This is a genomic window from Streptomyces sp. NPDC093598, assembly GCF_044764825.1.
GTDB lineage: Bacteria > Actinomycetota > Actinomycetes > Streptomycetales > Streptomycetaceae > Streptomyces.
Genome location: NZ_JBIWIV010000005.1, coordinates 210096 through 267766, shown reverse-complemented (window position 1 = coordinate 267766; position 57671 = coordinate 210096). Strand labels below are relative to the sequence as shown.

45 protein-coding genes and 6 pseudogenes (1 of these 51 only partly in view) are annotated in these 57671 nt (G+C 70.0%); 30 read left to right on the top strand and 21 right to left on the bottom strand.

The window, feature by feature from the left end; genetic code table 11:
* From ACIRDU_RS19820 to ACIRDU_RS19795, 6 genes are all read left to right on the top strand, one after another.
* On the top strand, nucleotides 1-350 hold the end of the coding sequence (locus tag ACIRDU_RS19820) for an acyl-CoA dehydrogenase family protein (protein ID WP_403581189.1). 829 nt of this gene lie to the left of the window's left edge; only the last 350 of its 1179 coding nucleotides appear in the window; the start codon falls outside the window, past its left edge; it ends in the stop codon at nucleotides 348-350.
* A complete protein-coding gene (locus tag ACIRDU_RS19815; RefSeq protein WP_403581188.1) occupies nucleotides 343-1860 on the top strand; it encodes an amino acid adenylation domain-containing protein in 1518 nt (505 codons plus the stop codon). Before ACIRDU_RS19820 ends, ACIRDU_RS19815 begins: the two co-directional genes overlap by 8 nt.
* Nucleotides 1854-3134: an aspartate aminotransferase family protein gene (locus ACIRDU_RS19810; protein ID WP_403581186.1), complete on the top strand. Its 1281-nt coding sequence runs from the start codon at nucleotides 1854-1856 to the stop codon at nucleotides 3132-3134. The genes ACIRDU_RS19815 and ACIRDU_RS19810 overlap by 7 nt, the downstream gene beginning before the upstream one ends.
* Entirely contained in the window at nucleotides 3131-4390 is a 1260-nt protein-coding gene (locus ACIRDU_RS19805; protein WP_403581184.1) for an ATP-grasp domain-containing protein, read from the top strand. The genes ACIRDU_RS19810 and ACIRDU_RS19805 overlap by 4 nt, the downstream gene beginning before the upstream one ends.
* Nucleotides 4383-5636 carry an ATP-grasp domain-containing protein gene (locus tag ACIRDU_RS19800; RefSeq protein ID WP_403581182.1) on the top strand — a complete coding sequence of 418 codons (1254 nt, stop codon included), beginning with the start codon at nucleotides 4383-4385 and terminating at the stop codon, nucleotides 5634-5636. The genes ACIRDU_RS19805 and ACIRDU_RS19800 overlap by 8 nt, the downstream gene beginning before the upstream one ends.
* 80 nt (nucleotides 5637-5716) lie before the next feature.
* A complete protein-coding gene (locus ACIRDU_RS19795) occupies nucleotides 5717-6994 on the top strand; it encodes an MFS transporter (protein WP_403581180.1) in 1278 nt (425 codons plus the stop codon).
* A 4-nt stretch (nucleotides 6995-6998) separates the two neighbouring features.
* On the opposite strand, the gene ACIRDU_RS19790 is transcribed toward ACIRDU_RS19795, so the two are convergent.
* Nucleotides 6999-8258: an ATP-grasp domain-containing protein gene (locus ACIRDU_RS19790; RefSeq protein ID WP_403581178.1), complete on the bottom strand. Its 1260-nt coding sequence runs from the start codon at nucleotides 8256-8258 to the stop codon at nucleotides 6999-7001.
* Between the two features lie 137 nt (nucleotides 8259-8395).
* Between ACIRDU_RS19790 and ACIRDU_RS19785 the strand changes: the two genes are divergently transcribed.
* From ACIRDU_RS19785 to ACIRDU_RS19765, 5 genes and pseudogenes are all read left to right on the top strand, one after another.
* A complete protein-coding gene (locus ACIRDU_RS19785; RefSeq protein ID WP_403581176.1) occupies nucleotides 8396-8797 on the top strand; it encodes a VOC family protein in 402 nt (133 codons plus the stop codon).
* 29 nt (nucleotides 8798-8826) lie between these two features.
* Nucleotides 8827-9158: pseudogene (locus ACIRDU_RS19780) on the top strand (ATP/GTP-binding protein); the annotation flags it as partial.
* 828 nt (nucleotides 9159-9986) lie between these two features.
* Nucleotides 9987-10607 (top strand): SRPBCC family protein, encoded by a 621-nt coding sequence (locus tag ACIRDU_RS19775; protein WP_403581175.1) that lies wholly within the window; start codon nucleotides 9987-9989, stop codon nucleotides 10605-10607.
* A 36-nt stretch (nucleotides 10608-10643) separates the two neighbouring features.
* A complete protein-coding gene (locus ACIRDU_RS19770) occupies nucleotides 10644-12956 on the top strand; it encodes an FdhF/YdeP family oxidoreductase (RefSeq protein ID WP_403581173.1) in 2313 nt (770 codons plus the stop codon).
* 1462 nt (nucleotides 12957-14418) lie between these two features.
* Nucleotides 14419-14903, top strand: a pseudogene (locus tag ACIRDU_RS19765) (ferredoxin-NADP reductase); the annotation flags it as partial.
* A 166-nt stretch (nucleotides 14904-15069) separates the two neighbouring features.
* On the opposite strand, the gene ACIRDU_RS19760 reads toward ACIRDU_RS19765, so the two are convergent.
* From ACIRDU_RS19760 to ACIRDU_RS19745, 4 genes are all read right to left on the bottom strand, one after another.
* Complete coding sequence (locus ACIRDU_RS19760) at nucleotides 15070-16275, bottom strand: NlpC/P60 family protein (protein WP_403581171.1); 1206 nt, start codon at nucleotides 16273-16275, stop codon at nucleotides 15070-15072.
* Complete coding sequence (locus tag ACIRDU_RS19755; protein WP_403581169.1) at nucleotides 16265-16393, bottom strand: hypothetical protein; 129 nt, start codon at nucleotides 16391-16393, stop codon at nucleotides 16265-16267. The genes ACIRDU_RS19760 and ACIRDU_RS19755 overlap by 11 nt, the downstream gene beginning before the upstream one ends.
* Before the next feature lie 865 nt (nucleotides 16394-17258).
* Nucleotides 17259-17549 (bottom strand): hypothetical protein, encoded by a 291-nt coding sequence (locus ACIRDU_RS19750; protein WP_403581167.1) that lies wholly within the window; start codon nucleotides 17547-17549, stop codon nucleotides 17259-17261.
* A gap of 742 nt (nucleotides 17550-18291) precedes the next feature.
* On the bottom strand, nucleotides 18292-19305 hold the full coding sequence (locus ACIRDU_RS19745) for an RNA polymerase subunit sigma-70 (protein WP_403581165.1): 1014 nt from the start codon (nucleotides 19303-19305) through the stop codon (nucleotides 18292-18294).
* A 262-nt stretch (nucleotides 19306-19567) separates the two neighbouring features.
* On the opposite strand from ACIRDU_RS19745, the gene ACIRDU_RS19740 reads away from it, so the two are divergent.
* Entirely contained in the window at nucleotides 19568-19723 is a 156-nt protein-coding gene (locus ACIRDU_RS19740) for a DUF6131 family protein (RefSeq protein WP_403581257.1), read from the top strand.
* An 832-nt stretch (nucleotides 19724-20555) separates the two neighbouring features.
* Here the strand turns inward: ACIRDU_RS19740 and ACIRDU_RS19735 are convergent.
* Nucleotides 20556-21674 (bottom strand): serine hydrolase domain-containing protein, encoded by a 1119-nt coding sequence (locus tag ACIRDU_RS19735; RefSeq protein WP_403581164.1) that lies wholly within the window; start codon nucleotides 21672-21674, stop codon nucleotides 20556-20558.
* Between the two features lie 172 nt (nucleotides 21675-21846).
* On the opposite strand from ACIRDU_RS19735, the gene ACIRDU_RS19730 reads away from it, so the two are divergent.
* Together ACIRDU_RS19730 and ACIRDU_RS19725 are read left to right on the top strand one after the other, a co-directional pair.
* Nucleotides 21847-22506, top strand: a complete 660-nt coding sequence (locus tag ACIRDU_RS19730; protein ID WP_403581162.1) for a TetR/AcrR family transcriptional regulator — start codon at nucleotides 21847-21849, stop codon at nucleotides 22504-22506.
* A 269-nt stretch (nucleotides 22507-22775) separates the two neighbouring features.
* A complete protein-coding gene (locus ACIRDU_RS19725; RefSeq protein ID WP_403581160.1) occupies nucleotides 22776-23720 on the top strand; it encodes a Ku protein in 945 nt (314 codons plus the stop codon).
* A 197-nt stretch (nucleotides 23721-23917) separates the two neighbouring features.
* On the opposite strand, the gene ACIRDU_RS19720 is transcribed toward ACIRDU_RS19725, so the two are convergent.
* The 3 genes and pseudogenes from ACIRDU_RS19720 to ACIRDU_RS19710 form a co-directional block, all read right to left on the bottom strand.
* On the bottom strand, nucleotides 23918-25642 hold the full coding sequence (locus ACIRDU_RS19720; RefSeq protein ID WP_403581158.1) for an acyl-CoA dehydrogenase family protein: 1725 nt from the start codon (nucleotides 25640-25642) through the stop codon (nucleotides 23918-23920).
* Nucleotides 25643-25714: 72 nt separating this feature from the next.
* The gene (locus ACIRDU_RS19715) at nucleotides 25715-26272 is read right to left on the bottom strand and encodes a PadR family transcriptional regulator (protein WP_403581156.1); all 558 of its coding nucleotides are present in this window, start codon (nucleotides 26270-26272) and stop codon (nucleotides 25715-25717) included.
* Between the two features lie 151 nt (nucleotides 26273-26423).
* Nucleotides 26424-27023 (bottom strand): annotated as a pseudogene (locus tag ACIRDU_RS19710) (IS5 family transposase).
* 950 nt (nucleotides 27024-27973) lie between these two features.
* On the opposite strand from ACIRDU_RS19710, the gene ACIRDU_RS19705 reads away from it, so the two are divergent.
* The 3 genes from ACIRDU_RS19705 (at nucleotide 27974) to ACIRDU_RS19695 (ending at nucleotide 33915) form a co-directional block, all read left to right on the top strand.
* Nucleotides 27974-31981, top strand: coding sequence for a DNRLRE domain-containing protein (locus ACIRDU_RS19705; protein ID WP_403581256.1), 4008 nt, complete (start codon nucleotides 27974-27976; stop codon nucleotides 31979-31981).
* Between the two features lie 2 nt (nucleotides 31982-31983).
* Nucleotides 31984-32511 (top strand): hypothetical protein, encoded by a 528-nt coding sequence (locus tag ACIRDU_RS19700; protein ID WP_403581155.1) that lies wholly within the window; start codon nucleotides 31984-31986, stop codon nucleotides 32509-32511.
* A gap of 492 nt (nucleotides 32512-33003) precedes the next feature.
* Nucleotides 33004-33915 (top strand): hypothetical protein, encoded by a 912-nt coding sequence (locus ACIRDU_RS19695; RefSeq protein ID WP_403581153.1) that lies wholly within the window; start codon nucleotides 33004-33006, stop codon nucleotides 33913-33915.
* Nucleotides 33916-34089: 174 nt separating this feature from the next.
* Here ACIRDU_RS19695 and ACIRDU_RS19690 read toward each other — a convergent pair whose 3' ends face one another.
* Nucleotides 34090-34623 (bottom strand): 2'-5' RNA ligase family protein, encoded by a 534-nt coding sequence (locus ACIRDU_RS19690; protein WP_403581151.1) that lies wholly within the window; start codon nucleotides 34621-34623, stop codon nucleotides 34090-34092.
* Nucleotides 34624-34768: 145 nt separating this feature from the next.
* Nucleotides 34769-35344, bottom strand: coding sequence for a hypothetical protein (locus tag ACIRDU_RS19685; protein WP_403581149.1), 576 nt, complete (start codon nucleotides 35342-35344; stop codon nucleotides 34769-34771).
* 356 nt (nucleotides 35345-35700) lie between these two features.
* On the opposite strand from ACIRDU_RS19685, the gene ACIRDU_RS19680 reads away from it, so the two are divergent.
* The gene (locus ACIRDU_RS19680) at nucleotides 35701-37209 is read left to right on the top strand and encodes a cryptochrome/photolyase family protein (protein WP_403581147.1); all 1509 of its coding nucleotides are present in this window, start codon (nucleotides 35701-35703) and stop codon (nucleotides 37207-37209) included.
* Nucleotides 37210-37323: 114 nt separating this feature from the next.
* On the opposite strand, the gene ACIRDU_RS19675 is transcribed toward ACIRDU_RS19680, so the two are convergent.
* From ACIRDU_RS19675 to ACIRDU_RS19660, 4 genes and pseudogenes are all read right to left on the bottom strand, one after another.
* On the bottom strand, nucleotides 37324-37842 hold the full coding sequence (locus ACIRDU_RS19675) for a GNAT family N-acetyltransferase (protein ID WP_403581255.1): 519 nt from the start codon (nucleotides 37840-37842) through the stop codon (nucleotides 37324-37326).
* Between the two features lie 462 nt (nucleotides 37843-38304).
* The gene (locus ACIRDU_RS19670; protein WP_403581145.1) at nucleotides 38305-38685 is read right to left on the bottom strand and encodes a VOC family protein; all 381 of its coding nucleotides are present in this window, start codon (nucleotides 38683-38685) and stop codon (nucleotides 38305-38307) included.
* Between the two features lie 272 nt (nucleotides 38686-38957).
* On the bottom strand, nucleotides 38958-39353 hold the full coding sequence (locus ACIRDU_RS19665; RefSeq protein WP_403581143.1) for a PQQ-binding-like beta-propeller repeat protein: 396 nt from the start codon (nucleotides 39351-39353) through the stop codon (nucleotides 38958-38960).
* Nucleotides 39265-39581, bottom strand: a pseudogene (locus ACIRDU_RS19660) (sigma-70 family RNA polymerase sigma factor); the annotation flags it as partial. The pseudogene ACIRDU_RS19660 and the gene ACIRDU_RS19665, both read right to left, overlap by 89 nt.
* A gap of 143 nt (nucleotides 39582-39724) precedes the next feature.
* On the opposite strand from ACIRDU_RS19660, the gene ACIRDU_RS19655 reads away from it, so the two are divergent.
* Nucleotides 39725-40207: a GNAT family N-acetyltransferase gene (locus ACIRDU_RS19655; protein ID WP_403581141.1), complete on the top strand. Its 483-nt coding sequence runs from the start codon at nucleotides 39725-39727 to the stop codon at nucleotides 40205-40207.
* Nucleotides 40208-40499: 292 nt separating this feature from the next.
* On the opposite strand, the gene ACIRDU_RS19650 is transcribed toward ACIRDU_RS19655, so the two are convergent.
* Nucleotides 40500-41879, bottom strand: coding sequence for a DEAD/DEAH box helicase (locus ACIRDU_RS19650; protein WP_403581139.1), 1380 nt, complete (start codon nucleotides 41877-41879; stop codon nucleotides 40500-40502).
* Between the two features lie 356 nt (nucleotides 41880-42235).
* Between ACIRDU_RS19650 and ACIRDU_RS19645 the strand changes: the two genes are divergently transcribed.
* The 5 genes and pseudogenes from ACIRDU_RS19645 (at nucleotide 42236) to ACIRDU_RS19625 (ending at nucleotide 46430) form a co-directional block, all read left to right on the top strand.
* Nucleotides 42236-43876 carry a serine/threonine-protein kinase gene (locus ACIRDU_RS19645; protein WP_403581137.1) on the top strand — a complete coding sequence of 547 codons (1641 nt, stop codon included), beginning with the start codon at nucleotides 42236-42238 and terminating at the stop codon, nucleotides 43874-43876.
* A 122-nt stretch (nucleotides 43877-43998) separates the two neighbouring features.
* On the top strand, nucleotides 43999-44709 hold the full coding sequence (locus tag ACIRDU_RS19640) for a hypothetical protein (protein ID WP_403581135.1): 711 nt from the start codon (nucleotides 43999-44001) through the stop codon (nucleotides 44707-44709).
* Between the two features lie 109 nt (nucleotides 44710-44818).
* Nucleotides 44819-45160, top strand: a complete 342-nt coding sequence (locus ACIRDU_RS19635) for a hypothetical protein (protein WP_403581134.1) — start codon at nucleotides 44819-44821, stop codon at nucleotides 45158-45160.
* Nucleotides 45114-45320 (top strand): annotated as a pseudogene (locus ACIRDU_RS19630) (ATP-binding protein); the annotation flags it as partial. The gene ACIRDU_RS19635 and the pseudogene ACIRDU_RS19630, both read left to right, overlap by 47 nt.
* Before the next feature lie 222 nt (nucleotides 45321-45542).
* Nucleotides 45543-46430 carry a universal stress protein gene (locus tag ACIRDU_RS19625; RefSeq protein WP_403581132.1) on the top strand — a complete coding sequence of 296 codons (888 nt, stop codon included), beginning with the start codon at nucleotides 45543-45545 and terminating at the stop codon, nucleotides 46428-46430.
* Between the two features lie 4 nt (nucleotides 46431-46434).
* Here ACIRDU_RS19625 and ACIRDU_RS19620 read toward each other — a convergent pair whose 3' ends face one another.
* Complete coding sequence (locus ACIRDU_RS19620) at nucleotides 46435-47460, bottom strand: 6-phosphofructokinase (protein WP_403581130.1); 1026 nt, start codon at nucleotides 47458-47460, stop codon at nucleotides 46435-46437.
* Between the two features lie 181 nt (nucleotides 47461-47641).
* Nucleotides 47642-48601: a MerR family transcriptional regulator gene (locus ACIRDU_RS19615; protein WP_403581128.1), complete on the bottom strand. Its 960-nt coding sequence runs from the start codon at nucleotides 48599-48601 to the stop codon at nucleotides 47642-47644.
* Nucleotides 48602-48708: 107 nt separating this feature from the next.
* Here ACIRDU_RS19615 and ACIRDU_RS19610 point away from each other — a divergent pair, with 107 nt between their 5' ends.
* Both ACIRDU_RS19610 and ACIRDU_RS19605 read left to right on the top strand, forming a co-directional pair.
* Entirely contained in the window at nucleotides 48709-50247 is a 1539-nt protein-coding gene (locus ACIRDU_RS19610) for an alpha/beta hydrolase (protein ID WP_403581126.1), read from the top strand.
* Nucleotides 50248-50419: 172 nt separating this feature from the next.
* The gene (locus ACIRDU_RS19605; protein ID WP_403581124.1) at nucleotides 50420-51484 is read left to right on the top strand and encodes a fatty acid desaturase family protein; all 1065 of its coding nucleotides are present in this window, start codon (nucleotides 50420-50422) and stop codon (nucleotides 51482-51484) included.
* A gap of 233 nt (nucleotides 51485-51717) precedes the next feature.
* On the opposite strand, the gene ACIRDU_RS19600 is transcribed toward ACIRDU_RS19605, so the two are convergent.
* Nucleotides 51718-52140, bottom strand: coding sequence for an arsenate reductase ArsC (locus ACIRDU_RS19600; RefSeq protein ID WP_403581123.1), 423 nt, complete (start codon nucleotides 52138-52140; stop codon nucleotides 51718-51720).
* A gap of 95 nt (nucleotides 52141-52235) precedes the next feature.
* Between ACIRDU_RS19600 and ACIRDU_RS19595 the strand changes: the two genes are divergently transcribed.
* Nucleotides 52236-52544 (top strand): ArsR/SmtB family transcription factor, encoded by a 309-nt coding sequence (locus ACIRDU_RS19595; RefSeq protein ID WP_403581121.1) that lies wholly within the window; start codon nucleotides 52236-52238, stop codon nucleotides 52542-52544.
* Nucleotides 52541-53659: an ACR3 family arsenite efflux transporter gene (gene arsB / locus ACIRDU_RS19590; protein WP_403581119.1), complete on the top strand. Its 1119-nt coding sequence runs from the start codon at nucleotides 52541-52543 to the stop codon at nucleotides 53657-53659. The genes ACIRDU_RS19595 and arsB overlap by 4 nt, the downstream gene beginning before the upstream one ends.
* A gap of 66 nt (nucleotides 53660-53725) precedes the next feature.
* Here the strand turns inward: arsB and ACIRDU_RS19585 are convergent.
* Nucleotides 53726-54146: pseudogene (locus ACIRDU_RS19585) on the bottom strand (STAS domain-containing protein); the annotation flags it as partial.
* Between the two features lie 213 nt (nucleotides 54147-54359).
* Nucleotides 54360-54734, bottom strand: coding sequence for an ArsR/SmtB family transcription factor (locus ACIRDU_RS19580; RefSeq protein ID WP_403581117.1), 375 nt, complete (start codon nucleotides 54732-54734; stop codon nucleotides 54360-54362).
* Between the two features lie 428 nt (nucleotides 54735-55162).
* On the opposite strand from ACIRDU_RS19580, the gene ACIRDU_RS19575 reads away from it, so the two are divergent.
* Both ACIRDU_RS19575 and ACIRDU_RS19570 read left to right on the top strand, forming a co-directional pair.
* Complete coding sequence (locus ACIRDU_RS19575) at nucleotides 55163-56563, top strand: NAD(P)-binding domain-containing protein (RefSeq protein WP_403581116.1); 1401 nt, start codon at nucleotides 55163-55165, stop codon at nucleotides 56561-56563.
* Nucleotides 56564-57161: 598 nt separating this feature from the next.
* Entirely contained in the window at nucleotides 57162-57581 is a 420-nt protein-coding gene (locus tag ACIRDU_RS19570; RefSeq protein WP_403581114.1) for a hypothetical protein, read from the top strand.
* Nucleotides 57582-57671: the final 90 nt, after the last annotated feature.

Sequence of the window (57671 nt, the reverse complement as noted above, 5' to 3'; positions counted from 1 at the left end):
CCCCGCTGTTGCTGGGCCGCCTGTCCCGTGTGCGCCAGCGGCTCGACACGGTGCACGCCCTGATCGACCACACCGTCACCGTACTGGCGTCGGCCGAGGACGCGACCGCCACACCGGTGCAACTGCTGATCAACGCCGTGAAGCTGACCGCCTCCGAGCTGTGCCCGGCCGCGGCCGACGAACTGGTGGAACTGCTGGGCATGCGCCACGGCTATCTGCGCGACTCCCCGACCGCTCTGGAGCGGACCCTGCGCGACCTGCGGTCCGCACCCCTGAACTACAGCAACGACCGCCTGCACGCGGCCGACGGCGTGCTGGTGCTGATGGACCGGGAGGTCCGCCATGTCTGACACGCTGCACAGCCTGTTCGCCGAGAGCGCCCGCCGCCACGCCGACCTTCCCGCCCTGTGCACGGGCGGCACCACCTTCACCTACCGGCAGCTGTCCCAGGCCGCCGACCGGCTGGCCGCCCACCTGGGCGCCGTGCCCCCGGGCGCGCGGGTCGGGCTGCTCGCCTCGCGCACTCCCCTGGCGTACGCCGGTTACCTCGCCATCCTGCGCCGCGGCGCGACCGTCGTACCGCTCAATCCGATCTTCCCGCCGCAGCGCAACGCCACGATCGCCACCCGGGCCGGTCTGTGCACGATCCTCGCGGACACGGCGCTGCGGGAATCACTGGCCGGGGCGACGGTACCGCTCACCCTGGCCGACGCCGACGGCACTGCCGTGGACGGCCCGGCAGCGCCGGTCGTCGACGCCGGCGGGGCGGACGCAGGGGACGGCCCCGCCTACATCCTGTTCACCTCCGGCTCGACGGGCGTGCCCAAGGGACTGCCCATCGCACACCGCAATGTCCTGCCCTACGTCGCCCATCAGGTGGCCCGTTACGACGTCGGCCCGGGCCGCCGGCTGAGCCAGACCTTCGACCTCACCTTCGACCCGTCCGTGTTCGACATGTTCGTCACCTGGGCCGGCGGCGCCACCCTGGTCGTGCCGCAGCGGGAGGAACTGGCCGACCCGGCCGCCTTCGCCCGTCGGCAGCGACTCAGCCACTGGTTCTCCGTGCCCTCGGTGATCTCCCTCGCCGCCCGGATGCGCCGGCTGCCGGCCGACTCCCTGCCGGATCTGCGGTGGGGGCTCTTCGCCGGGGAACAGCTCACCCTCAAGCAGGCGGCCGCATGGCACCGGTCCGCGCCCGGCGCCACCATCGAGAACCTCTACGGCCCGACCGAACTGACGGTCACCTGCACCGCCTACCGCCTGCCCGCGGACCCCGCCGACTGGCCACGGACCCGCAACGCCTCCGTACCGATCGGCCACTGCCTGCCGCACCTGGAGCACATCGTCGTCGACGACGAGGGGCACAGCGCCCGCGAGGGCGAACTGTGCGTACGCGGTTCCCAGCGATTCGCCGGCTACCTGGACCCGGACAACAACGCGGGCCGCTTCCTCGACTGGAAACCGGGCGCGCCCGCCTCCGTCCACGGCGGCAGCGACGCTCCTCCTGCGAGGCTCTGGTACCGCACGGGTGACCGCGTGGTGGACGAGGACGGCGTCCTGACCCACCTGGGCCGCCTGGACGCGCAGGTCCAGGTGCACGGCTACCGAGTGGAACTGGGAGAAGTGGAGGCGGCCGTGGGCAGCCACCCCGAGGTGGAGGACGCCGCCGTCGTCTTCGACGGCACCGACCTGAAGGCCATGTACGTCGGTGCGGCCGTGCCCCCGCGGGAACTGGCCGGCTGGGTGGCCCAGAAGCTCCCCGCCTACATGGTGCCGGGGCGGTTCCTGCGCGTGGAGCGCTTCCCCCTCAACGACAACGGCAAGCTCGACCGCAAGAGGCTGGAGACGCTGGCATGCTGAGGAACGATCACGACGCCCTCTGGTACAACGCGATCACCCCGGAGGCCATCGACGACGGTGGCATCGACGGCAGTGCCGTCACCCGCGGCAAGGGCTGCTGGGTGCAGGACCAGACGGGCAGCTGGTTCCTGGACGCGCGCGCCGCGATGTGGAACACCACCCTCGGCTACAGCTCCGAGCGGCTCGTGGAGGCCATGACCGAGCAGCTGCGCCGGCTGCCGGTCGCCCAGACCATCCGCTACGAAGAACCCGCCGAAGCCGCGCTGGCGTACGCCCGCCGCCTGGTCGGGGCGCTGCCCGACCCGCTCAACCACGTCCGCTTCGGCAGCACCGGGTCGCAGATGACGACCGCGTCGGTTCTGCTGTCGCGGTTCGTACGCAAGGTCCGCGGTGAGACGGGCCGCGTCAAGGTCATCGCCTTCACCAACGGCTACCACGGCACCGGCGGTGTCGCGAGCGCGCTGACCGGAGAACGGCAGATGCACGCCCTGCAGACCCCGCTCGTCCCCGAGGTGCACCACGTCAAGCCCTGGAACATGGAGGCGCTCACCAAGGCCGTGGAGCGCCACGGCCCGCAGAGCATCACCGCGATCATCGTGGAACCGATCATGGGCACCGACGTCCTCGCCGCCCCGGACGGGATGCTGCGGCAGATCCGGGAGCTGTGCGACCGGCACGGCATCCACCTCATCGCCGACGAGGTCACGACCGGTTTCGGCCGCACCGGCGCGCTGTCGGTGATGGCCGCCCGGCAGGTACTGCCCGACATGCTGATCCTCGGCAAGGGCATCACCTCCGGATACTTCCCCCTGGCGGCCCTGGTGTGCTCCGACGCCCTCTTCGACGAGGCCATCTCCCGTCCCGAGTACGTCTTCCCGCACGGCTGCACCGCCGACGGGCACCCCGTCGGGATGGCGGCGGCCTCGGCCGTACTGGACGAACTGGCCGACGGAACGCTCCTGGCCCTGGTCCGCACGACCGGCGAGTCGATCCGGCAGCGGTTGCGGGAGCGGGCAGCGGCCGTCCCACTCATCCACGACGTACGCGGTGAAGGACTCATGATCGGCGTCGAGTTGCGCCAGGACGGCACGCGGCTCGGGGCGGCCGAGATGGCCCGCGTCAGGCAGGCCTGCAAGGCCGCCGGCCTGCTGCTGACCAGCACCAACAACACCCTGGTGCTGATGCCGCCGTTGGTGCTGAGCACCGACGAGGCGGGCGAGCTGACCGACCGCCTCACCACCGCGCTGCACACCGTCGCCGGGGACGGTCTGTGAACCGCGGCAGCGTCGCCGTCGTGGACGGCTTCGGATCGGCTGCCAGACTCGCCAAGGCCTTCGACGCTGCCGGGTACGACTGCGTCCGGGTGCAGAGCACCGTCGACGTCCCCGGTCACTATCGCAGCGAACTCGACCTCGGCCTGTACATCGCCAACATCGTCCACATCGGCGACGTGGACGCGACCGCCGAGGCGCTCGAGGCGCACCGGCCGCTCGCCGTGATCGCGGGAGCCGAGCAGGGCGTCGAGCTGGCCGACGCCCTGTGCGAGGCGGCCGGCCTGCCCGGTAACGGAACCGCGCTCAGTTACGCCCGCCGCACCAAGGACGCCCAGGTCGCCACCGTGGCGTCCGCGGGCCTGCCCACAGCGCGCCAGCTACGGGTGCAGCAAGCCGATCAACTGGCGGCGTGGCACGCGGATCTCGGTGGACGCGTCGTGCTCAAGCCGATCCGCAGCGCCCGCAACGACGGTGTGACCATGTGCGACACCCCGCGCGAGTCGGTCGCCGCCTACCACCGCATCCGCTCGGCGATCAACGACTTCGGTCACCGCAATGAAGGAGTGGTCGCCCAGGAGTATCTCGCCGGCACCGAGTTCGTGGTCAACACCGTGAGCGGGCAGGGCCGTCACCGCGTCACCGACACCTGGCGCTACACCAAGATCGACGTCAACGGCGTGCGGGACCGGATCAACGGCGTCATCTCCCTGCCGCCGGCCGACCCGCGCTGGCCGCGCCTGCGCCACTACGCCTTCGCCGTGCTCGACGCGCTCGGCATCCGTCACGGACCCGCCCATCTGGAGATCATCCTGACCGCGGACGGGCCACGGCTCGTGGAGGTGGGGGCCAGGCTCTGCGGTGCGGACGTCGCCCGCTACGCCGTCCTCGCGACCGGTGAGTCGCAGATCGACCGCACGGTCCAGGCCTATGTGGACGGCGCCGCGTTCCTCGCCGACCTGGACAGCCCCTACCGGTACGACGCCCACGCGGCCATGGCCTTCCTCGCCTCCCCCGTCGAAGGCCGCCTCAAGGCCTACCCGCTCCTGGAGCAGATCGAGCAACTGGACAGCTACCAGGGCATGACGCTGCGGGTCACTCCCGGTCAGTCACTGCGCCGCACGGTCGACGACAGCTCCGAACCGCTCACGATCGGACTGGCGCATGACGACGCCGCGACGGTGGAGAAGGACTTCCAGACCATCTGCTACCTCGACGGCTACGGCTTCTACGAACTGGAGACAGACCAGTATGGGTAAGCGGCGCACCATCGCCCTTGTCGATCCCTACGGCGCGGTCAACAAGGTGGGCAGCGCGTTCCGCGAAGCCGGCATCGACTGCGTCCGCGTGCAGTCCACTCCCGAGGTCCCGCCCTCCTACGGGCCCGCGGATCTGACCGGGTACACCGACAACATCGTGCACGACGGCGACATGGACCACATGGTCAAGCGCCTGGCGGCCGTGCGGCCCGAAGCAGTCGTCGTGGGCAGCGAGCTGGGCGTGGAATTCACCGACCGGCTCAACGAGGCCTTGGGGCTGCCGGGCAACGGCACCGCGCTCAGTGAGGCCCGCCGCGACAAATTCGTCCAGATCGAGGCGGTGCGCGCGGCGGGCCTGCCCACGACCCGGCAGCTCCGCGTGGAGGACGCCGGCCAACTGGCGGCATGGCACGAGGAGTCCGGTGGACGCATCGTCGTCAAACCGGTGCGCAGCGCCCGCAACGACGGTGTGGCCTTCTGCGACACCCCGCCGGAGTCGGTCGCCGCCTACCACCGCATCATGTCCCGCGACAGCGTCTTCGACGTGCCCAACGAGGGTGTGGTGGCCCAGGAGTACCTGCGGGGCGTCGAGTTCGTGGTCAACACCGTCAGCTGCCGGGGACGCCACCGCATCACCGATGTCTGGCGCTATCAGAAGATCACCGTCAACGGCGTACGGGACCGGATCAACGGCATGACCTCGGTACCGCCCGGCGACGCCGACTGGCACACACTCGCCGACTACTCCTGTGCCGTGCTCGACGCCCTGGGCATCAAGTTCGGCCCCGTCCACCTGGAAGTCATGCTCACCGGCGCGGGACCGCGCCTGGTCGAAGCGGGCGCGCGACTGTGCGGAGCCGACGTCGCCCGGTACGCGGTGCTGCTGACCGGGGAGTCTCAGATCGACCGGACCGTCCAGGCGTACGCCGACCCCGACGGGTTCCTGAACGAGCACCGTGACCCGTACGCCCTGGACAACCACGGCGCGATGGCCTTCTTCGCCTCGCCTGTCGAGGGAGTGCTGCGGGGCTACCCGCACGTCGGGCTGATCGAGGAGCTGGAGAGCTGCCGCGGGGTGACCCTGCGCTTCAAACCCGGGGAGCGGCTGGAACGGACCGTCGACGACGAGGGCGAACCGGTCGTGGTGGGCCTGATCCACCCGGATCGCTCCGTACTGCTTCGAGACTTCGCCACCGTGTGCTATCTGGACGGCTTCGGTTTTTACGACGTCGATCCGGGGCACTGAGACTCACCCGCGGCCTCCGGCCCGGTCAGGGCCCGGGGTGCGTGGGCCGACGTTCATGCACGTCTACGACAGGGAGCATCGTGGTCAAGGGGTGGCGCAGGGACTTCCGGTTCGTCTGGGCGGGCGAGACCGCGTCGCTGATCGGCACACAGGTCTACCAGCTCGCCATGCCGCTGACAGCGGTGCTGACGCTGGACGCCACGCCAGGGCAACTCGGCCTGCTCGGCGCGCTGACCTTCGCGCCCTACCTGGTCCTCGGACTGCCCGCCGGGCTGCTGGTCGACCGCTGGCAGCGGCGGGGCGTGCTGATCCTGTCCAGCCTCGGGCAGGCGGTCTCCATCGGCGTCATCCCGGTCCTGGCCGCCCTCGACCGGCTGACCTTCGGCTGGCTGCTGGCGATGGCCTGTGTCGCCGGCACGGCACGCGTGTTCTTCACCATCGCCTACCGCTCCTACCTCCCGGCGATCGTCCCCCCCGAACATCTCACCGGGGCCAACTCCCGCCTCACCGCAAGTGAGTCGGTCGCCGAGATCGGCGGTCCGGGACTCGGCGGAGCCCTGGTACAGGTCGTCGGCGCGCCGTTCGCTCTGGTGGTGGACGCGGTCTCCTACCTCGCGTCGGCGCTGGGCGTCGGTGCCGTGCGCCGCCGGGAGAAGCCCGTCCCGGCCGACCCGGCGCCGCTGCGCTCCCAGGTGGGGCAGGGATTCCGCTTCACCTTCTCCAACCCTTATCTGCGCGCCACCCTCGGTGAGGCCGCCAGCTACAACATCTGCTGGCAGATCGTCCTCACCATCCTGGCCCTGTTCGCCGTCCGGGAGCTGGACATGAGCCCCGGCACCCTGGGCCTGATGATGTCGATCGGTGCGGTGGGCGCGCTGCTGGGGGCGGCCTTCACCGATCGTCTCGCCCGCCGGGTGGGGCTGGGTTCCACGCTGGTCGTGGCGGCGGTCATCGGCGACCTCGCTCCCCTGCTGCTGCCCGCCGCGTACCGGGGTGCGTGGGCGGCGCCGCTGTTCGCGATCGCGTTCTTCATCCAGGGATTCGGCATCACCGCCTGCAACGTCCACACCATGACGATCCGTCAGGCCGTTACCCCCGAACACCTGTTGGGCCGTACCAACGCGGCCTACCTGTTCGTGGCTCTGGGCGTCAAGCCCGTCGGCTCGCTGCTGGGGGGCTGGCTCGGCAGCCAGTTCGGCCTGCGCGCCGCCCTGCTCATCGGCACCCTGGGGCTGCTGAGCACCAGTCTGTTCCTGGTGCTGTCCCCGCTGCGCACCGTACGCACCCTGCAGAGCCTCCTGCCCGACAAGTCCGGACAGCCGGGTGAGCCCGGGGAGCGCGCGTCGGCACGTACGTGAGCGCTCAGGCGGTACGCGCCGACGCCGCCTCCGGCGCCACCCGCACGCGCAGTGCTTCCCGCGCCTTCTCCAGCGCCGCACGGCATGCGTCGGCGTCCCCGTCCCTAGCGATCGCGTAGGCGACCCGGCCGTCCATCAGCCCGCGCGGCGGCGGGGACTTGACCTCGCCCTTCCCGGCCAGCGGCCCGCAGCGCACGATCTGCGGAGGCAGTCCGGCCTCCTCGAACCTCACCTCCTCGATGACGCTGTCGTCGCGCTCCGGGTAGAAGAACCGGATCGCGCAGACCCGGCGGCGCGCGGAGGTGGCGAGCCGGGGCGGCCGTCCACAGGCCACCGCCGCTGCGGCCAGGCCCAGGTCCGCACCGCCGCCGAGCAGGTTGAGGAACGGGATCATCCCGCCGCCGATGCGCGCGTTGACCTCGATGATCCTCGGGCCGTCGGAGGTCAGTCTGATCTCGGTGTGCGTCACGCCGTCGGTGAAGCCCAGCGCGGTGTGCGTGCGGGTGACGGCATCCATCAGGGCGCGGTCGGACCACAAGGGGTCGGCGGGATCGACGACATGCCCGGTCTCCTCGAAGTACGGTGCGAAGCCGAGGTCCTTGCGGGCGAGGCACACCGGCGTCACCGCACCGCGGTGCACCACGCAGTCGACACTGATCTCGGGGCCCCGCGCGAACTCCTCCACCAGGATGTTGCTCGCGTGGGTCGGCAACTCCGGGGCCAGCGCGCCACTGGCGTGGGTGAACTCGATCAACGTACGCAACTGGGCGGGGCTGTCGGCCTTCACCACACCGAAGCTGCCGGCCAGCGCCCTGGGCTTGAGGATGACCGGGTAGCCGATGTCGTCCGCCGCCGCCACCGCCTCGTCCCTGCCGGACACCACGTGGTACCGAGGCTGCGGCACCCGGCCGGCGTCGAGCGCCTCACGCGTGCGGTACTTGTCCCGGCAGCGCTCGATGACCTCCGGATCCCCGGGCAGCCCGAGCGCCGCCGCGACCCGTGCGGTCTGAACGATGTAGGTCTCGTCCCAGCAGATCACACCCTCGAGGGGATGCCTCTCCCCCGCGCGCACCGCCGCCCGCACCAACTCCTCGGTGTCCGCGAGATCGGCCACCACCGTGCAGTCGTCCACGTACTCGCGCTCCCACGTGGGCAACTGCGTCAAGACCAGGTGAACCCGGTACTGGCGGCTGATCGACTGCAGGAGATATTCGCGGTAAGCACGTAAACCCGGCGTGATCACGAGCAGGTGCGCCTTGTCCATAGGCGCCGCCTACCCGCCGACCGCGGTCTGAGTCCCGCTCCCACCGGACATCCGGCGGCGCCACCCCGTTTTGAACCCGCTCACCGGGCACACTAGCTGCCGGAGGTGATCACGTGTCCGACCAGGGATCGCTGAAAATGCATCAGGTGGTGCTCGACAGCACCGACATCAGGGGACTCGCGGAGTTCTACCGCTCACTGCTCGGTCTGGTCTACGGTCCCGGAGACGAGCCGCCCGAGGCGGGTGAGCCCGACGAGCGGGGGCAGGACTGGCTGGTGCTGCGCACCCCCGACGGCGCTCCCCGGCTGGCCTTCCAGCACGTCGACCGGTTGACGCCGCCGACGTGGCCCGACGGCCCGGTTCCGCAGCAACTGCACGTGGACCTGAGCGTGTCGTCGATCGAGGACCTCAAGGCGCAACACGAGCGCGTGCTGAGTCTCGGCGGCCGTCTGCTGTCCGACAACAAGCAGGGCCCCGATGAGCCCTTCCGGGTCTACGCCGACCCCTCGGGCCATCCCTTCTGCATCTTCGTCGCCTGAGCCTGTCTCTCCAGCAGGACCCGGTGGTCGGCACTGCGGGCCAGGACCGGTTCGGCTTCATGTGGGACGACCTGGTGGAGGGTGCCCCGGGGCGACTGGTGATCGTGGACACCCGCCGCCTGGACGACTGCTGCGCGGCAATGGGACTGCTTCGAGCACAAGAGCATCCCCCTCACGGTGGCCGTCAACGCGTTCGACGGGGCGGCCGAGCACGACCCCGACGAGGTGCGGGGCCCTGGACATCGCCGAGCACGTGCCCCTGATCGTCTTCGACGCACGTCAGACGGGCTGGGTCCGGGATGCGCTGCTGGTCGTGCTGGACGTCACCTTGGCCCGCGCGGAAGCCGCCACGGCCCGCTGAGGGAAGGCCGGCGGGCGCCCGGCGCCCGGTGCGAACCACTGCACAGCCCGAGCCGTCCGGCGTGCGACATGAAGACCGAGGTGAGGGTCACGGCACCGTGGAGGGGCGGCACCGTCCAACGCCGATCCGGCCTGTCATCTCCCCCGGCCCGTGGCGCACCTCAGAGGATCCGCACACAACCGGACCAGCAACGAAGCAACTCCCCCGCGGCAGAGCGCACCGAAACCTCTGACCGCACCCTCACCCTCCCTTATCTGTGCACCGTGCACCGCACCACAGATCAGGAAACCGCCAGCACACAACAGCCCCATGCTGACCAGGCAAAACATCCCTGACCAGCCAAACACACGCAGCCCTGCAGGCGCGGGAGACACCTGCATCACCCCGCTGATCCCGAGGCAACGCTGACCTGTCATACATCAACCACCACTCCAGGAACGGCACCACCTCTGGATCACAGTGAGTGGCGGGTGGACGCGCAGGAGGTGAAGCTGGAGGGGACTGCGCCGCACCATCCAGGCACAGCTCGACAACCGCATCGCCGACCTCCGGCCGGGCGGCGAGGCCGACACCGGTGACACGATCGTCGCCGGCGTGCGCGACGACTCCCCACTGCACCGTCCGCAAGGCCATCGCTGACCGGCCGCCTCAGCCACCGCAGGGAAGCCCCGGGACCGGACCGCCCCTCGTAGCCCGGAATCGCGCGGGACACGGACCACACCGGGGCGACTCGAAGTACACGATGGGGGAACCGGAAGAGAAGCCCTGACGCACGAGGGGCGGCCGGGTTCCCGGACGCCGGGTTCCGCCACCGGAAGAGAGACCACAATGGCGCACGAAGACGACGCCCAGCAGGCCGTGCCGACCACGCCGGGAACGCACACTGACGGCGACGGCGTCACACGCCGCCGTCCGCTGCGCGAGCGGCACGTCGAGGAGACGGTCGAGGTCGCGGTGCCGGTGCGGACGGCGTACAACCAGTGGACGCAGTTCAAGACCTTCCCGCGCTTCTCGACCCTGGTGCACGGTGTCGAGCAGATCAGGCCCACCGTGACCGCCTGGACCATCCGCTACGGGCCCCTGCGCCACCGCTTCGCCGTCGAGATCGTGGAGCAGGACCCCGACGCCTACCTGGCCTGGCGCGGACTGGAGCAGAGCCCCTCCCACCAGGGCGAGGTCGAATTCAGGCCGACGGAGTCCGGCGGCACCGCGGTCACCGTCCGGATGCTCCTGGAACCGCAGGGAGCCGCGAGGATCCTCACCCGCTCGTCCAGGGCCGCCCGGCTGACCGCCCGACTGGTGCACGGGGAACTCATGAACTTCAAGCACTTCATCGAGGGACTGGGGCAGGAGGGCGGGGCCTGGCGCGGCACCATCCGCAACGGCCGCGTCCAGCACGAGCACCCGGAACCGCCCAGGAGCCGCGTGGCCCAGTGGCCCGTCGGCTGACCTGCGTGCCGGACACGGCAGGAGAAAGGCAAACCGATGCAGAACCCGTCAGGCGAGGAGCCGGAGACCACCGTCTCCGTGACACCTCCGAAGAAGTGGGCGGCCGGAGTGCCCGCGGTCGTGCACGCGCTGGAGTACTCCCTGGAGCAGACCTCCCCGCGCAAGACCGGGGTGGACCTGTTGACCATGAACCAGGTGGGCGGGATCGACTGCCCTGGCTGCGCGTGGGCGGACCCGGCCCCGGGCCGGCGCCATCGCAACGAGTACTGCGAGAACGGCGCCAAGCACATCAACGACGAGGCCACCACGCGCCGGATCACCGCCGACTTCTTCCGTGAGCACAGCGTCTCCGATCTCGCCGCCCGCTCCGACATGTGGCTCAACCAGCAGGGCCGGCTCACCGAGCCGATGATCAAGCGGCCCGGTTCCGAACACTACGAGCCCATCAGCTGGAACGACGCCCTGGGCGTCCTCGCGCAGGAACTCAACGCGCTGGACTCCCCCGACGAGGCCGTCTTCTACACCTCCGGCCGCGCCAGCAACGAGGCCGCCTTCGTCCTGCAGCTGTTCGCCCGCGCCTTCGGCACCAACAATCTGCCCGACTGCAGCAACATGTGCCACGAGTCCAGCGGCTTCGCCCTGAGCGAGACGCTGGGCTCCGGCAAGGGCACCGTCAGCCTCACCGACCTCCACCACGCCGACCTGATCTTCCTGGTCGGGCAGAACCCGGGCAGCAACCACCCGCGCCAGCTCAGCGCCCTGGAGGAGGCCAAGCACAACGGCTGCCGGATCGTGGCGGTCAATCCGCTGCCGGAAGCCGGGCTGCGGCGCTTCAAGAACCCCCAGAAGCCGCGCGGGGTCGTCGGACGCGGCACCCAGATCGCCGACCGCTTCCTGCACATCAAGCCCGGCGGCGACCTCGCCCTGTTCCAGGCCCTCAACCGCCTGCTGCTGGAGGCCGAGGACGCCCGGCCCGGCACCGTCCTGGACCACGACTTCATCGACGCCCACACCACCGGCTTCGAGGAGTTCGTCCAGCACGCCCGCACCGTCGACTGGGACGACGTGCGCACCGCGACCGGACTGACCCGCGAGGAGATCGAGAAGGTCCGCGACGAGGTCCTGAACAGCGAACGTGTCATCGTCTGCTGGGCGATGGGCATCACCCAGCACAAGCACGGCGTGCCCACCGTCCGGGAGATCGTCAACTTCCTGATGCTGCGGGGCAACCTGGGGCGCGCCGGTACCGGTGCCTGCCCGGTGCGCGGCCACAGCAACGTCCAGGGCGACCGCACCATGGGCATCTGGGAGCAGATGCCTGACACCTTCCTCGACGCCCTGCAAAAGGAGTTCGGCTTCGACCCGCCGCGCCCGCACGGCCTGGACTCGGTGGACTCGATCAAGGCGATGCGCGAGGGCCGCGTCAAGGTCTTCCTCGCCCTGGCCGGCAACTTCGTCCGCGCCGCTCCCGACAGCGAGGTCACCGAGGAGGCGATGCGCTCCTGCCGGCTGACCGCCCACATCTCCACCAAACTGAACCGCTCGCACACCGTCTGCGGCGACACCGCACTGATCCTGCCGACCCTGGGGCGCACCGAGCGTGACGTCCAGGCCGACGGCGAACAGTTCGTCACCGTCGAGAACTCCATGAGCGAGGTGCACACCTCCCAGGGCCGCCTCGAACCGGCCTCCCCGCTGCTGCTCAGCGAAGTAGCCATCCTGTGCCGGCTCGCCCGCCGCACCCTGGACGGCAAGGCGGACATCCCCTGGGACAAGTTCGAGGGCGACTACGGCACCATCCGCGACCGCATCTCCCGCATCGTGCCGGGCTTCCACGACTTCAACTCCCGGGTGACCCGCCCCGGAGGCTTCCAACTGCCCAACCCGGTCAACGAGGGCGTCTTCAACAACAAGGTCGGCAAAGCCCTGTTCACGTGCAACGAGCGCGTGGTCCCCCGGGCACCCGAGGGGCACCTGCTGCTGCAGACCCTGCGCTCGCACGACCAGTGGAACACCATCCCCTACACCGACAACGACCGTTACCGCGGCATCCACGGCAGCCGCCACGTCGTGCTCGTCAACCCGGCCGACCTGTCCGAACTCGGCCTCGCTCAGGGCGATCACGTCGACCTGGTGAGCGTCTGGGCGGACGGCACCGAGCGCCGGGCCGAGAACTTCCAGGTCGTGCCCTACCCGGCCGCCAAGGGCTCGGCCGCCGCCTACTACCCGGAGACGAACGTCCTGGTGCCGCTGGACAGCGTCGCCGACATCAGCAATCAGCCCACGTCGAAGGGCATCGTCGTCCGCCTCGAACCCACGCTCGACCGGACACGGTCCACACCCGCCTGACCGCCGGCACGATCCCGACGGGGCCCGCGACGACAGCGGGCCCCGCCCCGTCGCACGTTGCCGGCAGAGGCGACGCACCCTCAGCGGGTCAGGGGGGAAGCCCGTGGGAGGACGGGCATACGGCCGACCGCGATGGCGCAGACCGCCGCGACCACGAGGAGCAAAACCGGGAACAGGGCGCAGAGTGTTGCCGCTCCTCGCAGCGCCCGCCGGCGTGGAGGGTTCGCACGCTGCGGCGTAGCGGGGGGTCGCGGCGGCTAGAGCCACCCGAGCGGCGGGGCACCGGCGTCGGCCGGGCCAGCCCGCCCGCCATGGCCTGGGCCCGGTGCTGGCCGTCGAGGTAGCCGACCTTGTCGGCCGGTTGGATGACGTCAGCGATGCTGAACAGGGTGACTGTGCCCGAGCACTTCCAGCGCCATCGCGTTGACCGTGTGCCAGTCACCGCCGTGGTACCAGCAGCACGCACGAGTGCCGCCGCGGCGCGGCAGGACCTGGCGTGATGATTCCGGCCAGAGCTGCCGCTCCACCCACACCGGCGGCAGGTTCTGGTCGGGGCAGTGCCGCTCCCACCGCGCCCGCGCAACCTCTCCCCCGGGCGCGCGCCGGGTGCGGTGAACAGTTTGCAGTTGAGAAGAGGATGACCCTCCGGTCAGCGGAGGGCTTGGCTTTGGTCAGCAGGAACTGCTGCAGGACGACGAACTGCTCCCGCACGAAGACGAGCTGCTCCCGCAGGACGAGGAACTGCCGCCGCACGACGAACTGCTCCCACAAGAGGAGGACCCACCGCTGGAGCAGCCACTCGAAGAGCCTTCGCTCCCGCCTGCCTCCCACCAGGATGAGTGGTCGACCAGGCTGCCGGCTTCATGCCCCGTGGTTGCGCTGTGCGATGCGGTGCTGGTCGGCCACGCTCCATGGCCTGGCCAGGCGCTCGAGCCGCGCGCGGTTGCCCGCACGCCGAGATCGTCCCAGGCGCGACGCCATGCCCGGCGCACCATCCAGGTGACCACCGTGACAAGCGTCAGCACGAACCCGCTCACCCATATGAATGCGATCAACACGACGCCCCCCTTCTGCCGGGCTGCGCCCGGATTGCCCGCAGTATGCCCGGGTCGCGGTGACCTGCAGCACCTCTTGAGCAAGTCCAGAGCTTCGGCGCAGCCCCACTTCCCGACGTCAAAGGGCTCAAGTGCATGGCGGGCAGCCGAGCCTGGTCAGGGTGGGGCGTCCCTTCCACGCCAGGGACCCGCCCACGTTCGACCGTGCCCTGCCGGCCGACTTCCGCCGCTTGCGCGTCGCCGTCGTCGGCACGGAACCGGCCGGTATATACACCGCGCAGGACCTGCTCCCACACCCACGCCGAGATCACCCTCGGCGACCGGCTGCCGGTGACGAGCGGCCTCGTGCGGTACGGCGTCGCGCCCCGCTGCGCTCCGCTCTGCTCCGACGGAGATCGTGGGGGGGCGGCGACAGAAGTGTGCGGGCCGTGCGCACCACCGGTGCGAGCGGCGACGCGCTGTTGCCCTCCACGACCGTACTGCGGGCCACCGGTTACCGGGGCACACCGGTGTCAGGGCTGCCGTTCGACGAGGCGACCGGAACCGTTCCGCACGACGAGGGGCGGGTGGCCGGGCTGCCGAGCACCTACGTCGTGGGGTGGATCAAACGCGGTTCGTCGGGAGGCACCGGCGCCAACCGGGCGTGCGCCGCCGAAACCGTCACCAGTCAGCTCGCCGACGCCGTCGAGGGCGTTCTCGCGGCGCCCGCTCACTCGGCGAACTCCTTCCTGCGCCTGGCACGGCGCCGCGCGCCGCGTCTGTGGACGCCCGCGGCACGGCGGCCATCGACCGGGCCGAGCGCCTGCGCGGCGGACGCGACGGCAGACCGCGCAGCAAGTTCGCCACTGTGGCGGAACTGGTCACGGCGTCCCGACGTCGATCGACGCTCTGATGCCACGCCCGCCCACCCGCGGCGCACCTCACGCGGCACCCCTGGCACACGGCGCCCTGCCCACAAGTCCCGCACAGGCGCCAGGCTTCGCAAGGCGCGCCGAACACGACATGTCCGACTCCCCCATCGCATCACCAGGCGGCCCCCGCCAGAGGCCAGGCCGGCGTCAGGCCGGGCGCATCACACCTTTGATCGCTGACTGGCCGGCGAAGAACACCGACTCCTCCCGGATGCGCGCTCCCGGACCTGGGGCGTGAATCAGCACGCTGTCGCCGCTCCAGATGCCGACGTGGCTGAGGTCGTCGTGGAAGAAGACCAGGTCTCCGACCTGGACCTCGGAGAGCGAGACCTGCACTCCCGCTCTCCACTGGGCCTCGGTGGTCCGGGGAAGCGTCACGCCGGCGGCCTTCCACGCCGCCTGGGCGAGACCTGGGGCGTCATACGACCCGGGCCCGGCCGCGCCCCAGACGCAGGGGCGACCGATCTGCCCTCGGGCGAAGGCGATCACCCGCTCGGCCTGGGTCCTGTGGCAGGCGTCCGGAGGCAGCCAGGACCCACCGTAGGCGGCTGACGTGACGCTTGTGGGGGTGGTTCCCCGTACCGCTGAGACGACCGGCGCCGTGAGGACGGCAGCCGCTGTCGGCGCAGCGGGGACGGGTGCGGTGGTCGGTTCGACGGGCAGTGCCGGAGCAAGTGCCGCCGCGGCAGGTACAGGGATGTCCGGCAGACCGGTGTCATAGGTCGCGGTCGGGGCTGGACCGGCGGGCAGCGCCGCAGCGGGCTGCGGGGTGGGCACAGGGCCGGACTCCGGGGCGCGAGCTGGATCGGGCTCGTACAGCGGCCATGCCGCCATGTCTCCGCCCGGGGCCACGTACGCATCGGCACGCCAAGCGCTCTCGTCCTGCGTGGATTCGCCTGCCGCAGCCGCTGCGACGAACTGACCGGAGAGCTGCGGGAGGGCAGCAGATGTCGGCGTCCGAGCCGGTCCGCCGGTCAGCTCCCACGCAACGTCGGTGGGCGCCTTGGGCGCTTCGAGGGCGAGGGGCTCCGCGGGACGTTCCGTCGGGGGCACGGGTCGCGCTGCCCGGGACGCGGGGTCGGGACGGACCGGCATCCTCTTGTCCGGCAGGGACGCCGGCATCGTCGGGCCCAGCTTGGCACGGGCGGCGTCGAACCACTGCCGGGTAAGGGTTCCGAACGCGGGCCCCGTGCCTTCCTGGGAACGGTCGCGGGTGGCCACGCCCCGCTGGCGCGGGATCGCGGCGGCGCGGGTCGCGTTGAAGGTACCCGTGTCACTCTCGGCCCGGTCGTAGAGGTTGTCGACATAGCGACGGACCTCGTCAGGGCTCAGCGCCCCACTCTCAGTCGCCAACGCGGGCACCAGCAAACTGCGAGAGCCGGGCCTCGGCAGTGAGGGCTTCCGGGGCAAGGGAGTTGACCTTGTCCGCAGAACCGTTCACCCCGGGGCGCGAGGTTCGTTCCAGCGCCATGGAGAGGGCGCTCCTTTCGTCCGAGCGTGCACAAAACCACCTGCCTATCGGCGGAACTCGTGCAGCCAATGGCCAACTTAGCCAACTTGTGAGCCTTCCGTGAAGATCGAAGCCTCAAATGCCCGGATATGCTTTGTGACCTTCGCCGCTCCATCCGCACCGTGAACGCACGCCGCCGCGGCGGCCCTCCGCCCGGGGACCACCACCAGGCCCACCTCACCATCGATACGCCCGCGTTGGACGAACGTGCGTCGCCGAGCGTGCTGCCCGACCGGTCGGTTCTGCACACCGCCCACGACGGCACGATCCGCCTCACGGAAGCCGCGAGGCAACACGGAGCAGGCCGAAGACGTGGACGCCTAGTCGCACGACGACAAGGGGCTGCAAGGGATCGCCGCGGATCCCGCCTTCGCCACCAACCGGTATGCCCGCATCTGCTACGCGACGAAGCTCAAGTCACCGGCGGAAGCCCCAAACTGGTGGACGCGGTTGTGCGTGGCTCGCCGGGTCCGGGCCGAGCCAGGAGCATCTTGGGCGCACGAAGCCCTGCCCACCTAGTGGCTCTCGACTACGGCACAGGCATCATCCCTGGCCTCGTCCCGCAGCATCCGACACCGGCTCCATGTGCCTCTGGCCACTGCCCATCCCGGCGCATCACACCGGCGCGCACCTGCGCGGCGCCGGAAGGACAGCCCCGTGGGCCGGCGACTTCCGTCCTGGCTCGGCCGCCGGGCTGACGGGGGCAGGCGCGGCTGCCCTGGCTGTGCCGCGCAGTTCGCTGTGCGGGTCCACAGCACGCCGTGCAGGGTGGCTGTGCCGCCCTGATCTCCTCCCGCTGCCGCAAGCTCGTCCTCGACGGCGCGGCTCATCGATCGCCGCTGAAGTGGTCGCGGATCTCGTCGCCGCAGTCGTCGGCGCCGACCTTGCTTCGAGAGAAGGCCAGCACGCCGTCGTCCTTGCCTTCCTGTTTGGCCTTGGCCAGCTGCGTCTCGATGTCCGCGATGTGCTCGGCGCACTCGGCGCTGACGGGCTTCTCGGGCTGCGGGACCGGTGCCGAGGAGGCGTTCAGTCCGGCGGTGGCGGCGATGCCGACCGCGCACAGCACCGCCCATGCAGCGAGCCACGTGCGGCGGCTCGTCCGTATCGGCTTGGACATACAGGCATCCTACGAGCGCGGCGGTGGGGTGGTACTGATCCAAGCCCAACGTATGCGCATCCGCGGGGCGTGGTGGCGTACTGAGCATCGCCTGCACGTGGGGTGTGGGACGCCGCAACGGCTCAGAACCCGGCCATGGACTTGTCGAGGACTCCGCCCAGCGCACCATAAGCGCTGCAGCGAACCGAGTGCCGTGCCCTGCGGCGCAGCCCGAACCCCACGATGAACGACAACGCAAAAAGCCCACCGAGAACCATCGCCACGACCGGGTTGCAGACGAAGTAGGTGCAGCATGCGACGCCAGGACACGGACATCTACAGCGAGACGGACCCGGTGCCCACCCACATCGGCAACGGCATCCCTCAGCCCCGCTGACACCAGCACCTCGACCACGCCGTTTTGTCCGCGCCCGTACGGCTGATAATCATGCCCCCGCCAGGGTGTTGAGGACCCCCAGGCCTCGGCCGTACTCGAGTCGGTGCCGTCGGCGAGGAAGCGGTGTCGCGTCGGCGAGCCGGGCGGCGTCTCCGTGACGGGGGCGATGGTCTCGGCGGCCACCGTGTACTGGGTGTTGTCGTGAGACGAGAGGGACCTGGAACGGGGGCAGCACCGGGGGCCGCATCAGTGCGCTCGCACGCCCTTGCGCCGAGCTGTGTTCCGTTGCGCCGCCGTCGGGGACACCATTCCGCCGCCACCACCGCGACACGTGTGCCACCGCGCAACGCGAGCGTCCGCACCGGGCTACTCCGTGCCGTCCGCCGCCAGGCGCTCCGGCAGCCCGAGCCGAGGGAACTGGTCGTCGTGGAACGTGACGATCTCGGTGATCGCCCCGCCGGTGACGCGCAGGACGTCGATCGTCAGCGGCAGGTACGCGCCCTCTCGCTTCCGCCAGAGGTAGAAGGCGACGGCGGGCTGCCGGTTCACGGACGTGGGGACGGCGCGCAGGCCCTTCATGCCCTCGAAGCCGCTCTCGACCCAGTCCTTCACCACTGCCTCGCGGCCGACGTACAGGCCCGGCGTGGGCGGCATCGAGCAGCGGACATCGTCCCGCAGCATTGCTGCGAGCCTGTCGACGTCCGTGGCCACGCTTGCATCGGTATAGCGGCGCACCAGCTCGCGCGTTCCGGCGTCCTGTCGGCCGCCGGTCCAGTCCTGCCGCTCGGCGGGCAGGTGCTCCCGCATGCCGGCGCGGGCCCGCTGCAGCGCGCTGTTCACGGAGTTGACGGAGTCCCCAAGGGCCTCCGCGACGTCCTTCGCCGGCCAGCCGAGCACGTCCCGCAGGATCAGCACGGCCCGAGGGCGCGGTGCGAGGTGCTGGACTGCGACCAGGTACGCCAGCTCGATCGTCTCCCGCGCGACGGCGACGGTCTCCGGCTCGTCCGCGTCGCCCGCGGGCAGCTCGTCGAGCAGCCGGTCCGGGTAGGGCTGCAGCCACAGCACCTCGCCGCCGGTCGCGGGCTCCGGGCGGCACTTGGCGAGCAGGTCCAGGCAAGCGTTGGTGGCGATCCGGTACAGCCAGGCCCGGAACGTCGACCGCCCCTCGAAGGTCTCCCGCCGCCGCCAGGCACGGAGGAACGTCTCCTGCACGGTGTCCTCGGCGTCCTCGAACGACCCGAGCATCCGGTAGCAGTGCACGTGCAGCTCCCGCCGGTATCGCTCCGCCAGCCCCGAGAACGCCGGCTCGTCGACCTCGTCCAGCCTGCTCTCGCCCAGACCGCTCATGCCCAGCTCCTCCAGCCGCGTGTCCGCACTCATCACGTCAACCTTCCGCCTCGTCGTGTCCCGTCGTAGATGTGACGGGTACGGGCGCGAAAACTCATCACCAGGCTCGGACGGCATGGCTGAGCGTTGCTCATCCTGGGTAGGCCGGGTTTCGACGTGGTGGAGAACGAGGATGGTCGGCATGATCGCGGTCGTCCGGGAGGGGCCGATGTCTGGTCGACAGGTGCACGACCCTTCCCTGCCGCGGCGTCGCGGTCCACAGTGGAAGCAGCACTACCGCACACCGGAGGCCGTCATGCTCGTCCTCGGCATCATCCTGCTGGTCGTCGGCTTCGTCACCGGCATATCCATCCTGTGGACGATCGGAATCGTCCTCGCGGTCATCGGTGCAATCCTGTGGATCATGGGCTCCATGGGACACGCATTCGCCGGCCGGCGACACTACTGGTGACCGTCCTCCTAACCCGCACCATTAACCGCCCGGGCGCGGAACATGACCTCATACAGCCGCGCGCCGGTACATCGACCACAGGCGGCCCATCGAGGTCGGCCCGAACAAGCACGGACTACTGCTGCTCCTGATTCCACGCTCGGGCCCACTCCCCCATGAGTGCCGGGGCCAAGGCCCGGCACCAGCGTGTGCCGGGCCTTGGCCGCTGTCATAGCCGCCAGGGCCCTCTCACTGCTCGGCGTCCAAGACGAGTGAGAGAACCGTCCCGTCCGGCGTCACCCATCAATCGGCTCTCGACACCGCACCGCGAACCAGGGGCCTGCCCCACGCTGCCGCAGCCGTGGCAGCAGCCCTGCGCTCCCGGCCGGAGCGCAGCATCAACAGGGCCGCAGGCCTGCGAAATTGCGGCGCACCCATATCTGTTCCGTGTCGCCGGCCCGGTCCCGCAGCACGTAGCGGAGACGTTCCCCGAGCTGGACCACGTGGTGATCGGCCAGACGGTGGTCTACGGCAACGTTGTGAACCAAGCGCATCTGTCCGGCCTGCTGACCCGCTTCCCATCGTGCGGACTGCTGATCACTGGAATGCGGCCACGCCCCTCATGGCCGGTCTGACAAGCCGATCGCTTCGACTGCGGCCGCACCCTCCCGTCCCACTCCGCGCTCCCAGGGGGTCCCGGCCGGTGACGTCCCCGGCCGGGTCGTCTTGCCGGGCGATCCGGGCGCTGATGCGCTCGCCGACCGGCTCACGCTGCGCTTCGAACCTCTGAGCGACGGCCAGACGATCTCCCACGGTCTCAGTCAGTCAATGGCGTCACCGACTTTCCGCCCGGTCAGCCGTACATCGCCACGCGGTACAGAGTCACAAGCGCGTCGTCGATGGGATGGGGCTGCGGCTTGCCGGAGGAGTCGAGCTTGTTCCACCTCTGCAGGTTCACCGCGACGGACATCTGACGCTTGCCGTCGGCACGGGTCATGGCCAGCGCTCCACCGCCCCAGACCGTGCCGCCGTGGCCCCAGAAGATGCCCTGGCCGGGACCCTCCATCGGGTGCAGACCGAGGCCGTAGTCGATGGTCTTTCCCTCTTGGGAGACGACCGGGACGGTGCGTTGCATCTGCGCCAGCGACGACGGACTGACGATCTCCCCGGCCAGCAGCATGCGGAAGAAGCGGTTGAGGTCCGTGACGGTCGATATCAGCGAGGCCGACGGCCCCACCCATGACATGTCGTAGACGCTGTAGTCGCGCGGCGGGTCGATCATGCCGAACCACGCCTCGTAGAGCTGGGAGTGCGACCCGTTGACGTACGGTCCGGCGGGAAGTTCGGTGTCCTGGAGCCCGGCGCGCTCGATGACGTTCCGGGTGATGTATAGCTCGGCCGTAGTGCCGGTCACCTGTTCCAGGAGTTGGACCAGGAGCAGGTAGTTGGTGTTGGAGTACACCCCCGGAGTACCGCCCGGGGCTCCGACGGCAGGGGCGGTGACCCCCATCTCGATCAGTTCAGCGGGGTCGAACCGCGTGAACCGGTGGTCGTCCAGGCTCTGGGGCCCGGTGTCCGCGAGGGCCGGGTACGCCTTGAGGGAGGGGTAGGCGTACGGGAGGTACTCGGCGAGGCCGCTGGTGTGGTTGAGCAGCATCCGGACCGTGATCGCGTCACCGCGTTCTCCGGGAACCAGCTTCGGAAGGTACCGGCTGATCGGTGTGTCGAGACCGATCTGACCGCTCTCGACCTGCTGCAGCACCGCGGCGGCGGTGAAGGTCTTGGTGATGCTGCCGACGCGGTGCCGCATGTCGGCGGTGACGGGACGGCCGGTGGCGACATCGGCGACCCCGGCGGCGCCGCGCCAGACCTGGTCGCTGTCTCGCACCTCGGCGAACAGGCCGGGCATCCCGGCGCGGTGGACGTTCTCGATGGCCGCGTTCAGTGCCGCGCAATCCAGTGGGTTCTTCACGTCATGCGTCCTTTCAAGTTCCCCGGGGTGAGCTCCGCATCGGTCGCCTGACCCGGACAACAGGGCACGAGTGGCGTGCCGGCCCGTCCGGCACGCTCATGCCCTCATTATGCACGCGGTGCGTGCAACACCAAGTGCATGGTTTAGGCTGAGGTGCGGCGAGAGGAGCACGATGGCAGGCCGAAGGCGTTGGTCAACCGAAGAGATCCTGGACGCGGCGGCGGAACTGCTGCGCACGAGCGACGCGGATTCGTTCAGCGTGCGCAAGCTGGCTGCGGCCCTCGGGACCGATTCCTCAAGCCTCTACCGGCACTTCCGTAGCAAGACCGAACTGCTGCGCGCGGTCGCCGACCGGATTCTTCTGGCCGCGATGGACGGCTACCACCCCGAGGGCGACTGGAAGCAGCGCATCACGTCCCTGGCCCTGCGTGTGAGGGAGGCCTTCGGACGGCAGCCCCAGCTCGCCGCGGTCTGGGGGCGCTACGCATCAAGCGGCACCGGTTCCCGGCTGGTCATGGAAGAGGTGCTGCAGGCCCTGCGCGCGTCGGGGCTGCCCGACGAGGAGATCCCGGCGCGTTACCACCGGATCGCGGTCCTCATCGCCGCGTTGATCGCCTCCGAGGCCGGGGTCAGCACCGTCACTCCCGGGGAGCACGAACAGGGCATGGAGCTGTTCCGCGTGGCGGTTCTGGGCGCCGACCCCGAACACTTCCCGGCCCTGGCCCACTTCGCCCGCGACGTCCGTCCCCTCGGGGCGGATCGCCGCGCCGCGTTCGAGGAGATCCTCGCCGCCCAACTCTCCCACATCGAGGCCGCGACCCGCCCGAGCTAGCCGACCGGCTCGGGAGTGTCAGCAAACGACCGAATGACGACGGTCACGGCTCGCCTCCCATGAACCTGCACCTTCCGGGACGCCGAGGCCCGGCGCTGATCCTGTCGATCCGATGGTGGTTGGCTGAGGCAGGCAGGGTTTGACGACAATCGAGTTCGCAGCCGTCGATGACCGCACCGCATTCGCCACCTCGATGCCCGGCCCCACGCCGGGGGCTCCCCATGGCGGACCATGATCACAAGGTGCGGGGCGCTGACCTGCGGTGTCTCATGAACGAGCGCACCGGTGACGAGGTCGAGTCCGGCGACATCGTCAAGGGCTACGAGGTGGGCGAGGGCGAGTACATCGTCGTGGAGCCCGAGGAGCTGGACGCGATCGCGCCGGGCCGCTCCCAGACCATCGACATCACCGACTTCGTCGACCTGGAGGTAATCGAGCCGGTCTACTTCGACCGCACCTACTACCTCGCCCCGCGCGGCAAGGAGTACACCAAGGTCTACGAGCTGCTGCGGGCGGCACTGGCTCAGTCGAACAGGGTCGGCGTCGCGACGTTCGTGATGCGCGGCAAGCAGTACCTGACCGCGCTGCGGGCGGAGGAGAGAGTCCTGGTGCTCCAGACCCTCCACTGGGCCGATGAGGTCCGCGACCCGGGCAAGGAGCTGCCCGAGCTGCCCTCCGGCCGGGCGAGCAAGGGCAAGGAGCTGGACATGGCGCTCCAGCTGGTCGACTCCCTCGAAGGGCCGTGGAACCCGGCCCGCTACCGCGACACCTACCAGGAGAAGGTGCGGGAACTGGTCAAGGCGAAGGCCGAAGGCCAAGAGGTCGCCGCGGCCGAGGAGGCGCCGGCGGCCACCGACGTCGTTGACCTGATGCAGGCGTTGCAGGGCAGCATCGATCAAGCCCGCGGCAGCCAGAAGTCCACCCGGCCGAAGGCGAAGCAGTCGGAGCTGGCGCGCAGGACGGCGCGGAAGCCTGCTGCCAGGACGGCGAAGAAGTCGGCCGCCCGGAAAGCGCCGCCGAAGAGGGGACGCGCATCGACCGATTCCCGCAAACAGCACGGTGCCGGCAAGAGTGAGCTGCGGCAACTGAGCAAGGCGGAGTTGTACCAGCGGGCCACCGAACACGATGTCCCCGGCCGGTCGAAGATGAGCCGCGAGGACCTCGTCGACGCTCTCGCCCACCCCGGTCGCCGCCGCAAGAAGAGAGCCGCCTGACCCCGCGCTCACGACGTGGAACCTGCCCGAGAAGGTGAGCCTGGGGCGCGGGTTGGTGGTCGGTGAGGTGCTGGTCAGCCGAGCGGGTTGGTGGTGTTGCGCAGCCAACGGGCAACCAGCCGCTGCGCCCACACCTCGCGGAGTACGGTGACGGCCACCGTACTCCGCGGGCGGGTGCGAAGCCGCGCGTCGAGGCCTCAGGGCATCATCTCGTACGCTCCCGACAGAGCCTCGACGCGCTGCCAGACGCGCTCCGAACGCGCCGTGTCGACGACCGGGCGCCGGACCGCGTCCAGCGCCCAGAGCTGCTGCTCCTCAGTCGCGGAGTCCTTGCCGTGCAGTTCGACCGCGTGCGCGGAGAAGTCCCGGACGAGGACGGCGAACAGCTCGTCGAGGACGTCCTCGTCGAGGCTCGTCAGGGCTGCCTGCTCCAGGACCAGTTGCCCGTGGACGACGAGCGCGAAGAGCTGCCCGACAGCGAGTAGCAGGTCGAGGTCCCGGCTCTGCTCCTCGTCAGGCGCGACCGTGAGTACGAACTCGCAGAGCGCGTCGGCCTGTTCGCGGAACCGGGCGACGTTGGACAGGTGGCCGTATGTGTCGAAGGCCGGCCGCCAGTCGTGAAAACGCACCGAGCCGAGGCCGCGGGCCGGGCCCTGGCGGAAGAGGAAGACGTCGTCGGCCGCGTCGAGACGGGTCGGGACGGGCTCGTACGCGACCGGGTCGAGGAGGTGGTTGCGCATGAACTTGAGGATCAGCGCCAGGTTGACGTGGACGGTGCCCTCCAGCTTCGGCAGGCCGCGGATCTCGACGGCGGCCTGGGCGAAGTAGTTGTCCTTCTCGAAGCCCTTGGCGGCGATGACGTCCCACATCAGGTCGATGACCTTCTCGCCCTCGGTGGTCACCTTCATCTTCGTCATCGGGTTGAAGAGGAGGTAGCGACGGTCGTCGGGGCCCGCGGTGCGGAAGTAGTCGACGGCGCGGTCGCTGAACAGCTTCATGCCGACGAGCCGGACGTACGCGTCGGTCAACTCGCGCCGCACGTGCGGAAAGGCGGTGACCGGGCGGCCGTACAGGATGCGGTTCTGCGCGTGGGTGACGGCCTCGTACATCGCGTGCTCGCAGATGCCGATCGAGGCGGTGCACAGGTTGAACTTGCCGACGTTGACCGTGTTGAGGGCTGCGTCGAAGGCGGCGCAGCCGGTGTGCAGGACGTCTTCCGGGGCTACGGGGTAGTCCTCGAGGCGGAACTCGCTGACGTACTTCGAGGAGTCGACGACGTTCTTGACCAGGTGGTACGCCGGGTGGCGGCTGTCGGCGGCGAAGAAGACGTAGCCGTCGGGACCCTCGACGTCGGTGCGGCGGCCGAAGACGGAGACGAGCCCGGCGGCGTTGCCGTTGCCGATGTAGTACTTGGAGCCGGTCGCCCGGAAGCCGCCCGTGCCGTCGGGCTCCATGAGCATGTCGGTGGAGTAGATGTCGGCGCCGTGGGCCTTCTCGGACAGTCCGAAGGCGAACACCTCGCCCTGGCCGAGCAGTTCGGCGGCGCGGGCACGGGCGGCGGGGTTGTCGCTCTGCCAGACGGGGCCGAGGCCGAGGATGGTGACCTGCCAGGCGTACCAGTAGTCGAGGCCGTAGAAGCCGAGGATCTCGTTGAGGGCGGCGATGCGGGCGGTGTCCCAGCGCTTGTCGCCCTCGCCCTCTCCGGCGGCGGAGGCGGGGGTGAGGAAGGTGGCGAAGAGCCCCTCCTTCGCGGCGAAGGCGAGGAAGTCGCCGAGCCAGGCACGGGTCCTGTAGTCCTCTATCAGCCGGCGCTTGCCCCGCTCTTCGAACCAGTCGACGGTGGCGCGCAGCAGCCTGCGGGTCTCCGGGTCGAAGTGCGCGGGGTCGTATGTCCGCGGGTTGAAGAGCAGCGCGTCGGTCATGGGTGCCGCCTTTCGGTTTGGAAGGGTGAGGGTGGGTCCGGGCAGGGGTCCCGGACGGGTCTGCTGGGCCGGTCAGCGACCGGTGTCGAAGCCGGCGAGTGTGGCGAGGACGTCGTCGAGCCAGGCGATCATCATCCGCTCGTAAGCGATGCCGCCGCGCAGCACGACGTGCTGGAGTTCCCGTTCGGTGTCGAGAGGGACGTGCGCCGGGGTTTTCTGGAAGTCGCGGGCCTCGCCCGCGAGGTAATGGGCGAGACGGTCCGTGTGCGCCTGCCGGTGCCGCTCGACTTCGCCGATGAGGGCGGCCGGATCATCGAAGGCGGCGCCCCGGACCTTCACCGCCAGGTCGTGCCGCACGCTTTCGGGTTCGGTCGGTTGGTGGAGCCACGCGGAGAGCGCGTCCCGTCCGGGCCTGGCGACGGAGTACTCCTTCTTGTCCGGGCGCCCGTACTGCGGGACGTCCCGGACGTTGACCCAGCCGTCGGCCTCCATGCGCTTGAGCACGCGGTAGATCTGCTGGTGGGTGGCGGTCCAGAAGTACCCGATGGACCGCTCGAACCGCCGGGCCAGCTCATAGCCGGACCCCGGCTTCTCCAGCAGGGAGACGAGGATCGCGTGTTCGAGCGCCATGTGCACGATCTTGCTATGCACCTTGTTGCATAGCAACGCTGATGCGGTGAGACACGGCTCACCCGGTGCAGGTCGCGTAGATCATTGCCGACGGCAGCATGCCGGGGCCGAGCAGCAACCCGGCCGGGCGTGCTAGGTCCTGTCCGGCCGATCATGTCCGAAGCCAGATGATGGTTGCTGCGGCGGTGACGGTTCCCAGGTAGACGTATGCGCGCTTGTCGTACCTCTTGAGCTTGTTGATCGCTCGTTCCACGGTGTTGCGCTTTTTGTACCGGTCCTTGTCGAAGCCGGGTGGGCGACCTCCTGCCCGGCCCCGGCGCACGCGGTACATGGCCTGGTCGGTCTTCTCGGGGATGACGTGGCGGATACCTCGTCGCCACAGGTAGCGGCGGGTCCGGCGATTGCCGTATGCCTTATCGGCGCTCACGCTGTCTGGTGTGGTGCGCGGGCGGCCCCGCCCTAGTCGAGGCACCCGAATGCGTTTTATGACTGGCTCGAACTGCGTGCAGTCCGCCCGCTGGCCTGCCGTCAGCAACAGTGAAAGCACGCGGTAACGTCCGTCGGCACTCAGGTGGATCTTGGTGGTGAAGCCTCCTCTGAGCGACCGAGCGCCTCACCTCCTGCACCACCGCAGGATGCCATTGACCACCTGGCGGTGATCGCGCCACCGCGCGCAGCGGTTGTTGCCCGTGGGCAGGAGCGGCTCCAGACGTCGCCACTCCGCCTCTGTCAGATCCCCCCGACCAGTCACGCAAGAGCCAACGAACCGGTGGGCTACATGGGTACGGTCAGCACCTGCGATGCCACCACGCCAACTCCGGGTCTGCCATCGGCTCGTGATGCGTTCGCCCGAGGAGCACCACGTCCAGTCGCTCCACCTGCACCCGAAGTTCGCTGGCGGCCCTTGGCGGAAGCATGAACAAAGCATCTTGCAGCTTGTCCCGGGCCCAGCCCTCGCCGCAGCAGGGGCAGGTGAACTCAGCCTCCCACCGCCTCCGCCGGCGCCTCGTGCCGTGGACGCGCACGGACCACACGCTCAGCGCCACCGCCACGATGCCCGGAGATAGTCGCTCCCGTTCGAGCACACGGACAGCGGCATTCGCCGCTCCCGACAGACCTGGGACATCGCGATACCGAACCCACGGTCTATCCCATCCACGTTCCCGCGGCCGAAGTGAAGCTGGTGTTCTACGAGGCACGGCCCCTTCGGATGCAAGTCATGGACGGCATCTTCCCACAACCCAAGATCGGCCGGACAGAACCTAGGCGCGCTGTGTGGAGGAACCGGCGCCATGGACCGCGACGCCGGATCCCTCTCCGCCCACCGCGGCGCACGCTGTTCCGCTGGTGTCATGCGCTAGCCAGACCTGCGACACCGCCGACGACCGCTTTTCTGGCGGGCTGATCACCCGCAGCGGACCCCGCCGAGTGCGAAGGGGCGGACGGCAGAGAGAGGCCGAGGTTCCCTCACTTCTGGGTGACAAAGCCCACCGCACCCCAACCATGATCATAGGGAGCAAAACGCCCCTCTCGGCGATGTGTGCACACCAGCCAGGCATTAGCTTTACGACTTCTTCATCACTCTCAGACCATCTGACCAAGGGTCGAATGCACACCATGCACATACCACCGCCCGTTCCGGGGGAACGGGGTACTTCGCGCGCGCTCAGACGCCTGCCCCGCACCACTGCTTTGATCACCCTGTCCCTGACCCTGCTGAGTGGGGCGGTCCTGACGACGCCCCGGCCGGCCGTCGCGGCGACACCCGCCGTGAACGAGCCGTCCGGGACACTCTCCGCTCCTGACGTGCCGTCCGCCCTCGCCGAGGCGAAGCGTTCCGGTAAGCGGGTGGAGGCGCTGTCCGAGCGCACCGAGACGTCCACCACCTGGGTCAACCAGAACGGCTCCCTGACGAGTGAACTCACCGCCGGTCCCGTACGGTTCGACCGGAACGGCAGCTGGGTCACCGTCGACACCGATCTCACCGAGCGCCGTGACGGTACCGTGGCGCCGAAGGCACACCCCGCCTCGCTCACCCTCGCGGGCAAGGGCGGGACACCCGCCTCCTCCCTCAGCGCCGCCCGCAAGGCAGGTGCGCGCGACCTCGTCACCCTCGGCGAGGGCGAGCGGCAGGTCACCCTCCAGTGGAAGGGCGGCCTGCCGCAGCCCGAACTGGACGGCAACCGTGCCACCTACCCCGATGCCGTCCCGGGCGCCGACGTCGTCGTGGAAGCCACCCGTACGGGATTCGAGCAGTACGTCGAGATCAAGCAGCGCCCGTCCACGAAGGACTACGGCTACACGCTTCCGCTGCGTGCGGAAGGACTGCGTGCCGAGCAACAGCCCGACGGCAGCGTGCTGTTCACGGACCGCGAGACCGGCCAGGAGCGGGCCGTCATGCCTGCCCCGGTGATGTGGGACGCGACCGTCGACGAACGGTCCGGCGAGCACACCCGCCGCGTACCGGTGGCGATGCAGGTGAAGCAGCGGGGCTCCTCGATCGACCTCGTGGTCACGCCGGACGCCTCGTTCCTGGCCGACCCCACCACGCGGTACCCGGTCACCGTCGACCCCTCGACCTCCGTCCTCAGCAACGTCTTCGACACGTACGTCCAGCAGGGAGAAGCCCGCGACTGGTCCACCGACACCGAGCTGGACTTCGGCAACCCGGGCACGAAGAACGCCAACGGCACCCCGCGCACCGCACGGTCCTTCATCACCTGGGGAACGGCCCCCCTCGCGGACGCCCTGGTGACAAGCGCCGAGCTCAGCCTGTGGAACTTCCACTCGGGCAACACCGACTGCAAGGCCCAGCCCTGGGCGGTCTGGTCGGCCGACAAGGCCTCGCTCTCGAGCCGCTGGACGTCCCAGCCCACCCTGCACACCCAGCACGCGACGTCCACCGAGACCAAGGGCAATCCGAAGTGCGGCGCGGGCGGCTGGATCAACGCCGATGTGACCTCACTCGTACAGACGTGGGCCTCCGCCAAGGCGCCGCAGTCCAGTATGGGCCTGAGGGCCGCCGACGAGTCCGTCGTCGGGCAGTGGAAGCGGGTCAACTCCGCCAATGCCACCAGCAATCCGCCCAAGCTGACGGTCACTTACAACTTCCGTCCGCGGTCGGGCAACAACCGCCAGGCCGGCCCGCCCTTCACCGAGGACGCCTCGGGCACCTGGCAGGTCAACACCACGACGCCGACACTGCGGGACACGTTCTCCGACAAGGACGGCGACCGCGTCACCGGCACCTTCGAGATCGTCGACGCGGCGACCGGCAAGCGGGTCGGAGACTACCTCGTCTCGCCGCGAGTCGACTCCGGGCGAGCCGCGGCCGTGACCGTCCCGGACGGCACGCTCAAGGACGGTGCGACCTACCGGTTCCGCACCAGCCCCTACGACGGCTCGCACTACAACCTCGCCTGGTCCGACTGGGCCACCTTCACGGTCGGCACCGGGCGCCGTCCCGGCGGTCTGCCGGACATGCCGCAGGCACTGGAGTCCGGAGCCACGCAGTCCCTCACCCCCCTGCTGTCCGGGCTGGTGTCCAGCCCCGAACAGGGCCGCGTACGAGCCGAGTTCGTCCTGCGCGACGCCGACGGCAAGCAGCTCCCCGGGGTGAGCGTCCCGGAGGCCTGGGTGGACAGTGGCCAGCGCGCTGCGGCACGCGTCCCCGAAGGCGCACTGCGCGCGGGCACGACGTACCTCTGGGCGATGCGTGCCTGCACCGACCAGGGCTGCTCGGCCTGGTCCTATGAGCAGGAGTTCACCGCTACCGACGCAGGCGACCCGAAGGCACCCGACACCACATCCGTCACCCTCACGGGCCCGTCCCTCGATGACGCCACGGTGCCGGTCGGCACCAAGGCCTGCGCGGACGGCGGCTGCCCCGCCGTCACCGACGGCCGGCTGACGCTGGGCGGCGGCACCGACGGTGAGCGCGCCGCCTGGCTCAAGCCGGACCTCGGCAAGGTGCCGGAGGGCGCCAGGGTGACGCGGGCCCGGCTCGTGCTGACTCCGGTGGAATGCGGCACCGGCACCTGCGCGCAGCGGCCGGTCGAGGTGTACCAGCTGCATGAACCCTGGGCCGCCCCGCGCACCGGAACCGGCCTGCTGGACGTGCTGGACGACGCCCCGTTCATCGAAAGCTCGCTCGCCGACACCCAGGACCTCGCGCCACTGGTGCAGTCCTGGATCGACGAGCAGGCGGGCGAGGGATTCGCGGTGCGGCTCCCCGCCGCCGACACCGCGTCGGCCGTCTCCTACCACTCAAGCCGCAGCGCGGACCCGGCGAAGCGGCCGCAGCTCGTCATCACCTACGTGGCACCGACCGCGCCCGGAGCCCCGCAGGACCTGCGCGTGACCGCCGGTGACGGCGGGCTTCTGGCGACCTGGAACCCGCCGCTGGACCTGGGTTCGTCGACGGACGGCGCGGAGTACACCGTCGTCGTCACCAAGACCGACGGCAGCGAGGCCGCCAGGGCCACCACCCGCGACGCGCACATCGTCGTGGACGGACTGAAGAACGGCACCGCCCACCGGGTGACCGTGACGGCGCGCACCCCGCATGGCACCGGTCCCGGCACGGCGTCGGAAGCACTCGCCCCCGTGGCCGTTCCGGGCGGCGCGGCCACCTACCGGGAGATCGTGCAGCAGTACGTGGATGCGCGTAGCGCCATCCTCACCGACAAGCATCCGACCGCCGCGGCGGCCCTCGCCGCGAGCTCGCACGGGACCGCGTTCCAGGACCTGCTCGGAGCCCAGGCCGCGGACCTCGCGGAGGCCAGGGACGTATTGGCCCAGCGCGGTCAGCGCTACACCGAGATGACGACGAAGCTGTCCGACGTCCTGGTCGGTGTCGACGACAACGGGACGGTGTTCCTGCGCGCGGTCCTCGAGGACGCGGCCGTCCTGACGGGCGGGAACCCGACGGACCCGGGCGACTCGGGCGGTGAGCCGGAGGAAGGGCGGCGGGAGCAACGCTTCACCTTCAGCACCAACAGTGGCGCGCCGATCCTCCACGTCGAGGCGGACGCCCCTGCGGTGGAAACGGTGCTCTCGGCGTCGGCTTCGGCGGCCAACGGCCTGGAGACCACCGACGCCTCACTGGGTCCAGTCAGCGAGGTGCCCGACGAACCGATCGCGCTTGGCGCGGACGGCCTGCCGATCGAGGAACCCGCTCCGGCCGTCGAGAAGTCGGCACTGCGCGTCAAGCGCGCCGCCGCGCAGGTGTCCGGCTCCGGAACGGTCAAGTGGGCCTCCCGGAACGTCAACACCCGCTGGGAATACGGCCAGGACTGCACCAACTTCGTGTCGAAGGCGCTGTATCACGGTGGCAAGATGAAGACCCGCCACGGCGGGCGCAAGCACGACCGCGCCTGGTGGCAGCAGTACTATCTCTTCGGCAAGATCAAGAACAAGAGCTACACCTGGGCCGGTGCCGAGAACTTCCGCCGTCACATGATCCGCTACCGCGGGGCCAAGCACGTCACGGCCCTGTCCGCCAAGCCGGGAGATCTGGTGCTCTTCAAGTGGAAGCGGGAACGGGGCTACAACCACGTGGCCATCGTCGAGCGCAAGCGGCACGGGCTCCAGCTGATCCAGCACGGCAGCTCCAACAGGACCAGCCTCGCGGCTGCCATCCTGCGGTACCGCGGCAAGCCCAACTACATCGAGCGGGTCACCATCCTCCGTCCGAAGGCGAGGTCTTGACCATGGCACGGAAGACAAGGCTCACCCGCCTCGCGCTGGCCGGCGTCCTCGCGGGCGGACTTGTGACGGGCTGCACTTCGGACGACGCGTCCCTGACGTATCAGACGGACTACAGCAATCACCGACCGCTGCGGGTCGTCGGCTACCCCTCCACGGGAAGTCTCGAGACGGTGCAGAAGGCCGTGTGGCGGCTCGCCGACGGTGACGCCGACGGGCTGGCCGCGCTCGCCGTCGACGACACGCAGGCCGATGCCACGGCCCGCAACTGGGTCAAGGCCTTCGGCGCCGCCGCCAAGGGAGACGTGACGGCGGACTTCTACGACGAGGGTTCCGTACGGCAGGTCGTGGTCCTGTACTTCGCCAAGAGCGGCCAGACCAAGGACATCGAGGCCCGCATCGGCGAGGACGACGCCTGGGGACTCACCCTCGCCGAGCCCGACCCGGCCCAGGCGACGGCCAAGCCCACATGGGCCCCGCCGAAGCCGGGCGGCTCCGGTTCCCGCACGTCCGGCACCCCGTCCGGGAGTTAGCGGTCACCTGCCCCGCAACGCCCCTCGAGGACCGCACTCCGAACAACCGGGTGCGGTCCTCCGCATCTCATGGGCGGGCCGGAAACCAACGGCATGGAGAGCGCGGCCGGATGCGCTCACAGATCCGGCCGCCCCCCTGCCGTGCCGGCAGATACGCAGCCAGTTCGAAGGTGGGCGACGTGGGGCGCGTCAGTCCAGCACCACCACGACCTGCGGATCACCCGGCTGCCGCTCGCTGGCGGCGACCAGTCACCGTGTCCGGCGACCGCAACGCCTCCCGAACCGGGCTGCCCACCGAAGCGACCTACGACGCTGACACCAGGTGTTGGCTGAAACATCAACTCATCACACCTGAAACACAGTTGTCGCCCATCCTTCTGGTTGGCAGACTCGCCTGGCCGACGGAAACACGCGGACAAGCGAGCGAACACGCACGTGGGAAGCATCACGTCGGCGGACGGGGCTTACGTCATCTCACCAGGGGGAACATCCTTGAACCTCAGCCTGCCCAGACGCGTCCTGGCCCGTGCCACCGCCACCCTCGCGCTGGCCTTGGCCATGGCCACCGGCACCACCGGCCTGCTCTCCGGCACCGAAGCGCACGCCCTGCCGGTCACCGAGGGCTCCTTCAGCTTCAGCGGTGACGAGGGCGACTACATCAGCGGCGGCGAATCCTACGCCTACGCGACGGCGTCCCAGGACCGCATGAACGTCTCCGGCGACACCGACAACAGAGTGGTCACCGTCTCCGTCGACGGAGCGAACGGCGACTGGTGGACCCTCAACCTCGGGGCGCCGTCCGGCAAGGCCCTGACGCCGGGAACCTACACGGGAGCCACCCGCTACCCGTTCAACGACGGGACCGAACCGGGCCTGTCGCTCAGCGGCAACGGCCGCGGCTGCAACCAGCTCACCGGCACCTTCACCATCTCCGCAGTGGAGTTCGGCCCCCTGGGCTACGTGAAGAAGCTCGACGCCAGCTTCGTGCAGCACTGCGAGGGAGGCACCTCGGCCGCGCGCGGCGAGGTCCACATCGAGAACCCGGCCCCGCCGGCCGAACTCGGCCTGGGCCTCGACATCGCCCTGGCCGGCACCGCGAGCTCCCTCAACGGCAAGGCCACCTTGCACGGCACGGTGAGCTGCAACAAGCCGGTGCAGGTGACTGTGGCGGGCAACGTCACGCAGGTGAAGAAGCGGGACCTCATCCGCGGTTCCTTCTCCACCTCGGTGTCCTGCACCCCGGGCGCCCCGGTCGCCTGGACCGGTACGGCCGCACCCACCGGCTCGGTCCCCTTCCAGAAGGGGGACGTCGAGGTCGAGGGCCGTGCGACGGCGACGGACCCGGACTACAACCAGCCGGTAACGGTCAGCGAGACCGTGGCGGTCCGCCTCACCCGGGTCTGACCCCCACGCCCTGACGCACAACCACAGCCACACCGCCCGGCCCGGGCCCCATCCTCTCGAGGAGCGGGGCCCGGGCCGGGTCGCGTCGCGCGGCCCCCGGCGAGCCGGGCCATCCGCCCTCTTCGACATCCGCCCACGGGACCTACCGGCCCAAGGCAAACCCCGCACTCGACGTTACGGGCGGGGTTGCAACACCTCCAGGGCGCCGGTCTGGGTGTCGTAGCTGCGCAGGGTTGTGAGCCGGATCGACATCGGCGGCTCCGGCAGCAGCCCAGGGATCCGCCGGTCGGCGAAGGCACCGGCCCGCCGGGTCCGGCCGAGGGTGATGTGCGGGGCCCAGCGCCCGGGCTGGTGTAAGGGATTGAGGGTCTCAAGCGGGCTGTCCGAGACCACCGCCTCCCACACCCGGCGGTGCAGCCCGGCCAGCGCGGAGTCGAGCTCCAGTGCCCAGGCCAGCACCGAGGTGGGCCGCTCGAAGCGGACCACGCCGGTGCACCGCACCGTCAGCGGCAGGGCGGCGGCCACCTCGGCGAGTTCCCAGCGGATCGGGGCGGTCAGCTCCGGGCAGGCGGCCAGAGTGATGTGCGGGCTGTTGGTCGGTGAGCGGTGACGCGCCTGACTGGGCAGCCCCGCGTCCGCGAGCCGCCGCCAGGCCTCCTGGACTGCTCGCTCTGCCGCCTCATCCAGCAAGAGCTCGACCGTGCGCACCGCCGCAGCCTACCGACGATCACTTGCCCGACCCCGCCGACCGGGCCGTCAGCCCGACGGCTCAGCGGATACCCCCGGCGCGGCAGCGCGGCCAGTTGCTCTCAACTACGCCGACTACACCGCTCGCCAGCCCCGAAGTGGCTGACTAGCAGGGCCTGACGTACCAGACGGGGGTCCAGTCATAGCTCGCCACGCTGAAGGGAGCACCGAGGGTGACGTCGATGACGGTGCGGTTCTGGTTCTTGAACAGCGCTTGGGTACCGCGCGTCTGGTTGTTGTAATAGGAGCCGTAGCCGGTCCAGTTCTGCAGCGCGTGATCCTGGCAGTGGAAGAGGGCGAGTCGGTCACCCATGCCGAGTTGCTGACGGTACATGCAGAAGTACTCGTAGTCGCACTCCCATTGTGCTGCGGCACGGCTTGCGGCCGGTGTGCTCAGCTCACGCACGTACTTCTCGCCGGGAACGGTGACCGTCAGCCTGGCACCGTCGGCCAGGAGGATCTCGTTCGCCGAGACCTGCCGTCCGTCCTGGCGGGTGAGGTAGCGGTCCACCTTGGCCTGGAGGGCGTCGGCTGTGTCTCGGCTGAGGCCGGCAGCGCGGGCCTGTCCGTCGAAGGCCGTCTGGGGTCGTGTCGTCTCCGCGGATGCCGGTCCCGCCAGTCCCACGGTCAACAGGGCCGCGGCGACAGCTGCGAGGGATGCGTACCGCTTGAGTATGGACATGCCATTCCCTTCTTGATGGAGCCCCGAGTACAGCTTTGCGTGCGGTTCTGACGTGACATGACGTGAAGCGCGCCGGTGAACCGGTGGGCCCATACGCCGGTGCATTGCGGTGTGTCGGGAACCTATCCGGCCTGTCCTCCAGTGTCTTCCTGACACATGTCAGGAAGACACTGGAGCAACCAGCCGGCTCTCGCACCGCTGAGCGCGGACATGGCATCCGGGTCGATGTGCCGCCGCTGCGCCGCACCGGCACCCGAGCGGGGGACATGCGGCGTTCGACCGCGTCCGGCTCCGCTCCGGTGGGTGAAATCTCCACCGCCCGTACACATGACCGCCCTGACGGAAGGTTGCCTGCCATGCCCACTCCGCACTGGCTCTTCGGAGATCAGCTCGGCCCGCACTTCCTCACCCCCGCCGGTGAGCAGGGCCCCGACCGCGGGGCGCCCGTGGTGATGATCGAGGCGCGGTCGGTCTTCCGGCGCAGACGTTTTCACCGCGCCAAGGCCCATCTGGTGCTCTCTGCGATGCGGCACCGCGCGGCGGAACTGGGTGAACAGGTGACGTACGTGCGGGCGGAGACCTATCGCGAGGGCCTGCGCCGCGCGGTGGGCGACACACCGGTGACCGTATGCCACCCCACCTCGTACGCGGCGCTGCGGCTGGTGCGGTCCCTGCCGGGAGTGCGGGTGCTGCCCGCCCGCGGCTTCCTGGTCGCGCACGAGGAGTTCGCCGGCTGGGCCGAGGGGCTCGGTGGGCGGCGGCTGCTCCAGGAGAACTTCTACCACTGGGTGCGCGAACGGCACGACCTGTTGATGGACGGCGGCCGCCCGGCCGGGGGCCGGTTCAACCACGACCATGACAACCGCGAGCCTCCGCCGCGGGGCGCCACCGCACTGGGCCTGCCGGGGCCGTACCGGCCACGGGAGGACGACATCGACGCCGGGGTGCGCGAGGACCTCGACCGGTGGGAGCGCGAGGACGGGGTGCGGTTCGTCGGCCGCGACGGCCTCCGCCTCTTCCCCGCCACCCGGCGTGAGGCCCTGTCGGCGCTGCGCCGCTTCGTGGCGCACCGGCTGTCCTCCTTCGGGCCGTACGAGGACGCGATGCTGGCCGGCGATCCGGTGATGGCCCACAGTCTGCTGTCGTCCTCGATGAACCTGGGCCTGCTGCACCCCGCGGAGTGCGTGGAGCATGCCGAGCCTGCCTGGCGGGAGGGCGCCGTCCCCGTGAACAGTGCCGAGGGGTTCGTCCGGCAGGTCGCGGGCTGGCGGGAGTACGTCTGGCAGCTGTACTGGTATTTCGGCGAGGACTACCGGCACGGCAACGCACTCGGGCACACACGGGATCTGCCGGCCTACTTCAGCGAACTCGACGCGGACGCGGTCACCGCCCGCTGCCTGGCCGGGGTGCTCGCCCAGGTCCGTGACACCGGATGGACGCACCACATCCCCCGCCTGATGGTGCTCGGCAGCCACGCCCTGCAGCGCGGCTGGGACCCGGCCGCCGTCACCGACTGGTTCCACCGCTGCTTCGTCGACGGTTACGACTGGGTCATGCTGCCGAACGTGGTCGGCATGTCCCAGTACGCAGACGGCGGCCGGATGACCACCAAGCCGTACACCTCCGGCGGCGCCTACATCCACCGCATGAGCGACCTGTGCGAGGGCTGCGCCTTCCGGCCCACCGACCGCACCGGTCCGCGCGCGTGCCCGTACACCACCGGGTACTGGGCCTTCCTGCACCGGCACCGGCACCGGTTGTCCGGCAACGCCCGAATGCGCCGCGCGGTGCAGGGCCTGGACCGGCTCGCCGACCTCGACGAGGTGCTGCACCAGGAGCGGCGGCGGGGCGACGAGGCACCGTGACGAGGCCGCACGACAACAGCGGGAAGCTCCGCCAGGGCAGCGGCCACAGCCCCCGACCACAGACACTCCCCTCGCGGAATGGCCAACTCCAGTCAGTCAGTGAGCCACGTCGGACTATGGTCTGATGCTTCGGTGCCATCGGATCTCGTCTTCGTGCCATTGGTCGGTCGGTGTGAGCCCGGCTGCGGTGGCGACGGCGGCGGATGCCCGATGGTCGGGGCGAATGTGGGCGATGACGGCGTGCACCGGCCGCCGGCTCAGCCAGTCCACGAGTCCTTGGGCTGCCTCGGTGGCGATGCCTCGTCCCTGCCACGGGGTCCCCACCACCCAGGCGATCTCGGCGATGAGGCCGCGACCGGAAGGGCTGACAGTCGCCTGGACGGTGCCCGTCAGGCAGAGCTCGTCACGGAGCCGCACCACCCAGTTGAGCCAGGAGACGGCCGGATCGGGAGAGCCTGCGGTCATGCGCTGGTAGCGCGAGCGCAGGGTTTGCGGAGTGTCCGGCGTGCCTCCGATGAAGGTGTGGAGGGCCGGGTCGGACAATACGGCGGCCATCTCCTCGGTGTGCTCGACGTGCAGTGGCAGCAGGTCCAGCCGCCTGGTGCTGATGGCATGGGCCTTGAGGGTGCTCACGCTGCGACCGCCTTGGGCCGTACGCCGGCCGCGAACTGGGCCTCGGGGCGGGATGGTCGAACCGTCGGCCCGCACCAGCGAGGGCTCCTCGGGGGCCGAGGGTGTTGGCTCCGCCGACTCGTCGTCGGCAAACTCGTTGCCGGTTACGGTCATTGTCCGCCTCCTGGTCCGTCTTGGCCAAACTCCAGGGCGGAGGCGGTGCTGCTTGTGCCGGCTTCCGCGTCCGTACCCGTCTCTCCCATCTCGTCAGAGGTGCGACGAGCATGCCGTGATGACGACTACTCAAGGCGTCAACACCTTGAGTTGCGTGTCCGCCTGCCGCGCTCGAGGCCCCTCGGCGACCGTCGAAGGGCCTCAAGCGCCTTGTCCGGGTCGAGAGCTGCAGCGGCGGACGGGCGTCTGAGTAAGCGCGACTGATCGTCGAAACGGATCCTCCCTGATCCGTAGCTCTGCGCAGATCCCTCAGAGCGGGTTGAGGCGGGCCTTGAGCAGGCAGAACTCATTGCCCTCGGGGTCGGTGAGAACGTGCCACTGCTCCTCGCCGGTCTGACCGATGTCGGCCGGGCGCGCCCCGAGCTTCAGGAGGCGTTCGAGCTCGGCGTCCTGATCGCGGTCGGTGGCGTTGACGTCGATGTGCAGACGCGACTTCCCCGGCTCCGGCTCGTCCCTGCGGCTGAGGATGATCGTCGGCTGCGGGCCGCCGAACCCTTCGCGCGGGCCGATCTCGAGGGTGCCGTCCTCCTCGCGGTCGAGCACGACGAAGTCCAGGACCTCACACCAGAACCGGGCCAGCACCTCGGGTTCGCGGCAACCGAGCACGAGCTCACTGATTCGACATGCCATGGACGAAACCTGCTTTCAACGTGGGAACTGCCGTGGCGGCCGCGTGCGGAGTTCTTGGCCAACTCGCAGTGGGACGCGCTCGCGACCGTATCGGGCGGGGCGAGTAGGTGCGCACAATTTTCAGGTCCTCGCCCCGCCCGGCCGGAACAACGAGGTCGGCGGTGGAACCGGCATGCCGTGCCTGCGAGCCGGGGAGAGGGTGCCGCCCCGGCTTGAGGGGCTTCGGGTCAGTCGCCGACCTGCGGCAGCAGGGTGACCATCTTGCTGCCGTTCTAGGCGACGAGCACATCGTCGTAGCGCAGGAGTTGGGGCGAGTCCCCGAACCCGGGCCTCGGTTTGCCGGTGTCGACGTGACCGCGCCAGACCTGCTCACCCGTGCGGAGATCGAGTCCGGACAGATCTCCGGTCGGGCTGAAGAAGTACACGATCCCCTGCCCCGCCGACGCCACGGGGGTCGCGAGTCCCGGCATCGTGTTCTGGCTGGGCACCTTGACGCCCACCGGGCGGGTCCACAAGGTCTTCCCCGTGGTCAGCGAGTGGGCCGAGGCCTTGCCCTGCAAGGACACGAGGATCAAACGATCACCGACGACATCGGACGTGGCCAGGGCTCCCTCGATCCGGTAGGGGTGTGCCTGCTCTCCCGAGCTGCTGAGGGTGGTCAGCTGCATGTCCTTGCGCCCTGGACCGGGTGCGAGCGCCGGGGGGCCTGTACGAGCACCGGAGCTTGGCGAGCGATCGGTGCGCCGTACTGCGGACCGTGCCATCCGGGCATCCCAGCAGCGTCGCGACCTCGGCTCCGGCAGGTCCTCGAAGTAGCGCAGCACTACCACGGCCCGCTGCCGCTTCGTCAGACGGCCGAGCGCCGCCCACAGCGCGATCCGCAACTCGGAGTCCGAGCGTGCTCCCGAGCCGAAGCCCGGCTCCTGGGCCGGTACTCCCACTGGGTTCCGGTTCGGGTTGTGACCCTCGGTGGCGAGGCCGGCGGATCACCGTCCTGGCGGGTGCGGGCCCTACTGGCCCGCTGCGTAAGATGCTCCGTATGAAGTCGAGTATTACGCCCGTGCGTCGCGAGGTCGTCATACGACGGGCTGTCGCCCGGGACGCCAAGCGGCTTACGCAACTGGTGCGCGGCTCGCGTGCCTACGAGGGTCACTTCGCGGCGATGGTCGCGGACTACCGCGTCGGGTCCGACTACATCGAAGCCCATCGGGTCTTCGCGGCCGTCGACACCGGTGCTTCCGTGGGCCGGGTGCTCGGTTTCTACTCGCTGGTCCTCATGCCGCCAGAGCTGGACCTGCTCTTCGTCGAGGACAGGACGCAGGGCCGCGGCATCGGGCGGTTGCTCATCGACCACATGAAGTCCGAGGCTCGCGCGGCAGGGCTGGACCGTGTCCGGGTGGTGTCGCATCCTCCGGCCGAGGGCTTTTACCGCAGCGTGGGCGCGCTGCGTACCGGGACCGCCCGCGCGAACCCGCCTGCGGTGGCATGGGACCGGCCCGAGCTGGAATTCCTGATCCCGTAACTGCTGATCCGAAATCTTGTCGCGGGTGCGGTCTGCCACCCTCACGACAGGAACACACGCCGTGGACGGCGCCCGCGCGATGCCGAAGTCGAGGACGCGTGGGCCTCGTCGGCGGTGATGTTGACCCCGAGACGCTGGACGACCCGTGACCAGCTCCCCGTCGCCTGCACGCCTCTCCCTGCGCACGATCACCGTACGTGACGCCGCCCGGTGCACCCCGGCCGATCTCCCGTCCAATGTGCCGTGCAGCAAGGGAGACGGACACACCACCCGGCAGTCGGGGAAACCGGGCTCAGCCGCCGCGCCGCACCCTGGCCGCCTTGCGGGCCTCCGCGAGCTTGCGCGCTTCGCTGCTCTTGCGGGATGACCTGGTACCGGAGCCGCTCTTCCCGTCCTTGGCGCTGCCCAGGCCGCGGAACGGGGTGTTGTGGTTCTTGGGGCGCGATACGGCCGAATCGCCGTCGAGAGGCTCTCCGGAGGGAACCTTGGCGCCGGTGATCCGGCTCAGCTCCGCCTCGCCGGACCGCACCTTGGTCACCTTGGGAGCGACGTCGGCGTCCGCCATGACCTGGCTCGTCTCGCGGCGCTGTCCCGGCAGGACGAGGGTCACGACGGTGCCGGAGCGGCCGGCCCGGGCCGTGCGGCCCGCGCGGTGCAGATAGTCCTTCGGATCGGTGGCCGGGTCGACGTTGACCACGAGGTCGAGGTCGTCGACGTGCAGGCCGCGGGCGGCGACGTTCGTCGCCACCAGCGAGGTGACCTGCCCGTTCCTGAACTGGGCCAAGGTCCGGGTGCGCTGCGGCTGGGACTTTCCGCTGTGCAGGGCGGCGGCGGCCACGCCGCTGGCCCGCAGATGCCGCGTGAGCTGGTCGACGCCGTGCTTGGTGTCCAGGAACAGCAGGACGCGGCCGTCCCGGGCGGCGATCTCCGTGGTCACGGCGTACCGGTCCGGGCCGTGCACGACGAAGACGTGGTGCTCGATCGCGGTTACCGCGCTGGACGAGGGGTCCACGGAGTGGACGGCGGGGTCGCGCAGGTAGCGCTGCACCAGCTGGTCGACGTCGCGGTCGAGGGTGGCGGAGAACAGCATCCGCTGCCCGTCGGAACGCACTTGGTCCAAGATCTCGGTGACCTGCGGCAGGAACCCCATGTCACACATCTGGTCGGCCTCGTCCAGGACCGCGATGCGCACCCGTCCCAGCCGGCAGCCCTTGCGCTCGATGAGGTCGTGCAGCCGACCGGGCGTGGCGACGACGATCTCGGCGCCGTCCCGCAGCGCGGCGGTCTGCCGGCCGATGGACACCCCACCCACCACGGTGGCGAGCCGCAGCCGCAGCGCCTCGGCGTACGGGGTGAGCGCCTCACCGACCTGTTGCGCCAGCTCCCTGGTGGGCACCAGAACGAGCGCCAGCGGCTCCTTGGGCTGCGCGCGCTGCCCGGCCGTCCGGGAGAGCATCCCCAAGCCGAAGGCGAGCGTCTTGCCGGACCCGGTGCGGCCCCGGCCCAGGACGTCCCGTCCCGCGAGCGCGTCCGGCAGCGCCGCCGCCTGGATGGGAAAGGGAACCGTCACACCGCGTTCGTCCAGCGTCCGCAAAACTTCGGCCGGCAGCCCCAGCTGCGCGAACGAGGTCACCGCGTGCAGCGCCGAAGCGGCGTCCGATGCCCCCGACACCGCATCCTGCCGCCGAGCATCGCCACGTGCTGATTCGCTCACAGAAAGCCTTACTCCGAAGGAACCCGTACCGAGGAAGGCGCGGCAGGGACGCGGCCACCAGCCAGGGACACCGAACGGAGCACCGACACAGCGACACAACAAACAGGCAACGCTAGCACGGGCACGCCGCGGGCCTCGCCCGGCCGCTCAACAGATCAACAGCCTGCCGGGCGCGGCGAGACAGGCTCCAGCGCTCTGTCACGGTCCGGGTACGCCTCGCGCATACTTCTGGCCACGCAACCGCGATGGCCGAAAGATGTGTCTTCGAGCGCGGGGGCCGGCTGCCGGCGACCGGCGGCCCAGGGGGGATGCGAATGAACACATGGGAAGTGCCCGGGTACACCGGGTCGCTCGAACTCGGGGCAGGGGCGAGCGGGCGGGTCGTCCTGGCCGTCCACGAGGAGACCGGCGTTGAGGTCGCGGTGAAGTACCTCAGCGAGTCCCTGCGCACCCGGCCGGGCTTCGTGCACGGATTCCGAGCGGAGGCGCGTCTGCTGGGCGGGCTGGAGAGCCCGTACGTCGCCGGGTTGTACGAGTACGTGGAGAGTCCGGCCGGCGCCGCCATCGTGATGGAACTGGTCGACGGCGTCTCGCTGCGTGCGCTGCTGAAGCGGCAGGGCCCGCTCGACCCCGAGGCCGCGCTCGTCATTCTCAAGGGATCGCTGCTCGGTCTGGCCAACGCGCATCGGATCGGCGTCGTCCACCGCGACTACAAGCCGGAGAACGTCCTGGTCACGCCGGACGGATACTCCAAGCTGGTCGACTTCGGCATCGCGGTGGATGCGGGCACCAGCGCGGGTGTGGCCGGAACCCCCTCCTACATGGCCCCCGAGCAGTGGACCGGCGCTCCCGCCTCCCCCACCGCCGACGTGTACGCGGCCACGGCCACCTTCTTCGAATGCCTGACGGGCCACAAGCCGTATCTCGGTGACAACCTCGCGGAACTCGCGCTCCAGCACGTCGACGCGCCCGTGCCGGCCGAGGACGCCCCCGAGGCCGTGCGGGACCTGGTGCGCCGAGGCCTGGCCAAGAACCCTGAGGAACGGCCCGCACGGGCCGAGGATCTCGTCGCGGAGCTGGAGGCCGCCGCCGGCACCGCCTACGGCCCCAGCTGGGAGGAACGCGGCCGAGGCCGGCTCGCCGCGCTGGTGGCCCTGCTGCCGCTGCTCCTGCCCTCGCCCCGCGAGGCACCCCAGAGCAGCACGGACACGGCACGCACGGTCCTGCACCGGCAGCCGGGACGCGGACGGGCGCAGTCGTGGCTGCCCGGCCGGCCCGGACTGCTCGTCTGCGCCGCCGCACTTCTCGCGGCCCTCCTCACCTCCGGGATCCCGTTCGACCCGGGGACCGCCGCACAGCGGGAGGCGCAGGCCCTGGCCACCACCAGTGCACAGCCCGGCCAAGGGCCGGCCGCTCCCCCCGCTCCCCCAGCCTCCACCCCGTCTCCGTCCACCACGCCCACCGAGTCAGCCGGCCTGTCACCGTCACCCACCGTGTCACCCTCGGGCCCGGCGGCCAGCGGTTCGGGTGAACCCCCGATCCCGGCCACCCCGACCGGAGACCAGGAGACCACCGCACCCGGCGGCCCGGCGACGCCGACGACCACCGTGCCCGCCCCGCCTGCCGCACCCACGGTCAAGGACGTCGCGGTGTCGTCCTTCCGGCAGACAGGGCCCACGACCGCCACGGCCACCATCGGGATCACCACGGACGGAACCGGTCCGATCTCCATCACTGTCTCCTGGTTCACGGGCGGTACGGCGGGACAGCTGGGCACTCCGGACGGTGCGTCCCAGACCTTCGAACGCAGCGGCGCCACCCGGTACACGCTCACCGTCGACCACACCTTCCGGAACCTCGGCTGTTACTGGGCGGTTCCGTCCACCACGACCCCGGCCGCCGCCGACGGAGGCGCCACGCAGCAGCTCCTCACCAGGCGGTGCGACCTCCGATGACCGCACACCACGACGACCGCACACCCTCGCCCGCCTGCCGGACCACCGACACGCCGGGAGCCACAGGCGAACCCACCGAAGTGCTGTCTTCCACCGGCCCGCGGACTCAGGCGCCGGGTGCCGTGGACGAGCGGACCGAGGTGCTCGTGCCTGCCGTCGAAGGAGGCAATGCCACCCACGATCTCCGACCCGCCGACGGCCGCGCCGCGAGCAACGAGCCGGAGTCGGCCGACGCCGCGTACAGCGCCACGGTGCTGGCGAGCCACTGGATCCGGCGCCCCGGCATGGACGAGACCCTCGTCGAGCACGCGGTGGAGAGATGGCCGGCGCCACCCGACCGCGTCGAGGGCACCGTGCTTCGCTTCGGCCCGGGTGTGACCGCCACCGTGGCGGATCGCACCGACCGGCTGCTCTCCGCCGCACCGCCTCCGGCACGCCCGCGTCGGCGGCTGCGCAGACACACGCTGCCCGCGCTCGTCGTGCTCTGCGTGCTCGCGCTCCTCGCCTGGCAGCGTCTCGGGCCGCCTCTCGCCGTCAGCGCGGCCACGATCACGACCCGGCCGGCGGTACTCGGCTGCGACGGCACCGCACACATCGTCGCCCTCGTCACCACGAACGGCCGCCCGGGCACCTTGTCCTACCGCTGGGTCCGAAGCGACGGCACCGCATCGGGCGTTCTGGAAGAAGTGATGGTCCGGGGACAGGAGGAGGCACGCCTCCGTCTGCGGTGGACCTTCGAGGGCCCGGGTCGCCACACGGCCCGGGCTGAACTGCGCATCATGTCCCCCACCGAGCGCACGGCCACCGCCCGTTTCACGTACGAGTGCCCCTGACCGCTCCCCCGGTCCGCCTCTTGGTTCGAGCGCGGGCGGCGGACGCAGCGAGCGTGGCTCTTCGTCGCCCCGCGTCTGCGTACCTACACCGAGCGGGCCGAGAACGCCGGTGTTCTTCACCGTCTACGTGGCCAGCGGCCTGGTGGCCGGCGGATTGCTCTTCGAGCAGGTCTTCGACATCCGCTTCGGCCTCGGAGTGACCCTGACCGCCCTGGTGATCGTCGTCTACGCCTGTCTTGGCGGCTTCCTCGCCGTGAGCATGACGCATGTGATGCAGGGGACCCTGGGCGACGCCCTCGACGGCAAGACCCCGGAGCTGCTCGGCATGGGGGCCAGAGTCGGCTGCGCGGACGGGCAGTGGTCGGCAGGCGGGTCACTCGGAGCCGTGGCCACGATCTCGCTGCAGTCTGCGCCTGATCCGGGACCGCGTCCTGATCTGCGAGGTCTCTGACGGCGGCAGCACCTCACCACGTCTGCGCCATGCCCGGACCACCGACGAGGGAGGGCGGGGACTGCTGATCGTGGCCCAGCTCGCCCAGCGATGGGGGACCCGCTACACGGCGACCGGCAAGGTCATCTGGACGTCAGGTCATCCCGGTCTGAGGGAGTGAAGCCCGGAAGCCCGTCCAGCGCGCCGGTCAGGCAGGCCGGGCGCCGAGCGGCGCAGGACGCAGGGGCCAGGACGCACGTGCGGACACCAGAGCCGGACCGCGTCGGGGGCCCCTGCCGGCGCCCGTACCCGGTCCGAGCGCCACAGCGGTTCCGCCGTGGAACAGTGGAGGAGAGCATGGGCCTGGCCCCGCGAGGCTGCGGGCCGGAGGAAGGAGTCCGCGATGCGTTCCCCTGTGCTGGCGGGCATCGACGGCTCCGAGCGCGCTGCGGCGGCGGCCGAGTGGGCGGCGCGGGAGGCAGCGCTGCGCGGCGTTCCGCTGCGACTGCTCCATGCCTCTCCGCGGCTTCCCGGTTCCGTCGTTCCGGGTCCGGCCCTGGAGCGATTGCGCGACATGGGCGCACGGTTGCTCCAGCGGACGGTCGCGGAGCTCGCCGACCGCTACCCGGACCTCAGCGTGGACGGCGCGCAGGCCGATGACGCCCCGTCCGGGGCTCTCCTCACCGCAGCAGGTGATGCGGAGCTCCTCGTCGTCGGTACCCGCGGGACGGGAGGTTTCGAGGGGCTGGAGGTCGGCTCGGTGGCCCTGCGGGCGGCGGCTGCAGCCCCCTGCCCCACCGTGCTCGTCCCTCACCTTCCCGACGCCTTCGCGAACGGGGTGCCCGCACGGCACAGCGCGGGTCAGGTCGTCCTGGGGTTCGACGCGCACCGGCCGGTCGGTGATGTGGCCGACTTCGCCTTCTCGGCCGCCGATGCTCACGCGGCGCGTCTGCACGTGGTGCAGGCCTGGGCTCTTCCCGCCGAATCCGTCTCTTCACGGACGTTGGTGGTGACCGAGGAGGACCGGGCGAGCTGGGAGGATCAGGAGGTCCTGCGACTGTCCGACCTCCTGCGTCCGTGGCAGGAGAAGTATCCCCGGGTGACGGTCGGCAGCGATCTCATGCTGCTTCACCCCGCGGAAGCGCTCCTGAACGCCTCTCGGAGTGCGGGTCTGCTCGTCGTGGGGCGCCGCACCGAGCGGCGGGCGGCAGAAGGCCGACTGGGGCCGGTCACACACGCTGTGCTGCACCACGCCCGCTGTCCGGTGGCGGTCGTGCCGCACGGAGGATGATGGCTCAGCCGTAGAAGGCCTCGAACTCGTCGTACAGCGATGGCTCCACCACTTTGTTCTCCGCGGTGGCATCCGCGAGGGGTACACGGACGATCCGCGTACCGCGCAGGGCGACCATGCAGCCGAAGTCCCCGTCCTTGACTGCGTCGATGGCGTGCAGACCGAAACGGGTGGCCAGCCACCGGTCGAAGGCGCTCGGCGTGCCACCGCGCTGGATGTGGCCGAGGACCGTGGTGCGAGCGTCCTTCTCGGTGCGCGCCGAGATCTCCTGGGCCAGCCATTCGCCGATGCCGGACAGCCGCACGTGGCCGAACTCGTCCAGCGACTGGTCCTTGAGGATCATCTGCCCTTCCTTGGGGACGGCTCCCTCGGCCACGACGACGATCGGCGCGTAGTTGATCTCGAACCGTCGCTTCACCAGCTCACAGACCTGATCGATATCGAACGGACGCTCCGGGATGAGGATCACGTTGGCGCCGCCCGCGATGCCGGCGTGCAGGGCGATCCATCCCGAGTGCCGCCCCATCACCTCCACCACAAGGGCGCGCATGTGTGACTCGGCGGTGGTGTGGAGGCGGTCGATGGCCTCCGTCGCGATACCGACGGCGGTGTCGAAACCGAAGGTGTAATCGGTGCCCGAGACGTCGTTGTCGATGGTCTTCGGCACACCTACCAGGTTGATCCCCCGCCGACTGAGCTCCGTGGCCACTCCCAGGGTGTCCTCTCCGCCGATCACGACGAGCGCGTCGATCTCGTGCGAGGCGAGAGTGTCCCGTACCCGTTGCAGCCCGTCGTCGTGCTTGAACGGGTTCGTACGGGAGGACCCGAGGATGGTCCCGCCGCGGGGGAGAATCCCCCGCACGTTGGAGATCTCCAGAGGAACGACATCGTTCTTGAGCAGACCGAGCCAGCCGTCCCGCACACCGACGAAGTCGAACGCGTATGTCTGGACGCCTTTGCGGACGACACTGCGGATCACGGCGTTGAGGCCGGGACAGTCACCGCCGCCGGTCAGAACTCCGACCTTCATGGGCCATCTCCCCTCCGCTGCACACCCGGTCCGTTCGCGGCCTCGCGGGGACCCGGCAAAACGTCCCGGGCACACGGATCACCGTCTGTTTCCAGCCTCCCCCGGTTCCGTCCGTGGTGGCCACTCGACGGACACCGCCACCCTCACCTATCGGCGACCGGCGGCGGCCGATGTACCAAACTCACGCTGTTTCGGCGTTGTCCATCTGCAGGGCCGCGCGCAGCCAGTCGTCCGTGGAGCCCGGGGTCGGCTCCGGGCGGCTGCCCGGCGGAGTCAGGACGGTGGCGGCGAGTTCCCAGTACTGGTTCAGGCGCGGCTCGGCCGACAGACGGGAGGCCAGCACACGGCGGAATTCGTGGGTGTCGCGGCTGCCGTAGGCGCTCGCGTATGCCGCGACGTAGGCGTCCAGGGCCTCGCCCGGATGCGGGGTGTGTGCCCGGCGCAGGTGTGGGGCCGCGAGTTCGAATGCTTCGACTAGGCCCGCGTACAGCAGGGTGGCGCCGCCCGCCCCTGCTACTCGGTGCACCTCCGGTTGGGGCTGCCGACCGCCTGGGCAGGGAGCCGTCGTCATCGCATGCAGCCGGGCGAAGGCGAGTACCTGGGAGGGGTGCGGTTCGTCGGGCGGCTGGGGGACGGCCACCTCCAGGAACGCCGCCGTTGCCGGGCGCGGCATCCGTGGTGGCAGCCAGGTGCGCCAGAACCTGGCCAGTGGTGCGGTGCTCGGCGGGGTGCTCAGCGCGCTGAGCAGCCGCAGCCGACCGGCGCGCTGAGCCGGAGGGCAGTCCCGCACCAGTTGGAGTGCCGCTTCCCGCCAGCGCAATGCCTTCATCTCACTGCCGAGCTCACGCAGACGGCTGTCGAGGGCATCCTCCAGTGCGCGGCCGTCTGCCTCCTCGTCCTCGAGGACGCGGCGTATCTCGGGCAGGGGCAGGTCAAGGGTGCGCAAGGAGCGGATCAGCCGCAGTCGTTCCAGCGCCTGGGGGCCGTAGCGGCGGTGTCCGCCACTGCTGCGGGCGGCTTCGGGGAGCAGGCCTTGGTCGGAGTAGAAGCGGACGGTCTTCACGGTGGCACCGGCGCGCTCGGCGAGCTCCCCGATGCTCCACAACGGCTCGTGCGGAGTGGACAGTTGAACCTCCCTCAAGGGGAGTTCCTACGGTACCGGTGCGCGGGCCGGGCAGACGCCGTGGCCCGCGGACGATGGCGTACGCGACCGGCGCGGCGTCATGCGACGAGTCCGGGGAGGGCTTTGTGCAGGTGTTCATCATGGTGTCGGGTGTGTTCACCGGGGCCCATGTCTGGCAGGAGACGGCCGCGCGGCTGGTCGCGGCGGGCAGCGCGGCGCACGCGGTCCCGCTGACGGGCATCGACCCGGCCCGGCCCGCCAGGCCGGCGCACGTCGGTCTGGAGACGCACATCGAGGACGTGATCGCGGCGATCGACGCGGTGGACGTGACCTCCGGGCGGGACATCGTGCTCGTCGGTCACGACTACGGGATCCACCCGGTGCTCGGCGCCGCTGATCGGCGGGCGGAGCGCATCGCACGCGTCGTGTACCTGGACTGCGGGATGCCGCAGAACGGTGTTCCGGCGCTGGCCGCCGTACCGGACCAGGTGCTGCGTGCGCAGCTGGCCGAACGCGCCGAGGCAGGCGAGCGCGAGGGCGTGCTGGCGCCACCGGCCCACGACGAGTGGGAGCGCTGGGGCAGCACCGCCGGCGTCGGCGAGGCGGCCCTGAAGCGGCTGACCGCCCTGGCAGCGCCGCAGCCGCTGGGCACCCTGTTTCAGCCGCTGCGGCTGACCGGAGCGGTGTCCGCGGTTCCCGTCACCGGCGTGCTGTGCGCCCGGAACGGCGCCGGTATCGCCCAAGTGCAGAGGCTCGTCGACTTCGGTGACCCCGCGCTGGCCGTCCTGACCGAACCGCAGGTCACCTTCTTCGAGCTTCCCACCGGGCACTGGCCGATGCTGTCCTGCCCCGCCGCACTGGCAGACGTCCTGCTGCGGGCCGCGGCCGGTGAGGGGCACCGCCTGCGGCCGGTCGGCGACGATGCGCCGGCACCTGCCCACCTGCGCCCGTTCCCGTTGGCCGTCCCCGAGTTGCCTCGCGACCGCCAAGGTCATGTCGATCTGTACGTCCCCGACGGTGAGGGGCCGCGACCGGCCGTGGTCTTCGTGCACGGCGGACCGGTGCCCGCTGGAGCGCGGCCGCGCCCGCGTGAGTGGCCCACCCTGGTGGGATACGCCCGCTTGGCCGCCGCCGAGGGCATGGTCGGCGCGACCCTCGACCACCGCCTCCACGACATCGCGGACTATGAACGCGCCGCCGCTGACATCGCCGCCGGGGTGGAACTGGTGCGGGCCGACGCCCGGGTGGACGCCGACCGGATCGCCCTGTGGTTCTTCTCCGGCAGCGGCCTCCTCACCACGGACTGGCTGACACAACCCCCTGCCTGGCTGCGCTGCCTGGCTGCCTCCTACCCCGTCCTGGCTCCCCTTCCCGCCTGGGGGATGGCCGGCAGCCGCTTCCACCCCGCCAAGGTGGTCGATCAGGCGGGGTCCCTGCCCGTAGTCCTCCTGCGCGCCGGGCGAGAGGCACCCGAGATCGCCGCGACCGTCGATGCGTTCGTGACCGCGGCCGACGACTGCGCAGCGCGACTCGAACTGGTCGATGTCCCCAACGGCCACCATGGGTTCGAAACGCTCAACGCACCAGAGGAGACGGTCCCGGCACTGCACCATGCGATGCGCTCGGTGGTCGCCCACCTGACCGTTGGCTTTCATCGCAGGTGATTCGGTGGTGCCCGCGATTCCATCGGTACGACCTGTGCTCGTGACTCTCTCATGAGCCGGCACGTCTGCCTGGGCTGCGGACTCCCCCCGGAACCATGGTGGCGCTGACTCCACCTCATTCGGGGGGCGTACGCCATTATGCCGCCGGAGAAAGATCCGGATACTGAGCCCCATGACCAAATCAATGGTGCTTCCGGTGGACCCGCCGACGCAAGGAGATCGACAGAAGCAGAACAGGGGAAGCGACTTCTCTGAACTGTCTCGGCGCATAGCAGCGGCCGGGCTTCTCCGGCGCCGTCCGCTGTATTACACGGTCCGTTTCGGACTGGTCGTTCTCGCTCTCGCGGGGTGTATCGGCGCGTTCATCGCCCTGGGGGACAGCTGGGGCCAGCTGTTCGTCGCCGTCGCCCTGGCCGTGGTCTTCGGCCAGCTCGGACTGGCCGCCCACGACCTCGCCCACCAACAGGTCTTCTCCCGTCGTCGGCCCAGCGAGGCAGGGGGACTGCTGGTCGCCGACCTGTTGCTGGGCATGAGCCACGGGTGGTGGATGAACAAGCACACCCGTCATCACGCGAACCCCAATCACGAAGGAAGGGACCCGGACGTCTCGCCGGACATTCTCGTGTGGTCGCGCCGACAAGCGCGCAAGGCCCGGGGTTTGCCGCGATTCGTCGGAAAGCACCAGGCCGCACTCTTCTTCCCGCTACTGACTCTGGAAGGTGCGAATCTGAGCTTCAGCAGCTTCCGAGCTCTCAAGAGTCCGTCAGTGAAAAGGCCCGCACTCGAGGGCGCGCTACTCGTGGCTCATTTCGCACTGTACTTCGGCGGCCTGTTCGCCGTCCTTTCCCCCGCCAAGGCGCTCCTTTTCCTCGCTGTTCACCAGGGCCTGTTCGGCATCTACCTCGGTTCGGTGTTCGCACCCAACCACAAGGGGATGCCGATGATCGAAGAGGGGACCCGGCTGGACTTCCTGCGCCGCCAGGTCCTCACCTCGCGCAATGTCCGGGGCGGCGCGCTGGTCGACGCCTTCATGGGCGGGCTCAACTACCAGATCGAACACCACCTTTTCCCCAGCATGCCGACACCTGCACTCGCCAAGGCGCAGGTCATCACCGAGCGGTACTGCGCGGAGCTGGGCATCCCCTACCACCGAACCGGGCTGATCGCCTCGCACCGGGAGGCGCTGCGCCACCTCAGGAGTGTCGGCGAGCCACTGCGCGCCCGGTCCGAGGGCTGACCCGGCGGACGGCCCGGCTGTGACAAGACGGCCTCAGGAGCTGACCGGGCGCCCCGGATGAGATGGGCTGCCAGGCGCGGTGCGGCACCTGGCAGCCGGCCGCGCTTGTACTCGTTGTCCTGCGGAGGCAGGTCGCCGTCGTCGTCGACGGCTTGCGGGAACCGTTCGCGAATGCAGGAGTAGCCGTTGTTGCGCCAGGCGACGAGAAGGTCACGGACTTCCTGCCCTCTCGCTCATGCCGTCGCCTCCGGCTTCGCCGGGGCGATCTCGGCGATCAGGCCCTCGACCAGTGACTTGATTTCGTCACGGATGGGGCGTACGGCCTCGACGCCCTGACCGGCCGGGTCCTCGAGCTTCCAGTCCAGGTAGCGCTTGCCGGGGAAGACGGGGCATGCGTCGCCGCAGCCCATCGTGATGCAGACGTCCGACTCGCGGACCGCGTCGACGGTGAGGATCTTCGGAGTCTCCTCGGAGATGTCGATGCCCACCTCGGCCATGGCCTGGACAGCGGACGGGTTGACCTCGGCGCCCGGGTCGGAGCCGGCGGAGCGGACCTCGACGCGATCTCCGGCCAGGTGGGTCAGCCATGCGGCGGCCATCTGGGAGCGGCCGGCGTTGTGGACGCAGACGAACAGGACGGAGGGCTTGTCTGCCATGGTGATCGTTCTTCCTCGCCGCATGGCGGCACCCGGCCGCCAATGACTTCAGCCCCCGCTGGTATCAGCGAGCGGTGATGTGACACTATCAGCGCATGCTGACTTCAGTCGATCCTGATGTGATCCGGGTATTGGGCGATCCGCTCCGCCTGAAGATCGTGACCCTGCTGGCGCGAGAAACGCTCTGCACGACGCACCTGGTAGAGGAGACCGGAGCCAAGCAGACCAACCTGTCCAACCACATGAAGGTGCTGCGCGAGGCCGGGATCGTGGAGACAGAGCCGTGTGGTCGCTTCACCTACTACAAGCTCAAGCCCGAGGTTCTGGCCGGGCTTTCCGAGCAGTTCGCCGCGCTGGCCGCATCCGCCCGCACCGCCGCCGACAACAAGAGGGCCTGTCCGTGACCTCCACCGAGCCCACCACCGCCCGTGCCCAGGGTGCCGGCCAGACCACGGACGACTCGATCGTCAAGAAGCTCTCCACTCTCGACCGCTACCTCGCGGTGTGGATCCTGCTCGCCATGGCCGCCGGCCTGGGCCTGGGCCGGCTCATCCCGGGCATGAACGCCGCGCTCGCCAAGATCGAGATCGGAGGGATCTCCCTGCCGATCGCGCTCGGCCTGCTCGTCATGATGTACCCGGTCCTGGCCAAGGTCCGTTACGACAGGCTCGACCGCGTGACGGACGACAGGCGGTTGATGATCTCTTCGCTGGTCGTCAACTGGATCGTCGGCCCGGCGGTGATGTTCGCCCTGGCCTGGGTCTTCCTGCCGGACCTGCCCGAGTACCGTACCGGCCTGATCATCGTCGGCCTGGCCCGGTGCATCGCCATGGTCATCATCTGGAACGACCTCGCCTGCGGCGACCGCGAAGCCGCCGCCGTCCTGGTCGCGTTGAACTCGATGTTCCAGGTGCTCGCGTTCGGTCTGCTGGGCTGGTTCTACCTGGACCTGTTGCCGCGCTGGATGAACCTGGGCGACGGTCAGGGCCTGGACGTGTCCGTAGGGCACATCGCGCTGAACGTCGTCATCTTCCTGGGTGTCCCGCTGCTGGCCGGCTTCCTCACGCGCCGCATCGGCGAGCGGAAGCTGGGCCGCGAGAACTACGAGGCGAAGTTCCTGCCGAAGATCGGCCCGTGGGCGCTGTACGGGCTGCTGTTCACGATCGTCATCCTCTTCGCCCTGCAGGGCAGGACCATCACCTCCCAGCCGCTGGACGTCGCCCGGATCGCGCTGCCGCTGCTGGTGTACTTCGCGATCATGTTCTTCGGCACCTTCTTCCTCGGCAAGGGCCTGGGGCTGGCCTACGACCGCACCGCCACCCTCGCCTTCACCGCGGCGGGCAACAACTTCGAGCTGGCCATCGCGGTCGCCATCGCCACCTTCGGCGTCACCTCCGGCCAGGCCCTGTCCGGAGTGGTCGGCCCGCTCATCGAAGTCCCGGTACTGATCGGCCTGGTCTACGTCGCCCTCGCCTGGCGAAGGAAGTTCGCCACCGATGCGGTGACGACGACCCCGTGACGCGGCACGCGGATGTGGTGGTGATCGGCGGCGGCCAGGCTGGGCTCGCCGCCGGCTGTCATCAGCGCGACCGACCTGGTCGCGGCCCTTTCCTATGGCGTCCAGGGCCGCGACGGAGGAGGCGTCCCAGATGTGCGCGGCCGACAGGTCGATGACGACCTTCTTCGGGTCGCCCGCGTAGTCGAACTGGCCGACGAGGTCGTTGGAGGAGGCGAAGAACAGCTCACCGGTCACGCGATAGACGACCGTGGTGTCGTCGGGGTCGGTGACGGCGGTGACCTCGGCGAGGTGGGCGACGCGCTTGGCGAAGATGACCATGACGGTGATCTCCCCCGCGGGCATCCGCCGGAGGGTCTTGGGAGCGATGGAGTGCCAGTCGAACGTCGCGAACGACACCATGATCATGACGGCGACCAGGGCCGCCATGGGAGTCGGAGACGACCGGGCCGAAGACGATGCAGAGCACCATCAGGAAGGAGCCGGCGAGGGCTGGCGGCGTTCCCGGAGAACATCCCCGACCGGACGGTCCGGATCCCGGCCCGCCCGGTGGAGTCGACCAGCACCTTGAGCAGGGCGGAAGCGAAGCCCCGGCCGCGCACGGAGGGGCGGATGTGGGCGGAGTGCTCGGCGCGCTCCGCTGTCAGTGGCACGACCATCGCGCTCACGCCCCGCTCGCCGCTGCCTCTTGACCCGTGGATCGTCAGGCATCTGTCGGCATGGCCAGCAACGTGCCCATCGCGGCGAGCACCGACGGCTCGACCCGGTAGTACACCCAGGTGCCGCGCCGCTCGGAGGTCAGCAGCCCGGCCTCCTTCAGTTTCTTCAGGTGGTGGGACACCGTGGGCTGCGAGACGCCGACGTCGGAGATGTCGCACACGCACGCCTCCCCGCCCTCGTGCGAGGCCACTGCGGAGAACAACCGCAGACGGACCGGGTCGCCCAGCGCCTTGAACATCGGCGCGGCCGTCTCGGCCTCCTCGGCACTCATCGGACGCTCGGTCAGCGGCGGGCAGCACGGCGCCACACTCTGACCTGTGTCGGCTTCGAGCAGCGGCAACACCTTTGTATTCGACATACGTCTATGTTGACACACGTCGAACCAGAGAGGGAGGGCCGTCACCGCGCGCGAGGCGGGTGGCCAGGCGGCGGGCGACGCGGCCTGCCGCGCCTTGACTCACACCGCGCAGCGGGTGCAATGACAGGGTTCGTCGCCGCTCCGGCATCGACGAGCGCCGGGCCGCCACTCGAATGAGACTGTCGCAGGTAGCGCAGCCACGACGTGGCCCTGTGTCCGGACACCTCTAGCACCACCGACCGCGAACCGCGGCACAGCTGGGCGCGGGCGATGGCGAATCACGACCGACCGCCGCCGCCCACGGCGACATCGAAGTGTTCCATCAACGATCCGGTTTCGATGAACGTCTATGTTGACGCTCATCGATACAAGTGCCATGCTGGGCCGCGCAAGCTATCGACAGATGTCGAAACACGCGAGGAGTCGCTGTGAACGCGCCCGCCATCAACGAGCTGCCCGTTGTCGTGATCGGGGCCGGACCCGTCGGCCTTGCTGCCGCCGCCCACCTGGTCGACCAGGGCATCGAGCCCTTGGTCCTGGAAGCCGGCCGAACGCCCGGTGCCGCCGTGCGGGAGTGGTCGCACGTGCGTCTGTTCTCCCCTTGGGGCGAAGTCGTCGACCCGGCCGCCGAGAAGCTCCTGGCTCCCACCGGCTGGACGCGGCCGGACCCCGCCACCTATCCCTCCGGCGGCGACTGGGCCGACCTCTACTTGCAGCCGCTCGCCGACATCCTGGGCGGCCGCGTCCGCCTCGGCGCCACCGTCACCGGCGTCTCCCGGGCCGGCCGGGACCGCATCGTCGACGCCGACCGCGAGCAGCAGCCGTTCGTCGTGCACATCGCCCATGCCGACGGCCATGAGGAGCGCGTCTTCGCCCGCGCGGTCATCGACGCCTCCGGCACCTGGGCCACGCCCAGCCCTGCCGGTGGCAGCGGGCTGCCCGCCCTCGGCGAGAAGACCGCGGCCGACCGGATCACCTACCGCGTCCCGGACCTCAAGGACCCGGCCGTGCGCGCCCGGTACGCCGGTAAGCGGATCGCTGTCATCGGCTCCGGCGCCTCCGCCTTCACCGCCCTCGCCTACCTCGCCGACCTCGCCAGGTCCGACGACGGTGTGGGGACGAAGGGGGTGTGGATCCTGCGCCGGGGCATCTCGGGATCCACCTTCGGCGGCGGCGAAGCCGACCAGCTCCCGGCGCGCGGCGCGCTCGGTCTGGCGGCCAAGGCCGCCGTCGACGAGGGACACGCGGACGCGGTCACCGGCTTCCGTACCGACGCGATCGAGCGCGACACCGACGGGCGCGTGGTCCTGGTCGGCGAGGACGGACGCCGCCCGGACGCGGTGGACGAGGTGATCGTGCTCACCGGTTTCCGCCCTGACCTCTCGTTCCTGGACGAGCTGCGCCTGGGCCTCGACGAGCGTCTCCAGGCGCCCGTCGAGCTGGCTCCGCTGATCGACCCCAACCAGCACTCCTGCGGCACCGTCTACCCGCACGGCCACCGGGAGCTGTCCCACCCGGAAGCCGGCTTCTACCTCGTCGGTATGAAGTCCTACGGCCGCGCCCCGACCTTCCTGGCGATGACCGGTTACGAGCAGGTCCGCTCGGTCGCCGCTGCTATCGCCGGCGACCTCGACTCCGCCGACCGCGTCGAACTCACCCTCCCGGAGACGGGAGTCTGCGGCGGCGCCGGTCTCTTCGACGCCTCTGACGTCCAGGAGGCCGACGGCGGCGGCTGCTGCGCGCCCGCGCCACAGCTCGTCCAGCTCGGCGCCCCCGCCCCGGCCGGGGTGGCCGAAGAGACTTCGACGGGCGGATGTTGCGGCTCGTGACCGACCCGGCCATTCCTACGCGGGGGCCGCGAGACGCCTCCCCCGTCCTGCCACCCGGTCATCGCTGCACGAGGCCGACCTCATGGCTCCGGCCTCGGCGCTGCTCGGTACGTGGCTCAACGCGCCATCGCCTGGCTGCAGGCCTTCCGCCGCGTGCGGTCCGATGGAAGCGGCGCTGCGAACCGGCACGGTGGCAGTCAAGTCAGACACCGGGCGGCGCACTGCACTGCTGTCGAACAAGAGAGTGTGTGCGCCTTGTCTCCAAGGAGTTCCTCGCCCGACTACAGGTCAGAGGTGATGGGAACGTCTCGCCGATCGCTTCTGGGTGAGCAGCCTGATGAAACCCGGGCGAAGTCCGTGTGGTGGCTGAGAGTCCCCAGCGAGGTCCCATCACCGTAGGAACACACGGTCGGACAGCAGACGCCGGAAGTCGCGCCCGGTGCCGGAACTCACCCGTGCTCCGTGTACCCGCAGTACACGACAAACGGGGGTGACGCCGAAGCCCTCGTCGACTCGAAGCCGACCGGGCCGCATAAGGCCGGTGGCAGGGCTACCGTTTTCACGACCGGCCGGCTCTGCATCAACTCACGGGAGAATCATGAACCTTGTCGCGACAAGCCGTACCGCTTCTGCAGCACTGGCAACCGCTGCCCTGTTCCTGTTTCCCGTCGGGCAGGCGAACGCTGTCACCTATCCGACGAGTGACTACGCGGTCCCCAACGGCCAGACCTACACCAAGGGAAAACTGACCTGGTACAACAGGTCCGTCCAACTGACCGGTGAGCAGAAGTCGGTCAGCACATCCAGCTGCCGCAAGACCTACGTTGCGGCCTACCGCTCCGACGGCGGCCCCAACTACACACGGCTGAGCGAACGCACCACGAAGCCGGTGTGCGGCGCGTCGATCGGCATCTCCGTGAACGTGCCGGCAGACGTCGTCGGCGGAGCGGACTTCGTGTACATCTGCCTGGACGACACCCGCAACCACCTGAACTGTCTCACCTTCGACAGGCCGTAACCGAAACACCCGAACTGCCTTGCTGTTGCCTGCCAACCCGCCTGAGCAGTTCGGGACTTCCGGCTCGTTTCCCCTTCCCTCCTGGATCAA

Bases quoted from the DNA above. Each gene is read 5' to 3' on its own strand.
- ACIRDU_RS19815 (WP_403581188.1), top strand. From the start codon at position 343: ATGTCTGACACGCTGCACAGCCTGTTCGCCGAGAGCGCCCGCCGCCAC.
- ACIRDU_RS19810 (WP_403581186.1), top strand. From the start codon at position 1,854: ATGCTGAGGAACGATCACGACGCCCTCTGGTACAACGCGATCACCCCG.
- ACIRDU_RS19800 (WP_403581182.1), top strand. From the start codon at position 4,383: ATGGGTAAGCGGCGCACCATCGCCCTTGTCGATCCCTACGGCGCGGTC.
- ACIRDU_RS19790 (WP_403581178.1), bottom strand. From the start codon at position 8,258: ATGGACAAGGCGCACCTGCTCGTGATCACGCCGGGTTTACGTGCTTAC.
- ACIRDU_RS19785 (WP_403581176.1), top strand. From the start codon at position 8,396: ATGCATCAGGTGGTGCTCGACAGCACCGACATCAGGGGACTCGCGGAG.
- ACIRDU_RS19775 (WP_403581175.1), top strand. From the start codon at position 9,987: ATGGCGCACGAAGACGACGCCCAGCAGGCCGTGCCGACCACGCCGGGA.
- ACIRDU_RS19770 (WP_403581173.1), top strand. From the start codon at position 10,644: ATGCAGAACCCGTCAGGCGAGGAGCCGGAGACCACCGTCTCCGTGACA.
- ACIRDU_RS19755 (WP_403581169.1), bottom strand. From the start codon at position 16,393: ATGGCGCTGGAACGAACCTCGCGCCCCGGGGTGAACGGTTCTGCGGAC.
- ACIRDU_RS19750 (WP_403581167.1), bottom strand. From the start codon at position 17,549: ATGTCCAAGCCGATACGGACGAGCCGCCGCACGTGGCTCGCTGCATGG.
- ACIRDU_RS19745 (WP_403581165.1), bottom strand. From the start codon at position 19,305: ATGAGTGCGGACACGCGGCTGGAGGAGCTGGGCATGAGCGGTCTGGGC.
- ACIRDU_RS19740 (WP_403581257.1), top strand. From the start codon at position 19,568: ATGCTCGTCCTCGGCATCATCCTGCTGGTCGTCGGCTTCGTCACCGGC.
- ACIRDU_RS19730 (WP_403581162.1), top strand. From the start codon at position 21,847: ATGGCAGGCCGAAGGCGTTGGTCAACCGAAGAGATCCTGGACGCGGCG.
- ACIRDU_RS19725 (WP_403581160.1), top strand. From the start codon at position 22,776: ATGAACGAGCGCACCGGTGACGAGGTCGAGTCCGGCGACATCGTCAAG.
- ACIRDU_RS19720 (WP_403581158.1), bottom strand. From the start codon at position 25,642: ATGACCGACGCGCTGCTCTTCAACCCGCGGACATACGACCCCGCGCAC.
- ACIRDU_RS19715 (WP_403581156.1), bottom strand. From the start codon at position 26,272: ATGGCGCTCGAACACGCGATCCTCGTCTCCCTGCTGGAGAAGCCGGGG.
- ACIRDU_RS19700 (WP_403581155.1), top strand. From the start codon at position 31,984: ATGGCACGGAAGACAAGGCTCACCCGCCTCGCGCTGGCCGGCGTCCTC.
- ACIRDU_RS19685 (WP_403581149.1), bottom strand. From the start codon at position 35,344: ATGTCCATACTCAAGCGGTACGCATCCCTCGCAGCTGTCGCCGCGGCC.
- ACIRDU_RS19680 (WP_403581147.1), top strand. From the start codon at position 35,701: ATGCCCACTCCGCACTGGCTCTTCGGAGATCAGCTCGGCCCGCACTTC.
- ACIRDU_RS19670 (WP_403581145.1), bottom strand. From the start codon at position 38,685: ATGGCATGTCGAATCAGTGAGCTCGTGCTCGGTTGCCGCGAACCCGAG.
- ACIRDU_RS19665 (WP_403581143.1), bottom strand. From the start codon at position 39,353: ATGCAGCTGACCACCCTCAGCAGCTCGGGAGAGCAGGCACACCCCTAC.
- ACIRDU_RS19655 (WP_403581141.1), top strand. From the start codon at position 39,725: ATGAAGTCGAGTATTACGCCCGTGCGTCGCGAGGTCGTCATACGACGG.
- ACIRDU_RS19645 (WP_403581137.1), top strand. From the start codon at position 42,236: ATGAACACATGGGAAGTGCCCGGGTACACCGGGTCGCTCGAACTCGGG.
- ACIRDU_RS19625 (WP_403581132.1), top strand. From the start codon at position 45,543: ATGCGTTCCCCTGTGCTGGCGGGCATCGACGGCTCCGAGCGCGCTGCG.
- ACIRDU_RS19620 (WP_403581130.1), bottom strand. From the start codon at position 47,460: ATGAAGGTCGGAGTTCTGACCGGCGGCGGTGACTGTCCCGGCCTCAAC.
- ACIRDU_RS19605 (WP_403581124.1), top strand. From the start codon at position 50,420: ATGACCAAATCAATGGTGCTTCCGGTGGACCCGCCGACGCAAGGAGAT.
- ACIRDU_RS19600 (WP_403581123.1), bottom strand. From the start codon at position 52,140: ATGGCAGACAAGCCCTCCGTCCTGTTCGTCTGCGTCCACAACGCCGGC.
- ACIRDU_RS19595 (WP_403581121.1), top strand. From the start codon at position 52,236: ATGCTGACTTCAGTCGATCCTGATGTGATCCGGGTATTGGGCGATCCG.
- ACIRDU_RS19580 (WP_403581117.1), bottom strand. From the start codon at position 54,734: ATGTCGAATACAAAGGTGTTGCCGCTGCTCGAAGCCGACACAGGTCAG.
- ACIRDU_RS19570 (WP_403581114.1), top strand. From the start codon at position 57,162: ATGAACCTTGTCGCGACAAGCCGTACCGCTTCTGCAGCACTGGCAACC.